The 57,671-nt window shown below is 45.9% G+C and carries 58 protein-coding genes and 1 other annotated feature (1 of these 59 only partly in view); of the genes, 56 read left to right on the forward strand and 2 right to left on the reverse strand.

The window, feature by feature from the left end; all coding sequences use genetic code 11:
• Positions 1-1,362, forward strand: a 1,362-nt coding sequence (locus KKC1_RS12900) for an FAD-dependent oxidoreductase (protein WP_088554835.1), incomplete at its 5' end; no start/stop codon positions are given.
• A gap of 15 nt (positions 1,363-1,377) precedes the next feature.
• Here KKC1_RS12900 and KKC1_RS12905 read toward each other — a convergent pair.
• Both KKC1_RS12905 and KKC1_RS12910 read right to left on the reverse strand, forming a co-directional pair.
• Positions 1,378-1,749 carry a hypothetical protein gene (locus KKC1_RS12905; protein WP_088554836.1) on the reverse strand — a complete coding sequence of 124 codons (372 nt, stop codon included), beginning with the start codon at positions 1,747-1,749 and terminating at the stop codon, positions 1,378-1,380.
• A 105-nt stretch (positions 1,750-1,854) separates the two neighbouring features.
• Positions 1,855-3,192 (reverse strand): polysaccharide deacetylase family protein, encoded by a 1,338-nt coding sequence (locus tag KKC1_RS12910; protein WP_088554837.1) that lies wholly within the window; start codon positions 3,190-3,192, stop codon positions 1,855-1,857.
• 187 nt (positions 3,193-3,379) lie between these two features.
• Between KKC1_RS12910 and KKC1_RS12915 the strand changes: the two genes are divergently transcribed.
• The 55 genes from KKC1_RS12915 to KKC1_RS13185 all read left to right on the forward strand — a co-directional run.
• Positions 3,380-5,077, forward strand: coding sequence for an ABC1 kinase family protein (locus tag KKC1_RS12915; RefSeq protein WP_088554838.1), 1,698 nt, complete (start codon positions 3,380-3,382; stop codon positions 5,075-5,077).
• Between the two features lie 55 nt (positions 5,078-5,132).
• Positions 5,133-5,394 (forward strand) — a binding site (T-box leader).
• Between the two features lie 54 nt (positions 5,395-5,448).
• Complete coding sequence (aroF, locus tag KKC1_RS12920; protein ID WP_088554839.1) at positions 5,449-6,462, forward strand: 3-deoxy-7-phosphoheptulonate synthase; 1,014 nt, start codon at positions 5,449-5,451, stop codon at positions 6,460-6,462.
• A 96-nt stretch (positions 6,463-6,558) separates the two neighbouring features.
• A complete protein-coding gene (locus KKC1_RS12925; RefSeq protein ID WP_192868239.1) occupies positions 6,559-7,149 on the forward strand; it encodes a sigma-70 family RNA polymerase sigma factor in 591 nt (196 codons plus the stop codon).
• Entirely contained in the window at positions 7,130-8,872 is a 1,743-nt protein-coding gene (locus KKC1_RS12930; protein WP_088554841.1) for a zf-HC2 domain-containing protein, read from the forward strand. Before KKC1_RS12925 ends, KKC1_RS12930 begins: the two co-directional genes overlap by 20 nt.
• A 146-nt stretch (positions 8,873-9,018) precedes the next feature.
• Positions 9,019-9,441 carry a YwiB family protein gene (locus tag KKC1_RS12935; protein ID WP_088554842.1) on the forward strand — a complete coding sequence of 141 codons (423 nt, stop codon included), beginning with the start codon at positions 9,019-9,021 and terminating at the stop codon, positions 9,439-9,441.
• Positions 9,442-9,462: 21 nt separating this feature from the next.
• Positions 9,463-11,145, forward strand: a complete 1,683-nt coding sequence (gene argS / locus KKC1_RS12940; RefSeq protein ID WP_088554843.1) for an arginine--tRNA ligase — start codon at positions 9,463-9,465, stop codon at positions 11,143-11,145.
• 6 nt (positions 11,146-11,151) lie between these two features.
• The gene (locus KKC1_RS12945) at positions 11,152-11,310 is read left to right on the forward strand and encodes a XapX domain-containing protein (RefSeq protein WP_088554844.1); all 159 of its coding nucleotides are present in this window, start codon (positions 11,152-11,154) and stop codon (positions 11,308-11,310) included.
• A 209-nt stretch (positions 11,311-11,519) separates the two neighbouring features.
• Positions 11,520-13,127 (forward strand): CTP synthase, encoded by a 1,608-nt coding sequence (gene pyrG, locus KKC1_RS12950; protein WP_088554845.1) that lies wholly within the window; start codon positions 11,520-11,522, stop codon positions 13,125-13,127.
• Between the two features lie 159 nt (positions 13,128-13,286).
• Positions 13,287-14,369, forward strand: a complete 1,083-nt coding sequence (locus KKC1_RS12955; protein ID WP_088554846.1) for a lipid II:glycine glycyltransferase FemX — start codon at positions 13,287-13,289, stop codon at positions 14,367-14,369.
• 19 nt (positions 14,370-14,388) lie between these two features.
• The gene (alr, locus tag KKC1_RS12960; RefSeq protein WP_192868240.1) at positions 14,389-15,582 is read left to right on the forward strand and encodes an alanine racemase; all 1,194 of its coding nucleotides are present in this window, start codon (positions 14,389-14,391) and stop codon (positions 15,580-15,582) included.
• Between the two features lie 67 nt (positions 15,583-15,649).
• Positions 15,650-16,606 (forward strand): signal peptide peptidase SppA, encoded by a 957-nt coding sequence (gene sppA, locus KKC1_RS12965; RefSeq protein WP_088554848.1) that lies wholly within the window; start codon positions 15,650-15,652, stop codon positions 16,604-16,606.
• The gene (locus tag KKC1_RS12970; protein WP_192868241.1) at positions 16,599-17,270 is read left to right on the forward strand and encodes a Yip1 family protein; all 672 of its coding nucleotides are present in this window, start codon (positions 16,599-16,601) and stop codon (positions 17,268-17,270) included. The genes sppA and KKC1_RS12970 overlap by 8 nt, the downstream gene beginning before the upstream one ends.
• A gap of 238 nt (positions 17,271-17,508) precedes the next feature.
• Complete coding sequence (locus KKC1_RS12975; RefSeq protein WP_088554850.1) at positions 17,509-18,288, forward strand: IclR family transcriptional regulator; 780 nt, start codon at positions 17,509-17,511, stop codon at positions 18,286-18,288.
• 93 nt (positions 18,289-18,381) lie between these two features.
• Positions 18,382-19,236: a 3-methyl-2-oxobutanoate hydroxymethyltransferase gene (gene panB / locus KKC1_RS12980; RefSeq protein ID WP_088554851.1), complete on the forward strand. Its 855-nt coding sequence runs from the start codon at positions 18,382-18,384 to the stop codon at positions 19,234-19,236.
• Positions 19,237-19,299: 63 nt separating this feature from the next.
• Positions 19,300-20,334 (forward strand): TRAP transporter substrate-binding protein, encoded by a 1,035-nt coding sequence (locus KKC1_RS12985; RefSeq protein ID WP_088554852.1) that lies wholly within the window; start codon positions 19,300-19,302, stop codon positions 20,332-20,334.
• A gap of 86 nt (positions 20,335-20,420) precedes the next feature.
• Complete coding sequence (locus KKC1_RS12990) at positions 20,421-20,915, forward strand: TRAP transporter small permease (protein WP_202820077.1); 495 nt, start codon at positions 20,421-20,423, stop codon at positions 20,913-20,915.
• Entirely contained in the window at positions 20,915-22,189 is a 1,275-nt protein-coding gene (locus KKC1_RS12995) for a TRAP transporter large permease (RefSeq protein ID WP_088554853.1), read from the forward strand. Before KKC1_RS12990 ends, KKC1_RS12995 begins: the two co-directional genes overlap by 1 nt.
• Before the next feature lie 15 nt (positions 22,190-22,204).
• Positions 22,205-23,584 carry an FAD-binding oxidoreductase gene (locus KKC1_RS13000; protein ID WP_088554854.1) on the forward strand — a complete coding sequence of 460 codons (1,380 nt, stop codon included), beginning with the start codon at positions 22,205-22,207 and terminating at the stop codon, positions 23,582-23,584.
• Positions 23,585-23,605: 21 nt separating this feature from the next.
• Entirely contained in the window at positions 23,606-24,898 is a 1,293-nt protein-coding gene (locus tag KKC1_RS13005; protein WP_088554930.1) for an FAD-binding oxidoreductase, read from the forward strand.
• Positions 24,879-26,219: a (Fe-S)-binding protein gene (locus KKC1_RS13010; RefSeq protein WP_192868242.1), complete on the forward strand. Its 1,341-nt coding sequence runs from the start codon at positions 24,879-24,881 to the stop codon at positions 26,217-26,219. Before KKC1_RS13005 ends, KKC1_RS13010 begins: the two co-directional genes overlap by 20 nt.
• Positions 26,176-27,429, forward strand: coding sequence for a nickel pincer cofactor-dependent isomerase, group 22 (locus KKC1_RS13015; RefSeq protein WP_088554855.1), 1,254 nt, complete (start codon positions 26,176-26,178; stop codon positions 27,427-27,429). The genes KKC1_RS13010 and KKC1_RS13015 overlap by 44 nt, the downstream gene beginning before the upstream one ends.
• 172 nt (positions 27,430-27,601) lie before the next feature.
• Positions 27,602-28,027: a response regulator gene (locus tag KKC1_RS13020; protein WP_088554856.1), complete on the forward strand. Its 426-nt coding sequence runs from the start codon at positions 27,602-27,604 to the stop codon at positions 28,025-28,027.
• Positions 28,028-28,140: 113 nt separating this feature from the next.
• Positions 28,141-29,001 carry a class II fructose-1,6-bisphosphate aldolase gene (locus KKC1_RS13025; RefSeq protein WP_088554857.1) on the forward strand — a complete coding sequence of 287 codons (861 nt, stop codon included), beginning with the start codon at positions 28,141-28,143 and terminating at the stop codon, positions 28,999-29,001.
• A 98-nt stretch (positions 29,002-29,099) separates the two neighbouring features.
• The gene (gene fsa / locus KKC1_RS13030) at positions 29,100-29,747 is read left to right on the forward strand and encodes a fructose-6-phosphate aldolase (protein ID WP_088554858.1); all 648 of its coding nucleotides are present in this window, start codon (positions 29,100-29,102) and stop codon (positions 29,745-29,747) included.
• A gap of 209 nt (positions 29,748-29,956) precedes the next feature.
• A complete protein-coding gene (rho, locus tag KKC1_RS13035; RefSeq protein ID WP_088554859.1) occupies positions 29,957-31,219 on the forward strand; it encodes a transcription termination factor Rho in 1,263 nt (420 codons plus the stop codon).
• Between the two features lie 135 nt (positions 31,220-31,354).
• A complete protein-coding gene (locus tag KKC1_RS13040; RefSeq protein ID WP_088554860.1) occupies positions 31,355-32,254 on the forward strand; it encodes a peptidoglycan DD-metalloendopeptidase family protein in 900 nt (299 codons plus the stop codon).
• Between the two features lie 77 nt (positions 32,255-32,331).
• Positions 32,332-33,600: a radical SAM family protein gene (locus tag KKC1_RS13045; RefSeq protein ID WP_088554861.1), complete on the forward strand. Its 1,269-nt coding sequence runs from the start codon at positions 32,332-32,334 to the stop codon at positions 33,598-33,600.
• Between the two features lie 180 nt (positions 33,601-33,780).
• Entirely contained in the window at positions 33,781-34,347 is a 567-nt protein-coding gene (locus KKC1_RS13050) for a helix-turn-helix domain-containing protein (protein WP_088554862.1), read from the forward strand.
• Positions 34,348-34,383: 36 nt separating this feature from the next.
• Positions 34,384-35,028 (forward strand): DUF2284 domain-containing protein, encoded by a 645-nt coding sequence (locus KKC1_RS13055; RefSeq protein WP_088554863.1) that lies wholly within the window; start codon positions 34,384-34,386, stop codon positions 35,026-35,028.
• Positions 35,029-35,055: 27 nt separating this feature from the next.
• Positions 35,056-35,238, forward strand: a complete 183-nt coding sequence (locus tag KKC1_RS13060; protein ID WP_088554864.1) for a hypothetical protein — start codon at positions 35,056-35,058, stop codon at positions 35,236-35,238.
• A 566-nt stretch (positions 35,239-35,804) separates the two neighbouring features.
• A complete protein-coding gene (locus KKC1_RS13065; RefSeq protein ID WP_088554865.1) occupies positions 35,805-36,878 on the forward strand; it encodes a TRAP transporter substrate-binding protein in 1,074 nt (357 codons plus the stop codon).
• A 110-nt stretch (positions 36,879-36,988) separates the two neighbouring features.
• Complete coding sequence (locus tag KKC1_RS13070) at positions 36,989-37,498, forward strand: TRAP transporter small permease (protein WP_088554866.1); 510 nt, start codon at positions 36,989-36,991, stop codon at positions 37,496-37,498.
• 4 nt (positions 37,499-37,502) lie between these two features.
• Positions 37,503-38,780, forward strand: a complete 1,278-nt coding sequence (locus KKC1_RS13075) for a TRAP transporter large permease (protein WP_088554867.1) — start codon at positions 37,503-37,505, stop codon at positions 38,778-38,780.
• A 96-nt stretch (positions 38,781-38,876) separates the two neighbouring features.
• Positions 38,877-39,413 (forward strand): helix-turn-helix domain-containing protein, encoded by a 537-nt coding sequence (locus KKC1_RS13080; RefSeq protein ID WP_088554868.1) that lies wholly within the window; start codon positions 38,877-38,879, stop codon positions 39,411-39,413.
• Between the two features lie 27 nt (positions 39,414-39,440).
• Positions 39,441-40,673: a 2-hydroxyacyl-CoA dehydratase subunit D gene (locus tag KKC1_RS13085; RefSeq protein WP_088554869.1), complete on the forward strand. Its 1,233-nt coding sequence runs from the start codon at positions 39,441-39,443 to the stop codon at positions 40,671-40,673.
• A gap of 9 nt (positions 40,674-40,682) precedes the next feature.
• On the forward strand, positions 40,683-41,477 hold the full coding sequence (locus KKC1_RS13090; protein ID WP_238134309.1) for an acyl-CoA dehydratase activase: 795 nt from the start codon (positions 40,683-40,685) through the stop codon (positions 41,475-41,477).
• Positions 41,478-41,502: 25 nt separating this feature from the next.
• On the forward strand, positions 41,503-42,690 hold the full coding sequence (locus tag KKC1_RS13095; RefSeq protein ID WP_088554870.1) for an acetyl-CoA C-acetyltransferase: 1,188 nt from the start codon (positions 41,503-41,505) through the stop codon (positions 42,688-42,690).
• A 21-nt stretch (positions 42,691-42,711) separates the two neighbouring features.
• Entirely contained in the window at positions 42,712-42,897 is a 186-nt protein-coding gene (locus KKC1_RS13100) for a hypothetical protein (RefSeq protein WP_088554871.1), read from the forward strand.
• Positions 42,898-42,912: 15 nt separating this feature from the next.
• Positions 42,913-44,382 (forward strand): phenylacetate--CoA ligase family protein, encoded by a 1,470-nt coding sequence (locus KKC1_RS13105; protein WP_088554872.1) that lies wholly within the window; start codon positions 42,913-42,915, stop codon positions 44,380-44,382.
• Between the two features lie 71 nt (positions 44,383-44,453).
• On the forward strand, positions 44,454-45,230 hold the full coding sequence (locus KKC1_RS13110) for a flavodoxin family protein (protein WP_088554873.1): 777 nt from the start codon (positions 44,454-44,456) through the stop codon (positions 45,228-45,230).
• A 104-nt stretch (positions 45,231-45,334) separates the two neighbouring features.
• The gene (locus KKC1_RS13115; RefSeq protein ID WP_088554874.1) at positions 45,335-46,435 is read left to right on the forward strand and encodes a 2-hydroxyacyl-CoA dehydratase subunit D; all 1,101 of its coding nucleotides are present in this window, start codon (positions 45,335-45,337) and stop codon (positions 46,433-46,435) included.
• Positions 46,436-46,459: 24 nt separating this feature from the next.
• Positions 46,460-47,257 (forward strand): SDR family NAD(P)-dependent oxidoreductase, encoded by a 798-nt coding sequence (locus tag KKC1_RS13120; protein WP_088554875.1) that lies wholly within the window; start codon positions 46,460-46,462, stop codon positions 47,255-47,257.
• Positions 47,258-47,277: 20 nt separating this feature from the next.
• Positions 47,278-48,153: a 3-hydroxyacyl-CoA dehydrogenase family protein gene (locus KKC1_RS13125; protein ID WP_088554876.1), complete on the forward strand. Its 876-nt coding sequence runs from the start codon at positions 47,278-47,280 to the stop codon at positions 48,151-48,153.
• A 119-nt stretch (positions 48,154-48,272) separates the two neighbouring features.
• Positions 48,273-49,685, forward strand: a complete 1,413-nt coding sequence (locus KKC1_RS13130; protein WP_088554877.1) for a phenylacetate--CoA ligase family protein — start codon at positions 48,273-48,275, stop codon at positions 49,683-49,685.
• Between the two features lie 141 nt (positions 49,686-49,826).
• Entirely contained in the window at positions 49,827-50,567 is a 741-nt protein-coding gene (gene fabG / locus KKC1_RS13135; protein WP_088554878.1) for a 3-oxoacyl-ACP reductase FabG, read from the forward strand.
• 80 nt (positions 50,568-50,647) lie between these two features.
• Entirely contained in the window at positions 50,648-50,848 is a 201-nt protein-coding gene (gene rpmE, locus KKC1_RS13140; RefSeq protein ID WP_088554879.1) for a 50S ribosomal protein L31, read from the forward strand.
• Positions 50,849-50,979: 131 nt separating this feature from the next.
• Positions 50,980-51,858 carry a DUF1385 domain-containing protein gene (locus KKC1_RS13145; protein ID WP_305790406.1) on the forward strand — a complete coding sequence of 293 codons (879 nt, stop codon included), beginning with the start codon at positions 50,980-50,982 and terminating at the stop codon, positions 51,856-51,858.
• 19 nt (positions 51,859-51,877) lie between these two features.
• Positions 51,878-52,945: a peptide chain release factor 1 gene (prfA, locus tag KKC1_RS13150; RefSeq protein WP_088554880.1), complete on the forward strand. Its 1,068-nt coding sequence runs from the start codon at positions 51,878-51,880 to the stop codon at positions 52,943-52,945.
• A 6-nt stretch (positions 52,946-52,951) separates the two neighbouring features.
• Positions 52,952-53,842: a peptide chain release factor N(5)-glutamine methyltransferase gene (gene prmC, locus KKC1_RS13155; protein ID WP_088554881.1), complete on the forward strand. Its 891-nt coding sequence runs from the start codon at positions 52,952-52,954 to the stop codon at positions 53,840-53,842.
• A gap of 15 nt (positions 53,843-53,857) precedes the next feature.
• A complete protein-coding gene (locus KKC1_RS13160) occupies positions 53,858-54,403 on the forward strand; it encodes a chromate transporter (RefSeq protein ID WP_202820078.1) in 546 nt (181 codons plus the stop codon).
• A gap of 17 nt (positions 54,404-54,420) precedes the next feature.
• The gene (locus tag KKC1_RS13165; RefSeq protein WP_088554882.1) at positions 54,421-54,945 is read left to right on the forward strand and encodes a chromate transporter; all 525 of its coding nucleotides are present in this window, start codon (positions 54,421-54,423) and stop codon (positions 54,943-54,945) included.
• Between the two features lie 111 nt (positions 54,946-55,056).
• Positions 55,057-55,353, forward strand: a complete 297-nt coding sequence (locus KKC1_RS13170) for a cyclic-di-AMP receptor (protein ID WP_238134312.1) — start codon at positions 55,057-55,059, stop codon at positions 55,351-55,353.
• A gap of 116 nt (positions 55,354-55,469) precedes the next feature.
• Positions 55,470-56,546 carry an L-threonylcarbamoyladenylate synthase gene (locus KKC1_RS13175; protein ID WP_088554884.1) on the forward strand — a complete coding sequence of 359 codons (1,077 nt, stop codon included), beginning with the start codon at positions 55,470-55,472 and terminating at the stop codon, positions 56,544-56,546.
• 151 nt (positions 56,547-56,697) lie between these two features.
• Positions 56,698-57,294 (forward strand): manganese efflux pump MntP, encoded by a 597-nt coding sequence (locus KKC1_RS13180; RefSeq protein ID WP_088554885.1) that lies wholly within the window; start codon positions 56,698-56,700, stop codon positions 57,292-57,294.
• Between the two features lie 45 nt (positions 57,295-57,339).
• Positions 57,340-57,671, forward strand: the 5' portion of a protein-coding gene (locus tag KKC1_RS13185; RefSeq protein WP_088554886.1) for a low molecular weight protein arginine phosphatase. The gene runs 166 nt beyond the window's last position; the window shows 332 of its 498 coding nt (coding positions 1-332); its start codon is at positions 57,340-57,342; its stop codon lies beyond the right edge, outside the window.

A 57,671-nucleotide genomic window follows, 5' to 3' on the forward strand; every position in this document is an offset into this window, starting at 1 on the left:
GACGCGACACAGGATGCGGACCTAGCCGCGGCCAGCGGAGTCCCTTTTACGATAGCGGGAGAGGAAACGGGCCGGGACTCTCCTATGGCAGCTACTCTGGTACTGCAATTTCAGGGAGTCAATTGGGACAAGCTAAAGTGGGTCTTACAAAATGACGGGGATCCCCATACGGGAGCTACTGAAGTTTCGGCTTGGGGGTTTCGGCAGGAAACCCGAAAATATCAGCCGCTGGACGGGAACATACGTCTTCGGGGGTTAAACATTGGGAGGCAGAAGGACGGGAGTGTGCTGGTTAATAGCCTTCAGATATTTAATGTTAATGGCCTAGATGAGGCTTCCCGGTCCCGGGCCCGAGCACAAGCACAAAAAGAGGCTCCGCGGGTTGCTCGTTTTTTGCGGGAAAATATACCAGGATTTGAGGAAGCTGTTTTGGTAGGAACTGCACCGGAACTTTATGTCCGGGAAACCCGGCACATAATCGGCGAATACCGTCTCAACGTTAACGACGTCTTGGATAACAGAGATTTCCCCGACCGGATCGCCATTGCTTCTTATCCGGTTGATATCCAGTCCATATCTCCTGCCGACACGGGCTTTGTCATTGGGAACCCTCTAAAATACAGCATACCTTTTCGCTGCTTAGTCCCCAAGAAGGTAGAAAACTTGTTAGTGGTAGGGCGTTCTGCTTCCTATACTCCTCTGGCTGCCGGCAGTGCTCGTGTAGTTCCGATTGGTATGGTAACCGGTCAGGCGGCCGGTGCGGCTGCCGCCTATTCTCTTAAACATGACCTTACTTTTCGGGAACTGGCATACAGTCAAGAACATATAAACAATTTACAGGACATACTCATGGAACAGGGTTTGGATCTAAAACCTTTTGTTATTGAGAATTCTTGGGAACAGCATTGGGCTTATCCCTACGTCAAGAAACTTCGCCCTTTAGGTTTAGTAGTTACCGGGTATAGCAACGAGTTGGACCTGAATAAAATTATAATTGACCGATCCTTTTTAAATCTTCTCTATGAGGGAATAAACCGAACTGTTCCCGGAGAAAGACCGGACAGGGAGGAGCTTTTAAACCTGGTAACCGATGAACCTCTGGATAAACACAAGGCTTTGGCTATGCTGGTCATGGCCCGTGGTTTTCCTTCTTATTATCGACTATATAGCGTTGAGGAATTGTTTGAGATTGTAGCAAAAAGAGAATTCCTTTCCACCCAGTTGCAGGAACGATTACGAAAGGTAGAAATTCTCGACCTGGGGCATGCTTATGCCATTATAGCGGAAACTGTGGAAAAGTTGGAACAACAAAATCCTGCTGCTGCAGCCACCCGCAGTGCCTTTCCTTTTCTTCCGCAATGAAAGATATACTTCACGTTATACCTCTCCCCCATGTTCCTTAATAATGGCGACCGCTTGTTGTACTCTATCGGGGGAGGTCACCACGGTAACCAGCATACTGTGGTTGCCGACAAACTTGTCCCCGGTAGAGAACCCGCTGGCGGCATTGTCTGCGGCCAGAAGCGGAGCTACATCGCCGGCAAGATAAGCGCCGGAATGTTGGGTTAGGGCTGCTACACTGGTAGCCTGGCTGGCTATAGGATTGTTATAGTGAGCGTTTGGATCACTGGGGTATTTGGTAATCCTGTTTATTTGAACCGTTGTATATCCTGCTTTTTTCAGGCTTTCTACCGCTTGGTAGGCCTTTGTACTGCTGGGAAAGGTGGCAAGGATTGACCGCTCTTCCATGAATTGTTCACTCCCAGAAAAGTCTTTAGTTACAATTGTCTCCCCAGTAAGGGCGCATTATTACAAAAATAGCCTGGTATTTTTTACAGCCAGGCTCTCAACAGGTTAATTTTTGGGAGTAAATTGGAATGTTTCTTGATGCACAGTAACTTTTTTGGGGGGCGCCTTAATCTTTTGGGCAAATTCCGATAATTTAATATTCTGGGGGATAAAGATCCGGCGGATACGGGTAGGACTGTCTTGCTGGTAGTTGACCTCTTCACCGCTGGTAAAAAAGTATGAATAACCGGCCTTTTTGGCTATGGCCAGGGCCCGGGAATTTTGCTTGCCGTTAGGCCAAGACAAGGCTGTCACCGGTTGACCGGTTTTGGTTTCAATCAATTGTTTGATTTTAACCAAATCTTTGTAGATGCGCTGTTCATACTCACTTTGGGATTCTTCTGTTTTCTGAACCAAATCATCTTCACCGTGTAGATCATATGAATGAGATTGAATTTCTACCACACCACTTCTAACCATTTCTTGCATCTGCTTCCATGTTAAGGAGGGAGGCGAGGCATTACTGTTGTCTACAAAACTCCCCAGGATAAAGATAATAGCTTTTAAACCATATTGCTTTAAAATTGGAAAAGCTTGGTGATAGGTACTGGCATAACCGTCATCGAAGGTAATCACTACTGGCTTGTCGGGTAGTTGAGTTCCTCTGGTTAAATATTCACCCAGTTGGGTTAAAGAAATAGTTGTGTACCCGTTGTCTTTCAAATAGTTTATTTGCCGGGCGAACTGAGTGGTGCTCAATACATACGGGTTACCTGCTTCCACCTCTTCCGGTTTGGCCAAATGGTGGTAAAGGAGTACCGGCACGCCGGGATAAGTAGCCGTAACCCGGAAAGTATACTGGCCCGGGGCAACAGTCTCTCCTTGTTCATTCATCCCCTGCCATGTTAAAGAATGCTTTCCAGCGGGCTTAAACTCTCCGTCTAAAAGTTTTCGTACTAGTTTTCCTGTCCGGTCTACTATTTCCGCCGTTATGACGCCTCCCGCGTTAAGCTGAAATTCCAAAATATATTTCTTAATTTCGGGAGACTGTTCTTGAGCAATCTCTTCACGGACCTCTTGTTTTTCTTCCGTTTCCTGAGAGGAACTGGGCTTCTTTTCGGTGAGTTCTTTCCCGCCTTCTGTTTTCCCAGTTTTTGCTTCCAGAGATTCCTTGGCGACCTCTGTCTTTTTTGTTTGATTGTCCTCGTGTTGTTCTGCTTTTTCTTCCGGTTCTTTGTTATTATCAGCAGCATGACCCTCAGTAGCGGTTTGGTGAGTTTTCTCTGGTTGGTGAGCAGCCTCTTCAGGGCCGAAAAGATCGACACCTATTACGGATAGGCCTAAAAGAAAGGTTAGGCTGAAAAGAACTGCGGCAGTAACGATCAGAGTTAACCAGTACCTCATAAAGGTACCTCCGTTCTGGATGGTCACTCAAAATCTAATTCGACAACCAGTTGAGAAATCCTTTTAAGAAAGCAAAAACTTTCACAAATTACCTGTTGTTTCCCGTAGCTCCAAGAATTGTATAAAAATTTTTTGCTTTAAAATAATAAGGAAAGGAATTCAAATTCCTTATTAAGGGTGTGAAAGAGTGATCAGGCAAATTTACCGGAAATATCAAAATCGGGAGCGGTATAAGGAGATAATTCGCATCCTAGCGAGACACGGCTTTCATTATTTATTACAAGGACGCAGGTTCGATCAATACTTTTATTGGATAACCAAAGTTCTCCCCGCCGCCGCCAAACCTTTGGAAGCAACTGGTCTTTCAACACCGGTTAGCTTACCCGCCAGGGTACGACTGCTCTTTGAAGATTTGGGGCCTACCTTCATCAAGCTAGGACAGCTTTTGAGCACTCGGCCAGACCTGGTGCCCCAGGAATATGCTTCGGAATTTGGTAAATTGCAGGACCATGTAGAAAAGTTCGGACCTACGGAAGTGAAAGAGCAGTTTTTGGACGAGTTTGGAGTCGTACCGGAAGAATTATTTGCCCGTTTCGATTATATTCCTCTGGCCAGCGCTTCCATAGCCCAAGCTTATCAGGCTTGTTTGCCAAACGGCCAGAAGGTAGTGGTAAAGGTTCAGCGACCCGGTCTTAAGCATTTGATAGAGAAAGATTTGGCCATCATGCGGGACTGGGCTGATACAGTGGAGCGTTCCATAGTAGGTAAAGTTTGCAACGTACACGAAGTAATCGAGGTGTTTTCCCGGCAGATACGACGGGAATTAGACTTTACGGTGGAAGGGCTCAACACAGAAGCTTTTCGTGCTTTGCTTGCCCATCATCCCCGGGTGGAAGTGCCGAAAATATACTGGGATTACAGTTCTAAAGAAATTCTCACTATGGATTTCATGGAAGGAAAGAAAGCAGATATGATTGAGAAAAGCTGCCGGGGGACACCGTTGGGACGGGCCTATGCGCGAAGTCTCCTGGAGGCAATTCTTATTCCTATGTTTAATCGGGGGATTTTTCACGGAGATCCTCATCCGGGTAATGTTTTATTTCAAGACGACGGCAGCGTAGTACTCCTTGATTTTGGAATTGTAGGCCGTTTAGATGATGATTTTCGGTATTATTCAGCGCAACTTATGCTGGCTTTAAGCGAGAAAAATGTGGCGGAAACTGTGGAAATAACCACCAAGATAGGGATTGTTACCAGGGAAATAAACTACCAGTACTTGTATGAAGACCTGGCCCATTTAATGGACCGGGCTACTGGTATCCATCTTCCGGGTATTGATTTTAGCCAACTGATAAGGGGTATGATAGAGATATCTTTAAACCATGGAATTAAAATGCCCGGAAGTTTTTTCACCCTGGGTAAAGCATTGATCGCGGCGGAGGGGTTGGCAAAACGGCTTGATCCGGAAATTAACTTGGTTGAAGTGGCCAGACCTATTGCTTTAGCCTATCTGCGCGGTCAACTGCAGCCCTGTTTTAATTCTGATACTTTTTACCAGAGAACATCGGCTACTTTAAAAACCCTGTCCGAATTACCCAGAGATATAGCCAAAACAATTCAAAATCTGGCCAATGGGGACCTAACCACTATTTTTGTACATCGGGGTTTAGAATCACTTTATGATATGCTGGATATTTTTTCTACGCGCCTGGCGGTAAGTTTGTTGGTAGTGGCTATGATGATTGGATCCGCCCTGGTTATCCATGCGGGAAAGGGTCCTTTTCTATTCAATTATCCCGCAATCGGCTTGCTTGGTTTTCTGACCTCTGCCATGATGGGAATATGGATGATTTTCGGAATGTTGCGCCACGGAAAGCTTAAGTAGTTCTTGACCGGACATACCGGGACGTGATATATTATTCAGAAAAACTACTGCCCAATGAAATATGATGAAGAGGGAAAGTAGGTCATCGAAGTTTTTTCCAGCGAGCCGGAGATGGTGGGAGCCCGGTAAAGACTCTTTGACCGAAGTTCCCCTCGGAGTAGCAGGCTGAATCCGGAGGTTTTTCCGGTATTAGGCTGAGCCGGGTTCCTACCGTTAAAAAGGAAGGGTATCGGAATCATTCAGAGATTCCCGTACCTGATATAGTGGGCTTGAAAGCCAATAAGGGTGGTACCGCGGGCTTTTCCCTCGTCCCTTGGACGAGGGTTTTTAATTTTTACCTAAAAAATCTTTATGGCGGAGGCGGTTAAATTATGATAGTCGTAATGCATCCGGGAGCCACTCAAGAGCAGATACATAAGGTGGAGCAGCGGCTTATAGAACTGGGGTTTAAAACCCATCCTATTTACGGGGAAGAGAAAACAGTAATTGGAGCTATCGGAGACAAACGGGTCCTTAGCTCGGAAGCCATTATCAACCTTCCGGGCGTAGAAAAAATTGTTCCTATATTGCGGCCGTATAAACTGGTGGGCCGGGAGCTCAAGCCGGAAAATACGGTCGTGAGAGTAGGAGATGTAGAAATCGGGTCGGGGAAGCTGGTAGTGATAGCGGGTCCTTGTGCGGTGGAGAGTGAAAAACAACTTCTGGAGGCGGCAAGTGCAGTTAAGAAAGCGGGAGCTGATATTTTACGGGGAGGCGCATTCAAACCGAGGACTTCTCCCTATGCCTTCCAAGGGCTAGAGGAGGAAGGACTTAAACTTTTAAACCGGGCCAAGCAGGAAACAGGTCTGCCGGTAGTGACGGAAGCGGTAGATCCCCGGGATGTTCCTTTGGTTGCCCGTTATGCCGACATCATTCAGGTGGGAGCCCGAAATATGCAGAATTTTCGGCTGCTCAGAGAGGTAGGTTTAACTGGGAAACCCATTCTGCTCAAACGGGGTATGGCGGCTACCATTGAGGAGTGGTTAATGGCGGCAGAGTATATTGTCGACGCAGGCAATCCCCATGTTATCCTATGTGAAAGAGGTATAAGAACTTATGAAAATGCAACTCGGAATACCCTAGATATCAGTGCCGTGCCGCTGGTCAAAGAACTCTCCCATTTGCCGGTGATAGTAGACCCCAGCCATGCGAGTGGAAATTGGAAGTTGGTTGCGCCATTGGCCCGGGCCGCTGTAGCTGTTGGGGCCGACGGTATTATGGTGGAGGTACACCCGGAACCGCTTACAGCTCTTTGTGATGGTCCCCAATCCCTCAATCCGAACAATTTCTCGGAGTTGATGCAAAGCCTAGTTCCCATAGCTCGAGCGGTGGGCAAGGAGTTATAGTGCAAAAAAGGTGCAAGATTTTACGGAGAAAAGTAGTATTATATTAAAAAGAGAGAAATTCAGGCGCGTGAGAGCATTTTCAAGGATGTGACGTCGTTGGATAAGTTAACTGACGAAGCTCTAGTTGAATACTGCTTGCAGGTCAACCGGGAGGAAGGGTTTGCCGAGATTGTCCGGAGGTATCAGCGTCAGATCTTTAGTCTGGCCTACAGATTAACAAATAATGAAGAAGAGGCAAAAGATTTAGCTCAGGAAATATTCCTTCACCTTTACCGGTCGCTGGATAAATATGATCGAAGCAGGAAGTTTTTTCCATGGATGTACAGAGTAGCTACCAATGTATGTTACACGTTTTTGCGAAGAAAACCGCCGACAGCTATTCCTATAGATAAAGTTATAGAATTTACTCCCCTGATACCTCATCTCGATTCTCAACCGGAAGATTACTGCGAAGTTAAGGAAATTCAAAGGTTGGTGCAGCAGGCAATCGCCGACCTGCCGGAAAACTACCGCCTGCCACTGGTATTAAGATACTTAGAAGATTTGTCTTATCGACAGATTGCAGAAATTATGGAAGTGCCGATAACTACCGTGGAAACGAGGCTTTATCGCGGAAAAGCATTGTTGCAGAAGAGACTGAGCGTTATTTTGGAAAGGGGGCCTAAACGTGAACTGTCAAGAAGCTAAACAAGCCATCTTTGCCTATTTAGACGCACAACTGGATCCGGGTCAGGAACAGGCCCTCTATCAGCACCTGCTGTTATGTTACAACTGCCAGAGAGAATTGAATTTAGCTCGGGAAACCAACCGCCTGCTGGAGAAATCTTGCACACCGGTATCTCCCCCCGCCAACTTTAGTCAAGAGGTAATGCAGCGAATTTTTGGGGAATCAAAGGTGTCGGAGGAAAAGACCTGCCCGGCGATTTCTCATAAACAGAACAAGGCCGGCAGTTGGTGGAGACGTATCATCCGCTCGGTGTTTGATTTGGAAGCCAAGGCTTTGCTGGTTACTTCTTATGCTGTACTATTCATAGCTATCGGGATTATATTTTTATATGGTTATAACCAGTTAAATGAGCTGAGTACCCTCGGATCGTCTTCGTCTAACCAGGAGCAGTTACCCGTTGAAACCAAGGACCAGGATAAAGCTAAGCCGGAAGTTTCCCAGACCGACGAACAGAAGAAGGAGACACAAGTTCGAGATAAGGATACTTCTCGGTCTCCCAGTTTAAATACAGGGGAATCGCGTTTTCACCCGGGACCTGTCCAAGGAAGTTCTGCTTCTCCTGAACAGGTGACGGAAATTACTCCTCCTGAAGATTTGCCTCCGGTAAAGGTAGTGGTGGAACCGGTTAACTATACAGTTATGTTAACCCCGGTAGCATTGGGAGAAGGAGTTGCCAACATCAGGCCTAGATGGTCGCCGGATGGCAAAGAGATCTGGTTTTTGTCCAACCGCGATTCTGCCGACGGTAAATACACGGTATGGAAGACGCCTGTTGACCGCTCCAATCCCGAACCGTTGACAGATGCCCAGGTGGACATACCGGTCATGTACGGAGGCGGTGTCTGGTCTCCTGATGGTTCGCAGATTGCCTATGTGACATACCAAAATGGGTATCCGGAAGTATGGGTGTATGACCTTTTGTCCGGTAACAGTAGCAACCTTACCCTTGACGTTACAGGGGAAGCTCGCCAACGATTGGAGGAAAAGACAGACGATCTGTGGGCATACAATCCTGTATGGTCGCCCAAGGGAGAGATAGCTTACCTTACCACTCGCTTTGATAATGTTGATATAATGCTCATCGATAAGCAGGGAGAAAATCATGTCTTGACCCAGACGGAGGCTGTAGAAGGATACCCTGCCTGGTCCCCGGATGGTGAAAAATTGGCTTATTTCCGCTCCTGGTTTAACCCAGAAACAGGGCAGCAAGAAAATCAAGTTTATTTGATTAACAAAGACGGTACCGAACCAGTATCCCTTACGCCTCCCATAGCCGCTGCTTCCATGGTACCTGCCTGGTCACCCGACGGCAAGCGAATTGCCATTAATGTGGCCAAGTCCGATTCCACGGCTGAGGTGGAGAAGAGCAGTGGTATCTGGTTGGTTAATGCTGACGGGACCAACCTGCAGAAGATCACGGATGTGGGCGGAGGTACTCTCATCGAGTGGTCTCCCGACGGGAAGAAACTGGCTTTCAATGATGAAGATGGGGTACTCTATGTTTTGTACCTCTCTACAGATTACCGGGAAATAAAGCTTTTTCAAGTTACTTGGGAAGGCGATCCTTCTGGCGACATGGCCGTTGCCTGGTCTCCTGCCTCCGACAAATTGCTTTTAGATTGGACGAAGCCGGAGGAGGCGACGCGGGGAATTTGGCTGGCTCGTTTACCTAAATCAAAATAATGCCGATTTTTATTTGACCGCGGATTCTGCCGCGGTTATTTGCTTCTCAAAAGGGATTTTTTTCTTAGGAAATGTGAAAGGAAAACACTTTGTAAGTAAAGAATAGTATTAAAAACTCGTGTAAGATTTAGAAAAGGAGAGATATTTTGAAAAAAGACGTATGGGTGCGCGTGAAGGGAGTTCAGAGAAACGAGCGGGGAGAAGAGGATATTATAGAGTTGATTACAGAAGGGAGGCTGTTCCGTAAAGAAGATTCTTATTATATTATCTATCGGGAAACAGCTATTTCCGGTATGGAGGGAACTACTACTTCGCTGAAAGTTGAACCCAGCAGGGTTACCCTCAATCGTATGGGTGCATCGGAACAAAAACAAACTTTTGAAGAAGGATTATTACACACGGGCAGCTACATTACCGCTTTTGGTACCTTTCACATGTCAGTCATCACTTCGCGGGTAGACGTGGACTTGACAGATGATGGAGGAAGTATTAATTTAGAGTATGAGTTGCAGGTAGGACGAGAGAAAATTAGCGATAATAAGTTGAGCATAATGGTGGAGAACCGGTAGTCAAATGAGGAGGAAATAATATTGAGTACACTGCTAAAAATTAAACAAAATATTACGGAACAATTGAGAAAATCTGCTTTATCTGCCCGGCAGGAAGGAGAAATTAATTTCGTTTCCCTGCCGGAATTCACCCTCGAAGTACCTCGGGAAAAAACTCATGGAGACTTTGCTACCAATCTCGCTATGCTTCTGGCCAGAGAAGCTAAGATGGCACCGCGTCAAATAGCGGAGATTATTGTGAAGCATTTTGATCCTAACGGAACGTGGGTTAAACGAGTCGAAGTGGCAGGCCCCGGGTTTATTAATTTCACTCTTTCCCATGAATGGCTTTACCAGGTTCTTCCCGAAGCAATACGAGAGGACGAGCGCTACGGAAACTCCAATTTTGGTCAGGGGAAAAAAGTTCAAGTGGAATTTGTAAGTGCCAATCCTACCGGATTGCTACATATGGGAAATGCTCGCGGCGCTGCATTGGGAGACAGCATTGCCAATTTGCTGCAAGCGACAGGACATGAAGTGACCAGGGAGTTTTATGTTAATGACGCCGGTAATCAAATTATCAATTTTGGTAAATCTTTAGAAGCTCGCTATCTCCAGCTTTTAGGGAGAAATGTTCCTTTCCCCGACGAAGGATATCACGGTGAGGATTTAATCGAGACGGTTAAACGTTTTATTTCCCGTTATGGTGACCGATATCTGGATGCCGATAGTGAGGAACGGCAGCAAAAATTAATAGAGTTTGCTCTGGAGGAGAAATTAAATCATATACGGGAAGTACTAGAAGATTTCGGAGTTTATTATGATGTATGGTTTCACGAGCAAACCCTGCATGAATCAGGTGCGATTAGAGAGGTTATTGAGGAACTCCGGCAGAAGGGTTATATCTACGAAAGCGAAGGGGCATTATGGTTTAAGTCCACCGAGTTCGGAGACGAAAAAGATGAAGTGGTGGTGAGGAGCAACGGTATTCCCACCTACTTTGCCGCAGACATTGCTTATCACAAGAACAAGTTTGAGCGGGGCTTTGACCGGGTGATCAACATATGGGGAGCGGACCATCATGGCCATGTTGCCCGGTTAAAAGGAGCGGTAGCCGCTCTGGGCTACGACCCGGCCAGGTTGGATATTATCCTGATGCAGTTGGTGCGTCTCTTCAAAGACGGTGAAGTCCTGCGCATGTCCAAACGGACGGGCCAATATGTGACTTTGGGTGAGTTGATAGAAGAAGTAGGTAAAGATGCTGCCCGCTACTTTTTTGTGATGCGCGGTGCGGATAGCCATTTAGATTTTGATTTGGATTTGGCCAAGGCGGAATCTAACGAGAACCCGGTATATTATGTCCAGTACGCTCATGCCCGCATATGCAGTATCCTCCGCCAGGGGAAAGAACTGGGGTATGAACTTCCGGTTGTTGAAGACACTAATTTGGAATTATTGCAAGATCCGGCTGAATTGGAACTTATCCGCAAGATTGCCGACCTGCCCGACGTGGTGGCTGAGGCGGCTCAAGCCCTGGAACCGCATCGCCTGACACGGTATGCTCATGACCTGGCCAGTTTGTTCCACAGTTTTTACAACCACTGTCGTGTTCTGGTTGAAGATGAAGAGCTACGCAAGGCGCGAATGATCTTAGTTGATGCTACCCGTATTACTCTGAGAAACGTCCTGCAACTTTTGGGAGTCACGGCACCGGAGAGGATGTAACGCCCAGTGAAAGAGGTAGTTCTTTCGACTCTTACCGGTATTGGCGTAGGTCTACTTTTTTCGGGGTTAAACCTCCCAGTTCCCGCGCCGCCTACGCTTGCAGGAGTCATGGGCATAGCCGGATTGTTCTTGGGCTACGTTTTGGGCAAACGCCTGTTCCATTAGGGGTGCCTGGAAGCACCTCTTTTATTTTGTTAAGATAGAGTCACACGGTTAGGCTGGGGGATGTAGGCGGAAGGCGACATTGGTTCGAGGCGTCGGCAAACTTAGCGAGGGCGAAGCGAGGCAGCTTAACTTAATTATCTTGACAGGAATTTGTCAAAAAGGATAGAATAGTGAAGGTGATTTTCGGGCAGATAACAGGAGGTTTTTTCATGGTAAAATTTATCTTTGTAACCGGAGGAGTAGTTTCTTCACTAGGCAAGGGGATAACAGCTGCTTCTTTAGGACGCCTGCTGAAAAGCCGGGGTCTGAAAGTTGCCATCCAAAAATTTGATCCGTATATTAACATAGATGCAGGTACTATGAACCCTTACCAGCACGGCGAAGTTTTCGTAACCGATGACGGCGCGGAGACCGATCTCGATTTGGGGCACTACGAGAGGTTTATCGATATCAGCCTCAGCGAGAGCAGCAACGTTACCACCGGTAAGATATATTGGTCGGTAATCAACAAGGAGCGGAGGGGAGATTACTTAGGCGGCACCGTACAGGTGATTCCGCATATTACTAACGAGATAAAAGAACGCATATACCGGGTTGCCCGGGAAAGTGACCCCGATGTGGTAATTACCGAAATAGGAGGTACGGTAGGGGATATAGAGTCCTTGCCTTTCTTGGAAGCAATCCGCCAGTTCAAAAGCGATATCGGACGGGAAAACGTAATGTATATTCATGTCACACTGGTTCCTTTTTTAAAAGCTGCTCAAGAAGCAAAAACCAAACCTACCCAGCACAGCGTAAAGGAACTGCGCAGCATAGGTATACAGCCGGACGTTATTGTCTGCCGTTCGGAAATGCCCTTATCTAAAGAAATGGAGGAGAAAATAGCCCTTTTCTGTGATATTGATAAAGAAGCAGTTATTCAAGCGGTGGACGCGGAGACTATTTATGAGGTACCTCTCATCTTAAAAAAGGAAGGTTTAGACGATATCGTCATCAATAGATTAAACCTAACCTGTAATGAATGCCAGATGGAGGACTGGGAGGAAATTGTTCATAAAATTAAAAATCCTAAATATAAAGTGAGAATAGCTTTGGTTGGGAAGTACGTGGGATTGCCGGATGCTTATCTTAGCGTGGTAGAGGCATTGCGTCATGCGGGGATAGCCCATGAAGCGGGAATTGATATTAAATGGATCTACTCGGCGGATCTCACTAATGAAAATGCTGCCGAGTTTTTGGGGGATGTTGACGGTATACTGGTGCCGGGCGGTTTTGGTGACCGCGGAATTGAAGGTAAAATTGCGGCCGCCGGTTACGCGCGTGAAAATCGGGTTCCCTATTTGGGAATTTGTCTGGGAATGCAACTGGCGGTAGTAGAATTTGCCCGTAATGTATGCGGACTGTCCGGAGCTAACAGTTCCGAATTTGCCGCGGATACTCCCTATCCGGTAATTGACCTTTTGCCGGAACAGAAAGAAATTGAAGATTTAGGAGGTACTATGCGCCTGGGGGTATACCCTTGTAAGCTAGTCCCCGGCACCCGTGCTTTTGAGGCGTATAAAACTGAAATGATTGAAGAGAGACACCGTCACCGCTATGAATTTAATAACGCCTTTCTTTCTGAATTAACCGCGCGGGGAATGGTTATCAGTGGTACTTCACCTGATAACCGGTTGGTGGAAATCATTGAGTTATCTGATCATCCCTGGTTTGTAGCTTCTCAATTTCATCCAGAATTTAAATCCAGACCGAACCGGCCTCACCCGCTATTCAGAGATTTTATCGCGGCGTCTCTGCGTTATCGGTTAAGTAAATAGCGGTTCGAGATATACCCGCACTGTGGTGCGGGTTTGTTATTTATACCAACTTGCCTATGGGGAAAAGTTTTGTTATGTTTTAGGCAGGTGAACTGGACAAGTTATCTCGGTATGCTGGTGCAGGTTAAAAGGCAAAATAGAGAAAAAGGAGGACTAATTTTGAATTGGAAAGCTCGCTTAATTACCGCGGAAGAGAGAAACAAATATAACCATTTTGTCTCCCGGCACCCTAAAGGGCACATCTTACAATCCTACGAGTGGGGAGAAGTCAAATCTAAAACCGGATGGAAGCCTTTGCGCCTTGTAGTGGAACAAGAGGGGAAAATCGTAGGAGCCATTTCTATCCTTATGCGCCAGGTACCGATTGGAGGAAAAACTATTTTTTATGCACCCCGCGGTCCTGTGGTAGACCTCGACAGACAGGATTTGCTCGATTTTTTATGGGCGGAGGTCAAAAAACTGGCTAGACAGCACGGAGCTATTTTCTTAAAGATTGACCCGGACGTTCCCTCCCAAAATTTAGAATTTAAGGAGTATTTGATTAAAACCGGGTTTCGTCCCGCTGACAAAGAAGCGGGATTTGAAGGAATACAACCCAAATATGTTTTCCGTTTAGACATTACTCCTTCCTTGGATGAGTTAATGGCAAATTTTCACCAAAAGACTCGTTATAACATTCGGCTGGCAATAAGAAGAGGAGTAAAAGTGAAAAGTGAATGCCAGAAGGAAGACCTGCGGGTATTCTACCGGATTTTGCTGGAAACGGCGGAACGGGACAAATTTTTAGTACGTTCTTATGATTACTTTGCCATTCTGTGGGATGAGCTGGTGGAGCGAGGTCTGGCTAATTTGTTCATGGCTTATTACCAGGATGAACCTATTGCCGGAACTTTAGCCTTCATATTTGGGGACAAAGCCTGGTATTTATACGGTGCTTCCAGCAATCGATACCGAAATGTTATGCCTAATTATTTGCTCCAGTGGACTATGATTCAATGGGCCAAAGCTAAAGGCTGTACCATGTATGACTTCCGAGGAGTACCGGGAGATCTTTCCGAAGACAACCCTCTTTATGGTTTGTACCGGTTTAAGAAAGGATTTGGGGGTAAATACACAGAATTTGTTGGGGAATATGACTTGGTTTTTTCTCCCTTATATTATTGGCTGTGGAAGACGGCGGAACCGGTATATTCAAAGGCTGTTCGGCAGCTCATCGGGCTGAAGAAAAAACTGAGAGGTTAAAGGGGGCCGGCATGAACTGGTGAACGGTATTGGGTCTCGCTGGGTCGAAATAGATACGGATGCTATAGTTCATAACCTGGAACAAATTAAGAAATTACTGCGGCCGGAGACCAAAATTATGGGAGTGGTCAAGGCCAACGCTTATGGCTGTGGTGCGGTTGAGGTTGCCCGCTGCCTGGTCGGCCAGGGTATATCCATGTTGGGAGTGACCACGGTTGATGAAGGCCTGGAACTTCGCCAACACGGCATATCGGCTCCCGTATTGATTTTTGCTCCTATACTTCCCCAGGAAGCTGATGATGTGGTAGCTAATGACCTTACGGTTTCCGTAAGCGAAACTGAAATTTTGAAACCCCTGGCGGAAGCGGCAAGGGAGCGGGACCGGAAGGCAAAGGTTCATATCAAGGTCGAAACAGGTATGGGAAGGACCGGTATACTGCCCGAAGAAGTCCTATCCTTTATTCGTGCCGCTGTTGAGTATTCGTCGTTAATTGAAATCGATGGGATATATACTCATCTGGCAACGGCCGGCACCGATCCCGGTTTCGCATGGGAACAATTCCGTCGCTTTCAGCGGGTGCTCGAAATGTTGGAGCAGGAGGGAGTTCATATACCTCTCAAGCATGTCTGTAACAGTGCTGCCACTTTATTGTACCCGGAAATGCATCTTTCTATGGTGCGCATCGGAACTCTTCTTTACGGGCAGAAACCTCCGGGGATAAAAAAGGACGAGCTTGGCCTTAAGGATCCGTGGAAGTTTAAAGCCCGGATAATTCATCTTAGGGAAGTACCGCCGGGTACTAGTATCGGCTATGGGCGGGACTATATTACCCGGGAAAAGACACGCATAGCGGTAATTCCGGTAGGGTATGCCGACGGCTTTACCGTAGAACCAGCGGTAAGACCCAAAGGCTGGATTGACCTGTTTAAAGTTCTGATTAAAACAATATTAAACTATTGGGGGTGGTTGCGCAGCCCTACGGTGGTCCATATAGGACATGCCCGGGCGCGCGTAGTGGGTAGGGTAGGTATGCAGTTGACCATGATTGATGTAGGCCATTTGCCTGATGTCCGGTTGGGAGATGAGGTAGAAATACATGTCCGACGCACGTCATTAAACCCTCGCCTGCCACGGGTTTACTTGCGTCAAGGAAGACCTTACGTCGTAAGTTCTATTTCCGGCATTACTGAGGAGAGAAGGGAATATCTTTAGTAATGGCTGGCGCTGTAATTTGATGAGGTGACGTTGAGCAATTTGGAAAAGGGTGGTGAAGTAAGAATTGCGCAAGAAAAAAATAATAGTCGGTCTGGTAGGAGTAATCTGCCTTTTGGCTCTGGTGGCGGCTTTTAGGCTTCAGCCTCGGACACTTCCTTTGAAATCTGTAGGCCAAGAAGGAAAGGTGGCGGTGGTTTTCGTTGAGGGAATTATAGTCGGTACTCGTTCCCAGGCCGGTTTTTTTGACGGCGGGGCTTCGGCTCATTCCATAATGGAACAGTTGAGGGAAGCCCGGGAGGATCCGGCAGTTCGGGCGGTGGTATTAAGGATTAATAGCCCCGGGGGTTCGGCGGCAGCTTCGCAAGAGATAGGTGATGAAATAAGTAAGTTGAAGAAGGCGGGAAAAGTAGTAGTTGCTTCTATGGGTGAAGTTGCTGCTTCAGGAGGATACTGGATTGCCGCTTTAGCAGACAAAATTGTAGCTAATCCGGCAACTATGACCGGCAGTATAGGGGTAATAATGCAACTGGAGAATCTTTCAGAACTGTATGAGAAGTTAGGCATTGACTTTAATGTTATTAAAAGCGGCCCTCATAAAGACATGGGCTCTTCTACCAGGGATTTAACCCCCGAGGAAAAAGACATCCTGCAGGAAATGGTGAATGATATTTATGAGCAGTTCATCAAGGTGGTGGTTAAAGGGCGTAACCTTTCTCGCGAAAAAGTTGAGGCACTGGCAGACGGGCGTATTTTCACCGGCAAGCAGGCAAAGCAGTTGGGACTGGTGGACCAATTAGGCAATTACTACGACGCTATAGACCTGGCGGCTAAATTGGCGGGCATTGAAGGAGAACCTGTTGTAGTTCAATATGATCGTCCGTCTCCGTGGCAGATTCTTTTTGGAACCAGGAGGACAAAGAGTTGGTTACGGGAGGATTTCCTGTGGCTACTGCCTGTCCTTACGCAATGGTATCGTTTAGATAGGTCCGGAAATCTTTTGGGAGGTGAAAAGATTGAATGATGAGCAGTCCCGGGATCTGAGTTTGGTGGACCTTCTATACGGAGTGATAGTGCAGCCGTCAAGAACTCTCAGATATGTTGCGCAGAAGAAACTGTATTTCCGGGCTTTCGGTACTTATTTAGGAGTGCAGCTTTTTAACTCTTTGATGACTGTAGCCTCTTTTGAAGACCAGTACAGGAGGGTTGCTCCCCCTTGGCAGGAAACTTTTTTAAATGAATTCCCTTTTCAGCAACTCTTACTGTTTTGGATTCCGGTAGCAGTAATAGGTAGTTTAGTAATATGGTTCATCATGGCAGGGGTTCTCCATTTAATAGCCGAGTTTTCCGGCGGGATTGGAAGCGGGATTGGCTTATTTGCCGCTTTGGGATTTACAACTGTTCCTAACGTTTTGCTTACTGTGGTTGACTTTATTTTACGCCTTTTACAGATTCCTGCCGACTTTTTTATCCGGATGGCTGGTTTCGTATGGATTGTTGTTTTGCAAGTTTTGGCGTTAAGGGAATCTCATCAATTCTCGACGGGAAAAGCCATTTTAGTTTTTATAACTCCTTTGGTAGTCATGATAGGAATCTTTATGGCTCTTGGAGTTGCCTTCATCGGTACTATTTTACCTTTCTTAAAAACTTTACCTCAAACATTACCGGGAGTTCCGCCGTTGTTCTAATAACTCTAAAGGCGCTTATACTTTTGCCTGGAAAGCTGGCAGGTGTATTACCTTCCGGCTTTTTTTATGTTCAAAAACACTATGGAGTATCTACCGGTAATTATATAAAAGCTCCATAAAAAGATTATTAGAATTCAGAATTATTTTGACATAATTAGAAGGAAATTTGCGAAAAATGTCGAAGTTTTAATATGTAAATAAGAGTTTCGCTATATGAGACACCAAAGGAGTTGAAGATATGTCAGAGGACGAACGCTATACTATCCGGTCGATTGACCGGGCGATAGATATTCTCTTTTGCTTTACCAAAGATGGTTCCGAGTTTAGCATAACCGAGCTGGCTAAACTCTTGAAACTTCACAAAAGTACTGTACACCGGCTAGTGATAACCATGGCTTCCCGCGGTTTACTGGAAAGGAATCCGCAAAATGGCAAGTATCGTCTTGGGTTAAAGATCCTAGAGTTGGGAAGTTTGGTGGCTGACCGCATGGATCTCCGCCAGCGAGCACGGGAGTTTTTGGAGGAATTGTCGGCTCGATACCGGGAGACAGTACACCTGGTAGTTCGAGATCAGAACGAAGCTATCTATATTGACAAGGTGGAACCTCCGGATGCAGTGGTTCGTTATTCCAGAGTAGGCAAGCGATTGCCGCTTTACTGTACAGCGGTGGGAAAAGTATTACTGGCGGGACTGCCTCCTGAGAGGGTTGTTGAAATAGTGGATACGCTGGATTTGAATCCTTTGACGGAAAGGACCATAACCAGCCGGGAACGATTGGTAGAAGAAGTAGAATTGGTTCGCCGCCAAGGGTACGCACTGGACAATGAGGAGTTAGAGCCCGGTCTCCGTTGTGTTGCTGCACCCATCTGGGATCACCGGGGACGGGTAATAGCAGCTTGCAGCATCTCCGGCAGCGCCAGCCGGATTAACAACCAACGTATGGAGAAGCTTATCAAGGCTGTGAAACGCACAGCTTTGGCCATCTCCCAGCACATGGGTTACACGGGGAGGGGCTAATCCTTACAGAAAGGGGGGATGAAGAGAGATAGCTGAAAAATTTTCGCTTCGAAGATGTAAGAAAATATTTGAAAGAACGTAGGAGGTTTTGCCATGGGACGTCCAAAAGTTACTATACCAGTTTTAAGAAACATGATGGAGCAAGGTCAGAAGATAACGATGTTGACCGCTTATGACTATCCGCTGGCTTTATTAGAAGAACAGGCAGGGGTAGACATCATCCTGGTAGGAGATTCTTTGGGAATGACGGTCTACGGGATGGACAGCACTTTGCCCGTAACCCTGGATATGATGATCAATCATGCTAAAGCAGTCAGAAAGGGCGCACCAACGGCGTTTGTAATTGGTGATATGCCTTACATGACTTATCAGGTTTCTCCGCAGGAAGCTATCCGGAATGCAGGTAGACTTATGGCAGAAGCCAGTGTAGACGCAGTCAAAATGGAAGGCGGGGAGGAAATGGCTTCTACTATCAAGGCTGTAGTAGATGCTACCATCCCTGTTATGGGACACATTGGCCTAACTCCCCAGTCTATCTCTCAGCTGGGTGGTTTTAAAGCCCAGGGTCGAGATGCAGCTTCGGCAGAGAAATTAATGAGAGATGCTAAAGCGGTTGAGGAAGCTGGGGCATTTGCCCTGCTGGTAGAAGCCGTGCCGCCCCCGGTGTTGGAGGAGATTACTAGAAGGGCTTCCATTCCGGTGATCAGTTTAGGTTCAGGTAAACACGCCCACGGACAATTGTTGATAGTGCATGATATCCTGGGCTTCTTCGACAGGTTTGTCCCCAAATTTGTTAAGCAGTATGCGAACCTAAACAGCACCATCCAGGAAGCCCTAAAGCAGTATGTGAAAGAAGTTAGAGAAGGTATTTTCCCTGAGGATCAGTATACTTACTCCATGAAACCAGAGGAATTAGCAGAATTTAAAAAGCGAATAAGTGATTTATGATTATTCCTTTATTTAAATTATTATAACACAAGAATAATGAAAAATTAAGGGAGGATATTTCAAATGTATAGATCGCAAAGTATTATCGCTTTCGCGGTAATCGTCGTTTTAACCGCTTTTTTGATCGTTGGTTGCAGTGGCGGGAATTCGCAACCTACTGGTCAAGAAACCGGCGGTAACGGTGATTCGACTAAGACTATCAATTTAAAGGTCGGTCACGTATTAGCTCCTACTCATCCGTATCAGCTTGGTCTGGAGAAATTTGCTGAGCTGGTAGCCGAAAAGAGCGGCGGAAGGGTAAAAGTAGAAGTATTTCATAGTTCCCAACTTGGTAACGAACGGGAAATGATTGAGGGCCTGCAAATGGGCACATTAGACATGACCCTGGTTTCGACCGCTCCGCTGGCTGGTTTCTCCAATAAGTTTTTAGTATTCGACCTACCTTTCATTTTCCAGAGTCGCGAGCAGGCATATAAGGTACTGGATGGTCCTATCGGCACCGAAATCTTAGACAGTCTGAAAGATCAGGGTATTGTTGGCTTGGCTTATTGGGAAAACGGCTTCCGTAATGTGACTAATTCAAAAAGGCCCGTGATTCACCCCGAGGATATGAAAGGTATGAAAATCAGGACTATGGAAAATAAAATCCACATGGCATCCTTTAAGACTATCGGGGCAGATCCAACCCCTATGGCCTTTGGAGAACTCTTTACCGCCCTGCAGCAGCAGACGGTAGACGCCCAGGAAAACCCGATACCCATTATCTATACTTCTAACTTCTTTGAAGTACAGAAATACCTGTCTCTAACGGGGCACTTCTACGCGGCAGCGCCGCTTTTGATCAGTAAAGCCCGGTGGGATACCCTGCCTGCTGATGTGCAGCAGGCAATTAAAGAAGCTGCTATAGAAGCCCGGGACTACGAACGCGAGCTTATTCAAAAAATGGATAATGAGCTGTTGGAGGAACTGAAGAAAAAGGGTATGGAAGTCTCAGAAGTGGACAAGAACGAGTGGCTTAAAGCTATGGAGCCGGTGTACAAACAGTTTGAAGACGAAATCGGTGCAGACGTAATTGCCAAGGTGCGTGGTGTAAAATAACCGTTTTTTGAGGTCGGCAGGAAATTCTCTGCCGACCTCATCCTCCTAATTCATCTTTTTATTTTCTGTCGAAAGGAGGATTATATGTGCAGCAAAAAGAACCACCTAAGTTCTTATACTGGTTGGATAAATTTGAAGAAGGCGCAGTTACCATCTTACTTGGGGCCATGACCGTGGTGGTATTCTTACAGGTTTTCTTCCGTTTCGTAATCAAGGGTTCGCTGCCATGGTCGGAGGAACTGGCCCGCTATCTGATGGTCTGGGCAGTTTTCATCGGTGCCAGTATCGGTGCCAAAGAGGGCGCCCACATAGGGGTGGAAGCTTTTGTCGCCTTTTTACCGGCCAAGTTGAGGCGGGTTGCTCTGGTTTTGGCTGGAGCGTTTTCCTTACTGTTTTGCATAATTATTGCTTATCTTTCTTTTAAAGTTGTTGGCTTTCTGATGAAATCTGGGCAATTGTCGCCCGCTATGCAAATTCCTATTTTCTGGGCTTACCTGGCCATTCCGGTGGGCTCGATATTAATGGCCATACGTTTCGTACAGGCCACAGCTGCGAAGCTGCGTAATGAGGGAGTGGTCTGATGACTGCAATTCTCTTTGGTGTGTTTGCTATCCTGGTGCTGCTGAACGTTCCGGTAGCTGTTAGTTTAGGGCTGGCTACCATAACAGCTATCGCTGCAACCAACACGGTTCCTTTAATGGTGGTAGCTCAGAAACTGTTTACTGCTACCGATTCTTTCCCTTTGATGGCTATTCCTTTTTTCATGATTGCCGGTAGCCTAATGGAAAAAGGTGGAATTTCTCGCCGCCTGATTCGCTTCGCCAACGCTCTGGTTGGATCACTACCTGGTGGTTTGGCTTTGGTTACAGTGCTGGCCTCTATGTTTTTCGCGGCCATTTCCGGTTCCTCTCCAGCAACGGTGGCGGCCATCGGGTCCATAATGATTCCGGCCATGGTGCGGCAGGGGTACGCAAAAGATTTTGCGACTGCTACTCAGGCATCGTCTGGCTACATCGGAGTCATTATTCCGCCGAGCATTCCTATGGTGACTTACGGCGTAGTAACGGGGGCCTCTATAGGCGCCTTGTTTATGGCGGGTTTTGTCCCGGGGATTCTGATTGGCGCTGCTTTAATGACGGTAGCCTTTGTGATAGCTAAGAAAAATGGCTACGTTGGCGAACAACGAGCCAACTTCAAAGAAGTTTGGACAGCTTTTAAAGACGCTTTTCTAGCGCTTTTGATGCCCGTAATCATTCTAGGAGGTATCTACGGAGGGGTTTTCACTCCTACCGAGGCAGCAAACGTAGCAGTGATTTACGGTTTAGTAGTAGGAATGTTTGTATACCGGGAACTTAAGTGGTCCGATATTCCAGCAGTACTGAGGGCCTCAGCTATCAGTACCGCTATGGTGATGCTGATTATCGCTACTGCTTCTGCTTTTGGACTCCTGTTAACTCGAGAAATGATTCCCAACAAGATTGCTAACTTCTTTATAGGAATTACGGACAGTAAACTCATACTGCTAATATTAATTAACCTGATGCTCTTAGTGGTAGGAACATTTATGGAAACCAATGCTGCTATTATTATTCTGGCACCTATATTTTTTCCAGTAATCATACAGATGGGCATTGACCCCATTCATTTTGGTGTAATTATGGTAATTAACTTGGCCATCGGCATGATTACACCGCCCTTAGGGGTTAATCTGTTCGTGGCCTGCGGTTTGACTAAACTGCCCATTGAACGAATCATCAAGGCTAACTGGGCTTATCTGTTTGTTTCCTTAGCAGTGCTGGCACTTATTACTTATTTCCCTGCCTTGTCTTTATGGCTGCCCAACTTATTGCAGTAACTTGAGGTGAGATGGGTGCTTAGCAGGCGTGTTATTAGTCAACTAAAAGATATTTTTGGTCCTCCAAATGTATTGACCTCCAAAATCAGTATGGAGGCTTATGCTTACGATTCTTCTCCCTTTATACATTATCCCGAAGCAGTGGTATTTGCCGACAAGGTGGAACAGATATCCCAACTGATGAAGCTGGCAAACCGGGAGAAAATTGTAGTGGTGCCGCGAGGTGCTGGCACCAGCCTTAGCGGGGGAGCGGTTCCTGTTCACGGGGGTATAATTCTTGTTCTTAATCGTTTTAACCGCATTCTGGAGATCGATCCGGTAAATGAGGTGGCCTGGGTAGAGTCGGGGGTTACCAACCTGGCTCTACAGCAGGCTGCCGCTTCCTACGGTTTAATGTTTGGTCCCGATCCAGCTAGTCAAAAAGTTGCTACCATGGGAGGAAATGTAGCAGAGGGTGCGGGAGGTATCCGGGGAGTTAAATACGGTGTTACCAGGGATCACTTATTAGGGTTGGAAGTAGTTTTGCCTGACGGGGAAGTGGTGATGATCGGCGGTTTGGGCAAATACGTGCCGCAAATTGATTTGACTGGTATTTTTTGCGGGTCGGAAGGTACGTTGGGCATCATTACTAAGATCCTGGTAAAACTTATCCCTCTTCCGGAAGCTATCCGTACCATGATGGCTGTTTTTGGCAGTTTAGACAAAGCGGGCGAGGCTGTATCACAGATTATAGCCCGGGGTATTGTACCTACTACATTGGAAATCATGGACCAAACCATGATACGGGCGGTAGATGATTTTATCAACGTAGGTTTTCCGCGAGAGGCGGAGGCAGTCCTTCTGATTGAGGTAGACGGTTATGAAGTAGAAGTGGACCGGCAGGTGGAATCTGTTGTGTCTATATGCAAGGAGCAGGGGGCCACAGATATTCGCAAGGCAACTGATGAAAAGGAACGGCAGGACCTTTGGCTGGCAAGACGCTCTGGTAATGGAGCGTTAGGGCGTATTAAACCGGCTTACATGGTCCAGGACGTAACGGTGCCTAGACACAAGCTGCCTGATATGTTAAGGTTCGTATCCGACATTAGTAAGAAATACGGTATTATTATCGCCCAGATGGCCCATGCCGGAGACGGGAATCTGCACCCTCACCTGCTTTATGATCCCTTTCAGCCGGAGGAGTTAGAACGGGTAAAACAGGCCAGTCATGAAATTTTTACTGCTGCTTTAGAAATGGGTGGTAGTCTTACAGGAGAACACGGCATTGGAATGGAAAAGTTGGAGTTTATGACTCAAGCATTTACTGCAAATGATTTAGACTTTATGGAACAAGTAAAAAGAGCCCTAGACCCCCACCTGGTTTTAAACCGGGGCAAGGTCTTGGATATAGCCTAATTTAGGAAAGAGGATGAAAACATGGAAAGGGGAAAGTTAGTTCGATCCCTGGCCCAGATAGTGGGCAGTTCTAATGTAACTACTGAACCGGAGCAGATTATAGCTTGCGGATTTCGAATGGAAAGCCGCCCCGAAGTATTGGTTTTTCCGGGTAGCAAGGAAGAGTTGCAGGAAATTGTATGGTGGGCAATAAATGAGGAACTTCCACTAGTACCGTTAGGTTCCGGCAGTGAAATCAGGCGGGTGCTAGATTCTTTTCAAAGGGGCATCGGCGTGTCGTTACAGAGATTAAACCGTTTTGTGGAACTAGAACCGGACAATCTTTCCGTACGAGTTGAGGCAGGAGCAGTAAATTCGGAGTTGCAGGAAGTACTCTGCCGAAACAACCTGTTCTTACCGGTATTTCCCGACTACCCCCAGTCTACCATCGGTGGCGAAGTGGCTGCTGATACTGCGGGACGGAAGCGCTACCGTTACGGCAGTATAGGAGATTATGTACTCGGATTGGAGTTTATTTCTCCCGGCGGCAAGTTGGTGAAAACCGGTGGTAAAACAGTGAAAAACGTTAGCGGTTATGATTTTACTAAACTGCTGGCTGGTTCATGGGGTACCTTAGGCGTAATTACCGAGGTCACCTTAAAATTAAGGCCTTTACCGGAAGTAGAAAGTCTAGTGCTTGTAAGTTTCGACGGCTTTTCCAATGCGTTGGAAATGGCATGGGAGTTAATGGGCCGGAGGTTGACCATAGTATCCTTAGAAATACTTTGGCCGGCTTCTCAGTGGAGGCTACTCGATTGTCCGGGAGAAATAATATTGTTAGTTGTTTTAGAAGGGAGCAGAGAAGCGGTAACTGAGCACCGGAAACAGGTGCAGGAAGTCATTACTGGCAGGCCAGCCCAGTGGATAGATGAGCGGCTGGCGATATCTAGGTTTTGGGAAAATTACCACCGGTTCCGCTGGGAAATGAAGACAAGCAACTTTTTCTCTGCTAATTTTGATAAGCGGTTAACAGCGGAAATTGTAGAGCGTATTTTTTCAAAGAGCGAGAAGATGGACATGCAAGTAGGGCTAGATGTAGGTTCGGGAGTATTAGATTTTTCTTTAACCAATTATAATGAGATGCCCAGGAATTTACTTGAGCGTTGGCTTTTTCTACAAGCTGAATACGGAGAGGACAGGGTAAGACTGAGCTTTGCTGCTCCCTCAAAACAACTTTTGTTAGAGAAGCTGTGGCCCAAAATCGATCCGCAGGGAATCATGTTCCCTACCAACGCACTATTGAGGGGTGTGAACCGTGGTTCAGGAAATAGGTAGGTCAGAACTACAGCAAAAAATTCTACGTTGTAACCGGTGTGGTTTTTGTCAGGATGTGTGTCCTACCTATAAGGTTACTGGTGACGAATTTAATGTAGCTCGGGGACGTATTCGCTTAACCCGTCTGGTGGTGGAAGGTAAGTACCATTGGGGTGAGGAAGCGGAAATCACCCAACATATCGAAAGCTGTTTGTTGTGTAAGGCCTGCGTGGCTACCTGTCCCTCCAGGGTGGCCACTGATGAAATAGTTGCTCAAGCCCGGGCTGAAATTACTGCTGCCAAGGGGTTGACTCCCTTTAAGCGGCTGGTTTACCGCGGTGTATTTTCTCACAACCGGAGGCTGGTCAGGGTGGGGCGCCTGCTTCGTTATTACCAAAAAAGCGGTATACGCTGGGTGGTTAAGAAAAGTGGGGCCTTAAAGCTTATGCGAAATTTGGGTAAAGCCGAGGATATTATTCCTCAGGTACCCGCAGCGAATCTCCGGGAGCAGTTGCCTCAAATTTTAAAACCGGTAGCGAATCCAGCTCATAAAGTAGCTTATTATCCGGGTTGCGCTATAAATGTTTTCTATAGTGATATTGGCAAAGCTACTATTCAAGTCCTGCAAAAGAACCTGTGTCAGGTAGTAGTACCTCATACTGTATGTTGCGGTGGCCCGCATCATAGCGCTGGCGACCATGAAGAAGTCAAAAGGCTGGCCCGAGAAAACATTGATTTTTTGGGTCGGTATGAGGTAGAAGCCATTATTACTGACTGTGCTACTTGTGGCAGTATTTTGAAGGAATATGGTAGGCTTCTACAGGATGACCCTGGCTACCGGGAAAAGGCGCTGGAATTTTCAGCCAAAGTAAAGGATATCAACGAGTACTTGGTGGAGATAGGTTATTCGCGGGAACTGGGTCCGCTGCCTGTGGTAGTAAGTTACCATGACCCGTGTCACTTGGGGCGCGGTCAGAAAATAATAGGACCACCTCGTGAGATTCTTAAAAGCATTCCCCAATTAGAATTGCGGGAGATGCAGGAGGCCGACTGGTGTTGTGGCGGTGCAGGTTCTTACGGCATTACTCATCCCGAAATTTCCCGAAAGATATTAGACCGAAAGATGAAGAACTTTCAGGCTACTGGTGCCAGTGTATTGGCCACTTCCTGCCCTGCCTGTACCATGCAGCTACAATACGGTATTAAAAGGTATGGGTTACAGGCCCAGGTAGTGCACCCAGTACAGCTATTGGCTAGAGCTTACCAGGCAGCTGAAAAAAAGGAGGAGGGAGAAGGTAATGTGCCGCTTCCCTCGGGTAGTGAAAATAAAACAGCGGTTTGATACTCCCAAATTAGATGATGTAGAGGGTAGGGTGGAGGCAGAAATAGCTAAGGTAAGGGACAGGATCCGGCCCGCGGCCAGGATTGCGGTGGCAGTAGGCAGCCGCGGCATTAGAAACCTCCAGAAGATTGTAGCCACGGTAGTAAATAAAATCAAAGAGGCGGGTGGCGAACCGTTTATCATCCCAGCTATGGGTAGTCACGGTGGGGCTACTGTTGAGGGGCAGAAGGAAGTCTTGGCCTCCTATGGTATAACTGAGGATGCTTTAGGAGTACCTGTAGTGAGCAACATGGCTACGGTACAAATTGGAGAAACGGCAAGGGGCATTCCTGTTTTCTTCGACCGGGTAGCTGCCGAGGCTGATGGGATTGTGGTTATAAACCGGGTTAAGCCTCACACCGATTTTCATGGTCGGGTGGAGAGTGGCCTGCTGAAAATGCTGGCCATCGGTTTGGGAAAACAAAAAGGAGCGGAAATGATTCACAGTTACGGTATTGCGGGCCTCAGAGAGCTTATTCCCCAGGCTGCTAATGTAATACTAAAAAAAATGCCGGTACTTTTTGGTCTTGCCATACTGGAAAATGCCGAAGATGATACGGCGGATATAGTTGCTCTGCGAGCAGAAGAAATTGAGGCGCAAGAACCTGTTTTATTAGAACGGGCCAGGTTACTGATGCCTAGGTTACCTGTACAACGGTTGGATGTATTGGTAGTGGAGGAAATGGGCAAGAATATTAGCGGTGTGGGTTTAGACCCTAACATCACAGGCAGGATTGGTATTCGCCAGCAGAGGGATGCCGAAGCTCCTATTATTTCTCGGGTTGTAGTTTTGGACTTGACGGAGGAGAGCCACGGTAATGCCCTTGGGATGGGCTTGGCTGATGTAATCACCCGCCGTTTTCGGAATAAAGTGGATTTGTCTACCACCTATGCTAACGTAATCACATCAGGATTTCTGGAACGGGGATTCATCCCTTTGGTGATGCCGAGTGACCAGGAAGCTATTGACCTGGCATTGAGAACCTGTGGACGGCGGGTAGAACCGGCTACCGCCCGATTGATGTTGATTAAAAATACCCTGGAACTGGGGGAATTGTATGTTTCGACGGCTTTACTGCCGGAGGTGGAGCAAAATCCGCAAGTGGAAATATTAGAGGGGCCGGTACCTTTGATTTTCAATGAAGATGGAGAGCTAATAATCAGAATTTAATTTTTCAACTTATGCAGAGCAGGGAGACTCCCTGTTTTTTTCTGGGGAACTTTAAGAATTGGAAAAAAGATTTAATCTGACATTATTTTTGGTTTTTTGATTTTTTTTTAAGAAGGATTTTCCAATTCTTTCCCGAATTTAAAATCCAGGGGGAGAGGAGGCGGTGTCTTTTATGACCGAAGTGCGAAACAGGCCGGGAGTGAACAGCAAGATTTTAGTAGTTGACGATCAGCCGGGAGTACGTCAACTTATTAATGAAGCTTTAAAAAGTGATGGTTATCTCGTTCACACTGCGGCAAACGGTAAACAGGCCCTCCGGGAGATCAAGGAGAATACCCCTGCGGTTGTATTGCTGGATTTGAAAATGCCCGGTATGAACGGCTTGGAATTGTTGCAGGAAATTAAGAAAAGCGGCTATCAAGGAGCTATCATTACGATGACTGCGTATGGTGAATTGGATCTGTTAACCAAGGCTCAGAAGTTGGGAGTCGATCACCATTTGACCAAGCCGTTTGATATCAATGACCTGCGGGGTCTGGTCCGTAAAGTAATAGAACAATACAACTATAAAAAGGATAATACAGTCCTTAGAGCATAGGTGGGTTTCCTTTTGAAACCCTTTTTTAAATATCCCCGGACCAGGCAGGACTAAAAAAAGGTTTAGGGGAAAGAATACAAAATGATAATAAACTGAATGAAAGGAGAAAGTTTATGCCGTTAGTAACGGTGGCGGAATTATTGGAAAAGGCGGAAGAGGGCAGTTACGCGGTAGGCGCTTTTAACTGCAATAACATGGAAATTATTCAGGCCATTATAGAGGCTGCGGAGTTGGAGAAAGCCCCGGTAATCATTCAGGCCAGCCAGGGAGCCATTAAATATGCGGGAATAGATTACATCGCTACATTAATAAAAACGGCGGCCAGTAGCAGTTCGGTGCCCGTGGCCATGCATCTTGATCACGGAACCAGTTTCGAACAGGTGGTACAGTGTATCCGAAAAGGTTTTACCTCCGTAATGATCGATGGTTCCAGGTTGCCTTTAGAAGAAAACATAGCGGTAACCCGTGCGGTAGTACAGGTGGCTAGAGCCGTAGGAGTATCGGTGGAAGCAGAGTTGGGGAAAATAGGGGGGACTGAAGATGATATTACTGTAAACGAATGGGAAGCCTCTCTAACTGATCCTGAGGAAGCTCGTTATTTTGTAAAACAGACGGAAGTTGATTCCTTGGCCATAGCTATCGGCACGGCGCATGGACGCTACAAAGGAGTTCCCCGGCTGGATTTTGAACGCTTGAAACGCGTTCGAGAACTTATAAACATTCCCATTGTCCTTCATGGTTCCTCGGGGGTTCCGGATGAAGCTATAAAAAGGGCGGTGGAATTAGGGGTTCGTAAAATAAATATCGATACCAATTTGCGAGAGGCTTTTACCGCGGCAATCAGGCGAGCTTTGAGTGATAATCCTCAGGAAATTGATCCGCGTAAAATTTTGGGACCTGCCAGGGAAGCCATGAGGGAAGTTGTACGGGAAAAAATAAGGCTTTTCGGAAGCGCGGGCAAGGCTGTAGAGTAGATTCGAAATTTTATACGACTAGAAAGGGAATAAGATTTTTTTAGCGAATATCTAATCTTTAGTCTTATAATAATTAGATGGTAGCGGAGGTGCAAAAAATGCGGCTGTTTATCGACACGGCAAATGTAGAAGAAATTAGGGAAGCGTTTGAATTGGGTATCATTTCAGGGGTTACTACCAATCCCACTTTGGTAGCCCGCGAAGGACGAAATTTCCAAGAATTAGTGCGAGAGATAGCTTCAATCGTAGATGGACCTATTAGCGCGGAAGCAGTAAGTTTGGAAGCCGGGACCATGGTAAAAGAGGCTGAAGAACTGGCGGGCATTCATCCTAACGTGGTAGTTAAAATACCTATGACGGCAGAAGGGCTCAAAGCAGTAAAATTATTAAAGGAAAAGGGTATCCGTACTAATGTTACGCTAATTTTTTCGGCCAATCAGGCCCTTTTGGCGGCACGGGCAGGGGCCACTTATGTGAGCCCGTTTATAGGAAGATTGGATGATGTGGGTCATGATGGTCTGCAGGTTATTGCAGATACAGTTCAAATTTTTGCCCAGCATGGAATTGATACAGAAATAATAGCTGCCAGCATTCGACACCCGATGCATGTAACAGAGGCCGCTAAATTAGGTGCTGATATTGCAACGGTTCCTTATAAAGTATTGATGCAGATGATAAAGCACCCTCTGACCGACGTGGGAATAGAGCGATTCCTGGCGGACTGGGAGAAGGTTAAGAATAAATAATAATATTTTTTACTTCTGAGCCTTCTTCTTTAATCGGGAAGAAGGCTTGTCTTCCTGCTTGTTTCCTCCCCATATTCCTGCCTGATTTTCCCCGTACTTTCCGTTATCCCTTTCTTTTTTTCAAAAAAATTGAAGTCCTTTAATAATTAGTTTAGTTTAGATGGGCTTACAAAGGGCATACAATATACACTATTTGGAGGTTTAGGGTGATGAATGTTAGTGAACTAGAAAATAAAACTATGGCCGAACTTTATAATATAGCGCGGGAGCTAGGGCTGAGTGGCTATTCGAAACTTCGCAAGAAAGAACTCATTTTTGAAATTGTTAAGGCGGAGACAGAAAAAGAAGGACACATGTTTGCGCAGGGAGTATTAGAGATTTTGCCGGAAGGGTACGGGTTTTTACGTCCCTTTACCTATCTTCCCAGCGAGGATGATATTTATGTATCTCCTTCTCAGATAAGGCGTTTCGACCTGCGAACCGGCGACAGGGTGGCCGGTCAGGTCAGACCTCCCAAAGATAATGAGCGGTATTATGCACTTCTTCGGGTAGAAACAGTCAATGATCTAGATCCGGAACAGGCTCCTCAGCGGCTTCATTTCGACGGCCTTACCCCCATTTATCCAAACGAGCGGATTACTTTGGAAACGGAGAAACCTACTTTAGCGGCCCGGATGATAGACCTGATTGCACCTTTGGGGAAAGGGCAGCGAGGCCTCATTGTGGCTCCTCCCAAGGCAGGTAAAACCATCCTGCTAAAACAAATCGCCAACAGCATAACGACAAACTATCCCGATATACACCTGTTAATCTTGCTCATAGATGAAAGGCCTGAAGAAGTGACTGATATGGAACGCTCGGTGGAGGCAGAGGTGGTCAGTTCTACCTTTGACGAACCTCCGGAAAATCACGTTAAGGTAGCCGAAATGGTTCTGGAGCGAGCAAAACGCTTGGTAGAACATAAAAAAGACGTGGTAATTCTTTTGGACAGTATTACCCGGCTGGCTCGAGCCCATAATCTGGTGGTTCCGCCGAGCGGGAGAACTCTATCTGGTGGCGTTGATTCTGCCGCCCTTCATAAGCCAAAACGCTTTTTTGGTGCCGCTAGGAACGTAGAAGAAGGGGGAAGCCTTACTATTCTAGCCACCGCTCTGATCGAAACGGGCAGTCGTATGGACGAAGTTATTTTTGAAGAGTTTAAAGGAACCGGCAATATGGAACTCATTCTTGATCGTCGGCTGGCTGAAAGAAGAATTTTTCCTGCCATAGATGTAAAACGTTCCGGTACTAGGAGGGAGGAATTACTTCTAAGCAAGGAAGAACTAGAGCTCATGTGGCATTTTCGCCGGGTTACCAACTCTCTAAGTAATAATGAAGTTACGGAAATGTTAATAGACGCTCTTAACAAAACGAAGACGAATGCCGACCTTTTGAGGGCACTGCCTCAATTATTTCCTTCCAACGGCTCGTAGAAACAATGTCCTATAATGTCTCCCTGCTCGACGAGCAGGGTTTTTTTATGATGTATAAAATTCGGAAATAAGGGCCAAAATATAAGCTGAATGGCAACATTAGAAAAAAATTCCAATTATTAATGAGGTGACATTATGGAAACGACGTTTAAAAGCATAGCCAGGATAATAATTTTACTCGTCTTTTTCAGCCTTTTGCTGCCGCAAACGGCTAAGGCGGAAATGATTCCCATTCAGCTACCTCGAGCTAGCGATGCAACTAAAAAGAGCGAGGCTTCTACAGAAATAGTTTCTCGCATCAACGAAAGAACCAGGCTTTACCGGGTGAAAAAAGGAGATACTCTATGGAGTATAGCCCAAAAATATAATCTGGATTTAGACTTAATAGTTGCCCTCAATGACCTTCCTGCAGACGCTACTATTTATGCCGGGCAGTATCTGGTTCTGCCGTATGAACCGGCAAGCGTTTATGTAGTCAAGCCGGGAGACACCCTTTGGGATATTGCCCGTATTCACCAGGTACCAGTTGACCTTATAGTGCAGCGGAATGACCTGGGAAATCCAGAGTTGCTGCAGGTAGGGCAGGAAATTTTCATTCCCACTTTAAATAGGAGTCAGAGGGTGGTAAGACGAAGTCAAGAAAGGCTCTCCCGTAGTACTTGGGGTTCGCTGTACTGGCCTTTGAGGGGAACTATTACCTCTCCCTATGGTAAGCGGGGAAGAGGATTTCACCATGGTATAGATATAGCCGGCGATTACGGCGAGCCCATCCGTGCTGCAGAGGAGGGAGAAGTTATTTTTTCCGGGTGGTACAACAGTATATACGGTTATACCGTCATAATTAACCACGGGTCAGGGCGGCGTACATTGTACGCTCATAATTCCCGCAATATGGTAAGAAAAGGAGAGCGAGTGAAGGCGGGACAGGTGATTGCCCGGGTCGGCAGTTCCGGACGTTCTACCGGACCTCACCTACATTTTGAAGTTTATATTAACGACCGCACGGTTAATCCTTTAATTTACTTGTCGCGCTGATTTTCATCCCCTGTTTTCCGACAGGGGTTTTTGTTATAATTACTTATCATAGCATATTGCTTGGGGAGTAGTAAAATATGCCGAACTTACTTTTTTCCACTACTGAAGGTAACGTGTTGGATTTTCCCCTCCTTCAGACCGTGGGGCGCACCGGCAGGCTTTTACTGGATTTAACGGAGGAAGAGCTAATACCATTGCCTGAGGGGGCTACTTTGGCTGTACTGCCCGGCAGAGTTCCGGTGGGAAGGGATGGTTCCCGCGGGCGGTATACATCGCTATTCCGGAATCCTTATCAAGATACGGGGGAGCCGGTTTGGGCGGTAGGAGCCCTTTTGCCACAGGGTTATACCCGGACTTATTTGCCGGGCTATGTAACTGGAAAAGGAGCCGGCTCTTTGCCTCTTTTGGGATACACGGCAGTGGCGGCTCTGGATGGCCAGTTTTATGTGGCGGCCATCCAAACAGACGAAGATTTCTGGTGGAATCCATGCCATTATAACACAGTAGAATTAGACGATTTGGTCAAGAAAAAGCTGGCGGAATTTCCTGATAACCGTGTCTTGAAACAATTGGCCCGTTGCTCCCTGGAATACGGTTGTTTTACCGCCCAGAATATTTTTTATGGCCGCTGGGAAGGAGGGATTCCTGTCTCTCCTTCTTGTAATGCCCGGTGTGTGGGCTGTATCTCCCTGCAAGAATCCGCCTGTTGTCCTGCTCCGCAGGCCCGGATAAATTTTCGGCCAACGAGAGAGGAAATTGTGGAAATAGCCCTGTCTCACCTCCGGGAGGCGGACAGTCCAATCATAAGTTTTGGACAGGGCTGTGAAGGAGAGCCGGCTTTGGAAGCGGGTCTCATTGGAAGGGCCATTAGGGAAATTCGGAGGCAGACATCCCGGGGGACCATCAATGCTAATACCAATGCCGGTTTTACCGCCGGTATAATTGAGTTGTGCCGGGCAGGAATTGATGCCCTGCGGGTGAGCTTGAACAGCGCCAATCCCCACCTTTACCATGTCTATTACAGACCCAGAAATTATTCGTTTTCCGACGTACGGGAATCCCTTAAGGCGGCAGCAGCCTACGGAGTATATACCTCTTTAAACCTCTTGGTTTTTCCTGGAGTGACCGACCGGGAGAAAGAAGTTTTCTCCTTGATCAAGCTGATCCGGGAGACTCGGGTGAAACAGGTGCAGTTGAGAAATTTAAATATTGATCCCGACGTATATCTGCGCCTGCTGCCCAAGCCGGAAGGTAAGATTTTAGGTATACGGCGGTTTATAGAGATACTACGGGAAGAACTGCCGGAAGTGGCCCTCGGCAACTACAGCCGCCCGGTCAAAACTTAATATGGAAGGCTGTATTATTTTGTTGGAGTTGCTGCAAAAGTTCAGGAGGAGCCTAGGAAGTACTGGCTACCTATGTTAATCATCAAATTAAATCAAAAATGTTTGGAAACATAGTTCGAAAGAATTTAACTTTATATTGATAGTTTCGAAAAGAGTTGTTAAAATACAAGTGGTATTTGCATGGTAATTGTGAAGCAAAAGGTGATTCTCATGAAAACATTGGGACAAAAACTTAAAGCTGCTCGGTTAGAAAAGAATTTAACATTACAAGAAGTTTCTAAGAAAGCCGGACTATCGGTAAATTACCTTTCTCGAATAGAAAACGATAAAGTTAATATAACAGTAGGCACATTACAGAAATTAGCAAAATGTTATCAAAAGGATCCAGGATACTTTTTAAATGATTCTCCTTCTACAGGGGTTCGTTTTATCAGACGACAAGAAAGACACAGCTTGGGTCTGGATAGGGGGGCAGAGCTACAGGTTTTGTTGGCTGATGATGCCCAAAAACTAGAAGTTTTGTTGATTGATCTAGAGCCGGGAAATGAAAGTGCTCCTATAACCAGTCCGGGAGAAAAGTTTATAGTTGTAACCAAAGGAGTAGTCACGGTAGTTATAGAGGGTGAAGAATATAACTTGGAGGAAGGGGACTCATTGCGTTTCGACAGTAGTAATGAACATTATTGGAAAAATAAAACTGATCAGTCAGCATCTTTTTTAATGATTGCTACTCCACCCCGTTATTAAATAATTTTAAATAGCACTGCTGAGGTGAGAAAAACAATGTTAGAGAAGATTGTTCCCTGCAAAAGTGAAGAGAAAATTAAAGAGGACTTACTGAAACTGGTTACTCTTGCCAAGAAGGAACTACAGGCAACTGACGCTGTTATTATCCCGGCGAGTAAAGTAGTTGTCGATGAAAGGGTTAAGATGAAATGTGCCGTTCCAAGATGTTTTAATTATGGTTCTTGTGCGAACTGTCCCCCTTATACTCCTGACGTTGAAACAGTAAGAAACACAATTAGTAAGTACTCATATGCCATAGTGGTTAAAAGGAACGTTACTCCGGTAGAACATTTCGCCGATAGAACCAGTTCATTGACCAACGCTAAGGTGCATGAACGGGAATTTGCGCAAATTATTGCGAAGTTGGAAAATGCCGCTTTTTCAGCCGGATATTATTTGGCGTTAGGACTGGCGGGTGGAAGTTGTCGGAATTATCTATGCAATGATAAAGTTTGTCAGTATTTAGATAGTGGACGGTGTCGTTACATCAGGATAGCTCGACCGTCGGTTGAAGCGTATGGTATCGATGCTTTTCAACTGGCGGTCGAAGCTGGATGGGATATTTATCCAATAGGTCCGCAACATGTTTCTCCTAAGGAAGTGCCTTTAGCTCTCAACGTAGGAATAGTCTTTATTACCTAAATTGATAACCGGGGAGGGGGTGGAGGTTTGTCAAGAGTATTGGAGGAATTGGCTAAACTGGGCTTAGATGAAAATTCGCGTAAGGTTCAAAAGCTGGCCAGCAATATTGAATTCAGAAGACTGGTGTTATTAACGTTAGGTGAAATTTTACAGGAACTGAAGGAGCTTAACGCACAGTTAAAGGATCAGGAGTATAAAACAGAAAAATAATTTGTCGTCTTTAACTAAAAGGCGAGTATCCGCTTGCCGCAGGCACTTAAGGCGCTTAAAAGCTTAGCTTGCGGTTTTTATTTTTTATAAAAGGAAAATTTTAGAATAATTTGATTAAAAAATTCTTCAAATTTATTTTTTAGAAAAAATTATTGTTCTATAGAAGGAATTTTTTAATAATAAGCGAAGTTATTTTAAAAAATATTTAGATTGTTGCGACAAATATTTTGTCTAAAAAATATATTATAAATTGCCCCTCTTCTAGCGAGGCAAAGAATTCCGGTCAACTGTTTTCCAATTTGCGTTAACGGAGCATAGATCTAAATCTCTCGCGATAGCCCGCTCCGGTGATACTTAATAATTACCGGACACTCCGCAAATGTCAAATCCAACTTGACTGGACTTTCATCTCGTTAAAGAATTGTTGCAAAATTTCCCCCTTTATGGCACCGTCAATACTTGCGAAAAAAGGAGGTGAGATTTCATCAAGTTATTTTCATGAGTATAAAAGAGTTTTGTCGCTGTTCTAGAAAGCAAATTTGAAAATGTACGGGGAGGTTTATTGAATGTTTGGACACAGAAAATTTGTCTTATTATTGGCTTTACTCCTTGCTGTAGGTCTTTTATTGGTCGGCTGTGGGGGTGCAGGAGGAAAAGAACAGTCTTCCTCCCAAGAAAAATCCCCGGGAGAAAAAGAGAGCTCTGAAAATAAACCTACTATCACCTTGAGATTAGGGCACGTTACTCAAACATCTCACCCCTATCACTTGGCCATGGAAAAATTTGCGGAAGTCGCGGCAGAAAAATCTGGAGGAAGAATTCAAGTTCAAATTTATCCGGCTCGGCAGTTAGGCGGCGACCGGGAAATGTTTGAGATGGTCCAGAGTGGTTCCTTGGATATGAACTTAATGCCTACAGCCACTTTAGGTGGTTTCACACCGGTAATGGTCGGGTTACAGTTACCTTGGCTGATTGAAAATTATGATATCTTAGAAAAAGTATTTTTAGGAGAACCCGCTCAGAAACTCTTTGATGCCCTGGAAAAAGAGGTCAACGTAAAACCTTTAGGTTTGATAGAGGCGGGATTCAGGCATTTCGTCAATACTAAACGTCCCATTAACAAAGTAGAAGACTTAAAGGGCCTTAAGTTCCGCGCGGTACAGAGTCCGTTAATTTTAGATATTCAGAAAGCACTGGGTATCAGCCCCACGCCCATGCCTTATGGGGAGATTTATTCATCCTTGCAAACAGGGGTAATAGATGGTTCTGACTTGGAAATTGCATCGGTGTGGACTGAAAAATTCTATGAAGTTGCTGAATATATTTCCATTTCCAGTCATATTAGCTTCCCTGCCGTACTGGTAATGAACACGGATAAATGGAACAGCCTGTCGCCTGAGGACCAGAACATACTTGAGGAAGCAGCCCGAGAGGCTACGATTTTTAACATACAAAATGTAAAGGAGTTTAATGAAGAAGCCTTGCGGAAAGTACAAGAAAAAGGCATGAAAGTAAACAAGATTGAAGACCTGTCGTCCTTCAAAGCTGCTGTCCAACCGGTTTATGACAAATATACCGCTCAACATCCGATAATTAAGGAATTTGTGGAAGATGTACTTAAATTAAAAGGTGAAAAATAGAAAAAAATTAAATTGAATGGAAAGACAAGCAACATAAAGCAACATTTGCTTGTCTTTCCACTCCATTTGTATTTTACTATCAGGTTTTTGAGGAACGGGGGTACTTCAGGGTGAAAAAGATAAGCGAAGTTCTAGAAAAGTTAGCCATTTTTTTTACGGTAGCCGCAGTGGCAGTAATGACGTTAATAACTTTCGTCCAAGTAATCACCCGATACGTTTTCGGATTTTCCCTCACCTGGTCCGAAGAATTTGCTCGATATCTTTTTATCTGGATTACCTTTATTGGAGGAAGCATTGCTTTCAGGCGGTTGCAGTTGACCAGTATAAATATTATTGTCGATAAATTACCTCAAAAAGCCCGGTTCTGGATCTTGCTGGTAGCAGATCTGCTGGTCGGCGTATTTTTGGTGGTCATTGTAATTTATGGAATAAAGTTGATTTATTCGCCCGGCGTAGTCAGACAGTTAAGTCCGGCCATGCAAATTCCTATGGGTATTCCGTATATAGCGGTTCCCTTAGGAGGCTTTTTGATGTTGGTGCATAACATATGCCATATTCTGGATAAGATTGTGCAGATAAAAAGGGGACCTTCTCCTGTCGCTCAGGAGCAGAAAGGGTGAAATCATGCTAGTAGCGGTTGCCTTTGTCCTTTTCTTCGTCATTGGCATACCCGTCGTTTTTGTGTTAGGCCTAACCGGGCTGGTGCATATTTTATTGTCAGGTGAGACTGCCTTTATGATGCAGATCCCTCGTAAACTCTTTAACGCTATTGATAATTTTAATTTAATGGCTATTCCCTTCTTTATGCTGGCGGGAGAACTGATGAATCATGGTGGAATAGCCGACCGCTTGATCCGATTAGCTAAGATCTTCGTCGGGCGTGTGCGAGGTGGTTTGGCCTATGTAAATATCCTGGCCAGCATGTTGCTTGCTGCGATTATGGGTTCAGCCACGGCTGAAGCTTCGGCCATGAGTTCTATTATGGTTCCGGCCATGGAAAGAGAGGGCTATGACCGGGATTTCAGCGCAGCAGTTACTGTTGCCGCTTCTATCATGGGGCCGATTATTCCTCCCAGTATGGTCTTTATCATCTATGGGGTCAGTGCGGGGGCGTCTATAGGTAATCTGTTTTTGGCGGGAATTGTTCCGGGGGTTCTTTTGGCAATTGGGGGTTCGGCAGTGGTTTACTTTGTATCGAAGAAAAGAAATTTCCCCATTCAGTCTGACAGGATTTCGGCGGCGGAGGCATGGGAAGCAATTAAATCTGCTGCCCCGTCCCTTTTAGTTCCGGTGATCATCGTTGGGGGTATTCTGACGGGGGCTTTTACTCCGACCGAAAGCGCAGTGATCGCCTCTGCAGTTGCGTTTATTCTTGGATTCTTCTTTTATAAAGAGTTAAAACCTCGGGATATTTTCACTGTCTTATTGAATACAGGGGTGACTTCGGCGGCCATTATTTTGATAATGTCCACTGCTGGAATCTTTGGCTGGACTTTGGCTATACAGCAGGTCCCGCAGAAAATTGCCGAGATGATTCTTTCGGTAAGTAACAATCCTATAGTGGTATTGATACTGATCAATATTTTAATGCTGGTCATCGGGATGTTCATGGAAACGCTGGCGGCCATTATTATTCTGGTACCGGTATTTCTGCCTATTATTAATTATTTAAATATTGATCCCATCCATTTTGGTTTAGTCATCAGTCTTAATGCGGTAATTGGGTTAATAACCCCGCCTGTAGGATTGTGTCTTTTCATCGGTTCTTCTATCGGGAAGGTTCCGGTGGAGAGGATCAGCAGGGCAGTTATTCCCTTTGTGGTTTCTTCTGTGGCAGTTCTATTGATAGTTACTTATTTCCCCGATTTGGTGTTATATATTCCAAGACTGTTCTTTAACTAAAATTTTTGACATTTCAGAAGGATATTTATAATTTAGGTAGAAATTATACAACTAAGAAATAAAAAAATTATTTATAGTTTAAAAAGGAGAGGACATGTGACTACATTTGGACAGAGACTTCGGCAGTGTCGATTGGAAAAAGGATTAACTTTACAGGAAGTGGCACAAAAAACCGGTCTATCTTTAAACTATCTGTCCAGGGTGGAAAATGACAAGGTAAACATTACAATAAGTACCTTGCTTAAACTGGCGAAATGCTATCAGAAAAATCCCGCAAGCTTTTTCAGTGATTCTTTTAGCAACGCAGTAAGACTGGTTAGAAAAAAAGAGCGGCATAGCTTGGGACTTGATCGAGGCGCAGAGCTCCAGGTACTGTTGGTAGACGATGCCCAGAGTTTAGAAGTGCTTAAGATTGATCTTGAACCCGGCAACGAAAGCGCTGAGATGTCCTACCCGGGTGAAACATTTATTGTAGTAACAAAAGGGAAACTTACCGTTGTTGTAGACGACGAAGAGTATGTGTTGCAGGAGGGTGACTCCCTAAGGTTTGAGGGTGGCATTACCCATCAGTGGAAGAATGCTGATGAGCATTCGGTGACTTTTCTTGTTATTATGACACCCTCTAAAAGCTGAAAATCAGGTGAAGATGGGGGTTTAAACATGGCACAGGAAAGTAAAGGTACCAGGCGGTCGGTGAAGTCTCTAGGGGCAACCGCGAACATAGGAAAATTAATCAGGCAGTATTATCAAAAGGCGCACCAAGTGAAGGCTGAAGGGAAACCGGTGGCATGGATTACGGCCATCGATCCTATTGAGATTTGTTATGCTATGGATGTTTATCCTGTACTCCCGGAAAATTTTGCCGCAGTATGTTCTGCCCGGCAGGTAGCCCCCGAAATGATTGAAGCTGCTGAAGGCGAGGGCTACTCTAACGATCTTTGTTCTTATGCCCGAATTTGTCTGGGAAGCCTTTTTGGCAACCCAGGCCCATGGGGAGGAATGCCGGAGCCTGACATGCTAATTGTATCCCGCAACGCCTGTACCACGCATGTGAAATGGTGGGAAGCGATGGCCCGGCACCTGAAAAAACCGTTGTTTGTAATAGATATGCCTCTACAAATCACTGACAGGAAGTACGAAGATGACAATCCGCAGGACCTAAAGTATATTAAGGCCCAACTGATGGATCTAATTGCCTTTTTAGAGGAGAATACCGGGCGAAAATTGGATGAGGACAAACTGAGAAAGACTGCAGCGTTGTCGGACCGGGCGAGCCAGCTATGGAATGAAATTCTGGAATATCGCAAAACAGTGCCGACGCCTATGAGCGCTGCGGACTCTTTCACCGACATTTTCCCGATTGTTTGTCTGCCCGGGACGCAGGAAGCTGTAGACGCTTACGAGCAGTTATGCCGGGAAGTGGCGGAAAGAGCAAAGAAGAAGAAAGGCGTCCTGCCTGAAGAGCGTCACCGTTTATTATGGGATAATATACCTTTATGGTATAACCTTGGCCTTTACAACTACTTTGAAGAACGTGGTTCAGTATTTGTGATTGAAAGTTACAGCACTACATGGTCTGGAAGAGTGGACCCGGATGATCCGCTAACCGGATTGGCCAGAAAATGTTCCAAAATCTGGTTAAATTCCAGTCTAGAAATAAAAATCAACAATACGCTTAAACTTGCCAGGGAATATCACGTCGACGGGGCCATCCTTCATTCCAACCGCAGTTGCAAATCGTATTCCATTGGACAGGTGGATATTCAGAACGCCCTCAAAGAGCATTTAGGTATTCCTTCGATAATCTTAGAAGCCGACATGGCAGACGTGGGTAAGTATGCTGATGGCCCCGTCAAAACCAGGATTGATGCTTTCCTGGAGCTTCTAGACTGAGTTTAGGGAGTGATTGAACTGGGCTTCTTTGCAGGAATTGATATAGGGTCACAAACTTCCAAAGCCGTCATAATTAACGAACAAAAAGAAATTGTAAGTCGATGGATTTTAAAAACGGGAGCAGATGCCAGGGGAGTTGCTGAAAAGATATTTGAGCAGGTACTCAGTCATGTGGGGCTGAGCAAGAAAGATGTGACCTACTGTGTAGGAACCGGCTATGGCCGGGCAAATATACCTTATGCAGATAAGCAGATTACGGAAATAACCTGCCACGCCAAGGGGGCACTATATTTTTTCCCCGGAGCAAGATCAGTTATTGATGTCGGCGGTCAAGACAGTAAAGTAATTAAATTAGATAAAAACGGAAAAGTTTTAGATTTTTCTATGAACGAAAAATGTGCTGCAGGAACCGGACGATTTCTGGAAGTCATGGCCCAAGTATTGGAGATAACCTTGGCGGAAATGGGGAGACTCGCCCTTCAGTCCACTAACAAGATTCATATCAGTAACACCTGTACAGTATTTGCAGAATCAGAGGTAATTAGTCAAATCCACGCAGGAACTCCTAAGAGCGATATTATCGCTGGCTTATGTGAAGCTATTGTCAGTAGGTTAAAAAACCAGGCCCATCGATTAAAAATCACCAGGCCGGTGGTAATGACCGGTGGCGTGGCCAGGAATGAGGGTGTCGTGCGTGCCCTGGAGGAAGCTCTCAGTTGCGAAATTCTGGTTCCTGAAGAACCTCAAATTGCAGGTGCCGTTGGAGCTGCGTTATTGGCTAAAGAACTAAGTGCGAAACTATAAATTATCTGGGAAAGGGGGGGGAGCAATGACGGTTCCTGTTATCGTGAGTGGCGTGCGTACTCCCATCGGGTCCTTCGGTGGCTCACTGGCAAGTCTCACGGCTGTTCAGTTAGGGGAAGTAGTAGTACGAGAAGCGTTGGCCAGAGCGAATATCGAAGCTGGAGAAGTTGATGAAGTAATTTTAGGAAATGTTTTTCAAGCAGGAGTGAGGGCTAACCCGGCGCGACAGGTAGCAGTAAAGGCAGGGCTTCCTGTAGAAGTGCCGGCCCATACTACCAATAAACAATGCGCTTCAGGGATGAAGGCAGTCACTTTGGCCGCTCAGGCCATCCGCTGTGGAGATGCTGACGTGGTTGTCGCCGGTGGTACGGAAAGTATGAGCAACGTCCCTTATCTCCTTCTAGGAGCCCGCTGGGGATACCGAATGGGCGCAGATAAACTTTACGACAGCATGCTATGGGATGGTTTAGTATGCGCCATAAAAGATATTCACATGGGTGTTACCGCTGAAAATGTTGCTGAAAAATACGGGATATCGCGGGAGGAACAGGATCAACTGGCTTTAGAGAGTCACCTGAGGGCATTGCGCGCTATTGAAGAGGGAAAGTTTAGAGAGGAAATCGTACCGGTAAAAGTGACATTGCGGAAAGGCGGAGAAAAAGTAGTTGAAACTGATGAACATCCCCGCAAGGACATTAGTTTAGAAAAGCTCCGAGCATTGAAACCGGTATTTAAACCAAACGGGACAGTCACTGCAGGTAATGCATCGGGAATAAACGACGGAGCTGCGGCATTAGTGTTGATGAGTGAAAAGAGGGCTTTAAATTTAGGAGTTAAACCGATGGCCAGAATAGTTTCCTATGCTGCAGCGGGAGTGGACCCGGCCATAATGGGTATTGGACCTGTTGAAGCGGTCCGTAAAGCACTAAGAAAAGCAAATCTATCTCTGGAGCAGATTGATCTAATCGAATCCAATGAGGCTTTTGCCGCTCAAGCCATAGCGGTGGCCAGGGAATTAAATTTTGATATGAATAAAGTTAATGTTAATGGAGGTGCCGTTGCACTAGGTCATCCAGTAGGTTGTACCGGCGCGAGGATCATTGTCACTCTGCTCTATGAAATGAAAAGGAGAAAAGCCAAGTTCGGTTTGGCTACCCTATGTATAGGCGGAGGGCAGGGCCTGGCTGTAATTGTGGAACTTTTAGATTTTTAAAAAGAGGGGAGGAGGGATTGGATGAAGGTTGAGTTGGAAGAAATTATCAAAAAGTTAGAACAGGTTAACGCCCTTCTGGCGGAACTGGAACAATTGGCTATTGAAAAGAAAATACCGTTTCTTGAGCGAAATGTCCACAAAGCTCAGGCCCCCATCCAAGTTGCCTTAAGTTCCTGTGGAAAGCCTATCTGCGAATACGAGCAGTAATGGGGAGGGGATAAAGTGTACTTACCTTTTCTGGGGAGAGAAGGAAAGATTCCACCGTTTTTACGGCGAGCGGGAAGGAAAGAGGACAGTTATAACAAATACTGGAATCCATATATTGAAACCCTTTCCTTAAAAGAAATAAGAGAGATTTCATTCCGCAAACTGCAGGCTCAGCTTAAATGGCTGTATGAAAATAATAAGTTTTACAGGCAACTTTGGGACAAGCTGAAGATATCCCCTGACGATATTAAAACTCCGGACGATGTAAGACGTTTACCGATCATGACGCGTCGGACGGGGGAGCTACCTCAATTTGTGCAACTGGAAGCGGAGTTAGAGAGACTTTATTCTTTGGATAAAGAGTCTCCTAACTATAAGTGGCAATATGGTGATTTTTGTACTTGGGGTGACCGACCAGAACTTTTAGCCCAGCACCGCCAAACTTCCGGAACCACTGGTGGTACACCGGCACGTATGGGAGATACCATGCGCGACTGGGAATATGCGCAGGAAGGTTGGTGTATTGCTCACTGGGCCCAAGGAATTCGGCCTTATGATATGGCCACCTGGTTTGCTAGCTACGGTCTATTCATTATGTGGGTATCCTTCTATAGCATGGAAAAGATGGGTGCTCAAATGATCCCCGCAGGTGGAATGGATACCAAAACTCGTATTAATATGTTGACCCGTGTACCCATCACCGTACTTTGTACTACTCCTACTTATGCTGCCTACATAGTCGACGTAGCTGAGGAAATGGGGGTCGACCTTAGAGAGGAAACCTCGGTGCGCATAATCACCATGGCCGGTGAGCCTCTGACCCAATCGGCCAAGAAGAAGATTGAAACCGGCTGGGGAGCGAGAGCATATGATACTTATGGCTCCACGGAGACAGGCTTGGTTTGGACTTTCGAATGTGCCGATGATTATCCTAGCGGCAATCTCCATGTAATAGAAGACTTAATGTATGTAGAGGTTCTTGATCCTAATACTCTGGAGCCAGTCAAACCGGGGGAACTGGGTGAGGCAGTAATAACTCATCTAGGACGTTCATCAACACCGGTAGTCAGGTTTAGGACGCATGACCTTGTTCGCGTAACCGAAGAGCCTTGTAAGTGTGGTAGAGGTTATGCTCGGTTCATTGGTGGTGTACTGGGTCGTTCCGACGATATGTTTAAGGTGAAAGGCACTATGGTATTTCCTAGCTTAATTGAAAATGTAGTGCGAAAATTTAAAGAAGTTGATGAGTTTCAAGTGATAGTAGAGGATGCTCCATCCGGAGTAGGTAAAGTTTTCCGGTTAATCATAGACCCGCATCCTTCAGTTTCTCCCAATACTTATGATGAACTCAAAGAACGTATTAGGCAACAGTTTAGAACTGACATCTATGTGCGACCGGAAGAAGTAGAAATAGTCGCTCCCGGTAGTTTACCCAGGTTTGAACAAAAAGCTAAACGTATAACTTTCGCCAAGAAAGAGAAGTAAGCCTAAATTTTGATTGGCGCCAATCAAATTATGAGAGATTTAGAAAAAACAAACAAAAAGGAGGAATTAAGATGGTTCCAAAAATCAAGATATTTGCTATCTGTGGTAGTCCCATAAAAGGGGGAAATACTGAAACTTTCTTAAAGGAATCATTAAAGGTTTGTGATCAGGTTGAGGGAGTAGAGTATGAATGGGATACTGTAGCAGGGAAAGAGATTAAAGATTGTAACCAGTGCAACTGGTGCATTACCAAAGCCTATGAAGGAAAATACTGCGCCATTGAAGATGATATGCAACCATGGTTTCCCAAAATTGCCGATGCTGATGCTATCATACTGGCGACGCCCGTTTACATTTCCCGTCTCTCCGGATACATGGCAAATGTGCTTGACAGAATGCGTGCCTTCATGTTCGGGAACTTCCGAGGCACTTTAAAGAACAAGGTCGGAGCAGCACTTGCCGTGTCCTGGTTGAGAACCGGAGGTATTGAAACAGCGTTACTGAGTATCTACGAAGGATTCTTATGTGACGAATTGTTACCTGTGAGCGTTCATCATTCTGGTGCGTTCTATGGGGCTGGAGCCTTTTCCAGTATAGGCGGTACTAGTAAGTTTGATCCCAAGGATAAATTACAGGTTTTGAAAGATGAATGGGGTTTGAAGCAGGGTAGAGATATTGTCCTGAGAGTAATTGAAGTAGCCAGGATCGTTAAAGCTGGAAAAGAGGCGCTGGTTAAGAACGGTATAGATCCTCACTTGCTCTCTATCTCCAAAGAGGCCCGTGTCCTGGAAGCCAGAAAGAACCTAGCCCTGTCCGAGGCGCAGTATAAATTGGAGCAAGAAGTTTAATTGTTGGTGAGGATTAATCCTCACCAACATTTTACCTTAATTTTTTACAAAGCTTGTTGCGGAGGTAGGGATCAGGAGATTTTCATGGGGAAGGAGTTGAACCAATGCGTAAAAACTTGGACGCCATCTGTGATCACCCGGAGGAGGTTGCCAGGAAATATAAGGACCAGGGTCGTAGCGTGATGGGCTATCTCTGCACTTATACTCCGGAAGAAACTCTGTATGCTGCAGGATTTATCCCTGTCAGGCTGAGAGGACACACGGAAACCATCTCTCTGGGGAATGATTATTTGCCCAGTTATACCTGTTCCTATATCAGGAGCGTGCTCGACCAGGGCTTAGCAGGGAAATGGAATTGTTTGGCAGGATTCGTTGCTCCTCATACCTGTGATACCGTCTTCAATTCCTTTCAGGTATGGCAGAGAAACGTCCCAACTCCTTATACCTATCTTATCCGTTTTCCCCATGTGTCAGGACCGGCTGCTTTGGAATTTCTGATCGAAGAATTCAAGAACATAATTCATTCGCTTGAAGTTTTCACAGGTAGGGAAATCACCAACGAACAACTGAACGAAGCCATTGAGGTATATAATGAAAAACGTCGCTTGCTAAAAGAGGTGGATTTAGCTAGAAGTGAAAATCCACCGCGATTGAGGTCAACAGAAGCAATGCAGTTAACCCTGGCCTCTATGTATCTGGATGTAGTTGAGGCCAACCAATTACTACGGCAATATTTAGAGGATAACGGCAATAACACCAATAATTTCCAAAGAAAGCGGCTTCACCTGTCCGGGAGTTGCCTGGTGGATCACCGGTGGGTTACTCTTATTGAAGAGTGTGGTGGCCAGGTTGTCAGCGACGATCTTTGTACCGGGAGTAGATACTATTGGCAAGAAGTAAAAACGGGAAAAAACCCGTTAGAAGCCCTAGCTGAACGTTATATAAACAAAATTCCTTGCTTCTGCGTACACCCCACCCAGAGACGGTTTGATTTAATCAAAAAGTTGGTGCTGGAAAGACAGGTGGAAGGAGTAGTAATTTTGTTACAGAAGTTTTGTGACACATATTTGTTTGAATATCCAGCTATTAAGGAAATGCTTGATGAACTAGGTGTTTCTAGCTTATTTATTGAGGTAGAACAAGGGATGAGTTCTACTGGGCAGGTGAAAACAAGAATAGAAGCCTTTATTGAATCCTTGAAATAATCAATATTTGGCAGGAGGGGTTATATGTTTCCGGACAAATTCAGGTTGACAGACCAGGTTGCCCTTGTTACGGGAGCAAGGCGAGGAATAGGCCGGGCGATTGCTAAGGCCTTGGCCGAGGCTGGAGCTGACTTGGTTCTGGTTGCTCGGAGCGATTGCAGTTCGGTGGCTGGAGAAATCGAGCAAGTCGGAAGAAAAGCTATTACGATTACTGCTGACCTCACCGAAGCTGATGCGCCGGAAAAAATAGTGGAAGGTGCAGTTAAAGAATACGGTCGGCTAGATATTTTGGTCAACAATGCGGGGATTTGTCCCTTTCTTGCTCCCGCCGAGCAAATCAGGGAAAGTGGCTGGGACAAGATCCAAGACGTCAATTTAAAGGCTGTCTTCCGCTGCTGTCAGGCCGCATCAAAACAAATGATGAAACAGAGAAGGGGAAAGATTATTAATATCGCTTCTGTGGCAGGGATCATCGCAGACCCCGGTGCTTCTGCTTATGCTATTTCTAAAGCGGGAGTTATCAGTTTGACGAAGAACCTGGCATTTGAATGGGGGCGCTACAACATTAATGTAAATGCAGTAGCACCCGGATTTATAGGAGCAGGTATGAACGAGAAGATTGCGACCATGCCGGAAATTTCAAATATGATGAAAGAGCGTACTGCACTAGGACGTGCCGGCCAGCCAGAAGATGTAGCTTGTGCAGTGGTATTTCTTGCTTCCAGCGCGGCTGATTACATTACTGGGGAGACCTTGGTAGTTGACGGGGGCTTTGTAGGATATAGCTCGGTTAATATCGCCAGCCTCCTAGGTAAATGCTAATAGAGGTAAGGAGGGATATGGTGATCAAAACAATTTTTGTCGTAGGAGCGGGACTGATGGGCAGCGGTATTGCTCAGGTCGCGGCTCAAGGCGGTTATCGAGTGGTAATGCATGATCTTAACGACCAGATTTTGCAGAAAGGCATGGAAAGCATTAAAAATTCGCTGGAACGCTTTGCGAAAAAGGGTAAAATTTCGGAAGGTGAAGTATCAGAGATTATAAATAGGATAGAAACTACCACTGATCTAACTAAAGCTGCTGAAGCCGAATTGGTAATAGAAGCGGTTTTCGAAAACCTAGAGATAAAGAAAGACGTTTTCAGCAAATTGGATAATATTTGTAAGCCTGAAGCTATTTTAGCTACCAATACTTCGGCCTTATCCATAACCAAGATTGCTGCAGCTACCAACCGTCCAGAACAAGTGGTAGGTATGCACTTCTTCAGTCCCGTGCCTATGATGAAATTGGTAGAAATAATTAAAGGAGTTCGGACGGCGGATACCACTGTAGCGATAGTCAAGGAAGTAGCAAAGCAGATGGGGAAGGAGCCGGTAGTAGCTGGAAAAGATTTTGGAGGTTTTATCGCCAACCGGGTGGCACTGCCTTACATGCGGATGGCTATCGTGGTCTTAACCGAGGGGATCGCTTCCAAGGAGGAAATAGACCAGGCTATGCGGTTGGGATATGGCTTTCCCATGGGTCCGCTGGAGTTGGCTGATTTAACCGGGCTTGATGTACTTTTGCATTCACTGGAAGGAATATATAACGATTTGCAGGATCCGGCTTATGCTCCTCCTCCGCTGCTAAAAAGAATGGTAGAGGCCGGACTGCTGGGTAGAAAGACCGGGCAGGGTTTTTACCGGTATGATGCGCAAGGGAAACGATTACCTGATTGAGAAATATAAGATTTCGGCAAGATTCATGGGGAAAATTAATCAATTTACCTAAAGGAGATCGAACTTTTAGACAGAATATTTGGATTCGGAAAGCAAATTAAGAAACCTGGAGGGGTATTATGTACTTACCGTTTTTAGGAAGGCCTGGTAAACAGCCCAGTTCCATGAAGAACGCTAAAAGAGTTGACTATAACAAATACTGGAATCCCTATACGGAAACTATGCCGTTGGAAAAGTTGCGAGAGCTATCATTTAAAAAGGTGCTAGCACAGATTAAATGGCTATACAATAACAACTCTTATTATTACCAACAGTGGTCGAAACGAAAAATTAAACCTGAAGACATCCGTACCCCTCGGGATATGCAAAAATTACCTTTTATGATACGCAACTTAGGTGGCGGTGGTAGGGAGCAAAATGATGGTGGATACGACTACATTGTTTTGGATGAATCCATCTGTACGTGGCCTGATCAACCTGAATTGTTAGCTCAGTTCCACCAAACTTCAGGTTTTACGGGAGTTAATCCTGTCCGTATGCTAGATACTTTACGAGACTGGGAATATGTTCAAGAGGGTTGGTGTTTGGCGCATTGGGCACAAGGGATAAGACCTTACGATGTGGCGACCTGGTTTGCCAGTTATGGCCTATTTATTATGTGGGCTGGTTTCAATGCTCTGGAGAAGCTTGGTTGCCAGATCTATCCTGCCGGAGGAATGGATGCAAAAACACGTATTCAGTTATTAAGAAAATCACCTATTACGGTAATCTGTACTACACCCAACTATGCGCTGTACCTAATTGACGTGGCGGAAAAAATGGGCGTAGATTTAGTTACTGAAACCAATGTCAGAATTATTACCATGGCCGGAGAACCTTTATGCTCAGGGCTAAAAGAAAAGATAGAGCGAGGCTGGGGCGCAAGGGCATATAACTCCTACGGTTCGACGGAGTCCGGGTTAGTTTGGGCTTTTGAATGTGCCGAAGGGTATCCTCATGGAGATCTACATGTAATGGAGGATCAGATTTATGTAGAAATTATTAACCCTGATACTCTGGAACCGGTGGAGCCTGGTGAAGTTGGCGAATTAGTTATTACTCATTTGGGCAGATCGGCAACTCCAGTAGTTCGCTACAGGACAAGAGATTTAGTTGTACTAAGCGAAGAGCCTTGTAGTTGCGGGAGAGGATATGCAAGGTTTGTAAAAGGAATTCTAGGTCGAGTTCAAGAGACTTTTAAAATTAAAGGTCGCATAGTTTTTCCTATTGAAATTGAGGACCTGATGCGTAGCTTCGAGGAAGTAGAAGAGTACCAGATAGTGGTTAAGAGTAAAGGGCAGAATTCAGACGTACAAATAATTGTTGATCCGAAACCATGGGTGAATGTGGAAACCTTTCCTCAATTAAAGAATATGATAGCAGAAAAATTCTTTGAGACTTTTAGAGCTCATCCAGCTTCAGTTGAAACGGTGCCGCATGGAACATTGCCTCGGTTCGAAGAAAAAGCTAAACGGATTTCAATTTCCAAGTAGAATTAAAGGGCTTCTTTGAAGCCTTTTAATTATATAGCATAGCTGATATAAATTTGCCTGGAAAAGTGGATTGGCTTTTAATAAAGGTAATTGAACGATAACATGAGCAAGAATAATTTAACGAGAACGGGGGATTAAGGAATGCGCTTGAAGGATAAAGTAGCCATAATTACGGGAGGGGCCAAAGGAATTGGGGAGGAAACTTCGTTGCTCTTTGCCAAAGAGGGGGCGAAAGTAGTTATTGTCGATTATGACGAAGAGGCGGGGAAGAGCGTGGTGAAAAAGTTAGAGGAATTAGGAACTGAAGTCTTATTTTTTGAAGCAGATGTTACGGATCGAGAAAGTATACAACAAATTACAGTGAAAACCAAAGAGAAATTCGGCAGAATAGATATACTTATCAATAACGCCGGGATAACAGCGGATGCTTTTCTAACAAAAATGTCTGAAGAACAATGGGATAGAGTTATAGCAGTTAATCTCAAGGGTGTGTATAATTGTACCCAGGCTGTAGCTCCTGTAATGTTAGAACAAGGTTCAGGAGTAATACTAAATGCTTCTTCAGTAGTGGGAATATACGGTAATATAGGCCAGACAAACTATGCTGCTACCAAGGCGGGAGTTATTGGTATGACCAAGTCCTGGGCCAAAGAGTTGGGACCAAAAGGTATCAGAGTGAACGCGGTAGCACCGGGGTTTATAGTAACGGACATGACCGCAAAGGTACCGGAAAAGGTATTGGAATTTATGCGGTCAAAAACACCACTGGGACGGTTAGGCCAACCCAGGGATGTAGCGGCCGCATATTTATTCCTTGCTTCTGACGAAGCTTCTTTCATTAACGGACAAGTTTTAGGGGTTGATGGGGGACTGGTAATCTAGTGTCAACTGTATTTGCAATCACGCTTATACTATGCTATAATACATAACGTTTGAAAAAGAATACATTTGAGGTGAAAGTGATGAAAAAAGGAATTCATCCTAAATATGAAAAAACCACTATTACCTGTGCCTGTGGCAACGTCATAGAAACTCGTTCTACCAAAAAGGATATCCGTGTGGAAGTTTGTTCCAATTGTCATCCTTTCTACACTGGCGCGAGACAACGGGTAGTCGAAAAGGGTGGCCGTATAGAAAAATTCAAAAAGAAATATGGCCTGTAAACCCGCGGAAAGGTGGAGCCACGGCTCTACCTTTTCTTTTGCTACCGCTACAATTTTCTGGTCAAAGGAGCGGACCTTTTGCTATAATACTTTACGTAATTGTGTTGTCGGCCGTAAGGAGTTGAAATTAAGTGCCTAATATTCATTACGGGGGACAGGCTGTTATTGAGGGAGTAATGATGCGGGGCCCAAACGAAATGGCCGTAGCAGTGCGCAAGAATACCGGCGAGATTGTGGTGGAAAGAGAAACTATCAATTCGCTGGCGAATCGTATACCCATTTTTAAGTGGCCTTTGTTACGGGGTTTTCTGGCCTTGATGGAAGCCCTGGTTATCGGGATTAAGGCCCTTACTTTTTCTGCCAATCAGGTAGCCGAAGAAAAGGAGCAATTGAGCACACTGGAAATTATCATTACCATAATTTTGGCCTTAGGAGCGGCCTTGCTGCTTTTTGTTGTGCTGCCCACTTCCTTGGCCCACGGGTTAAGAGCTTATATGTCGGAGTTCTGGCTGAACCTGGTGGAAGGCATTTTAAGAATCGCTATTTTTCTGGGTTACATTGTAGCAATTTCCCAGATGAAAGATATTCAGCGCATCTTTGCCTATCATGGAGCGGAACACAAAGTTATCGGCGCTTTTGAAGCGGGGGAAGAACTGACGATAGACAATGCGCAAAAGTTCTCTACCCTGCACCCCCGTTGTGGAACCAACTTTCTGTTAATAGTTATGTTGCTTACTATACTGGTTTTTTCTTTCTTAAGTTATTCTAATCTGTTATGGCGGGTTTTATCGCGAATTTTTCTGATGCCTTTAATTGCCGGCGCAGCCTATGAAATTATTAAACTGGCCGGCAGGTATCCTAATTCCAAACTAGTGCATACTTTAATTGCACCGGGACTCTGGTTGCAGAAACTTACCACCCGGGAGCCTGACGACGAACAGGTTGAGGTTGCTTTAGAAGCGCTTAAAGCTCTTATTCCAGAAGGTAAAGAAGACTCTACCGATGGCTAGCATTGGGAGGTGAGTACTAGTGTTCGAAAAACTACAAAACATTGAGGATAAATACGAAGAACTGGGGAGACTTCTCAGTGACCCGGAGGTTATTGCCGATCAGAAACAATACCAAAAACATGCCAAGGCTCACGCAGCTCTATCAGAGATTGTGAATGTCTTCAGAGAATACAAGAAGGTTTGCAAAGATTTACAGGAAGCCCGGGAACTTTTGGAAGACGACCTGGAGAAAGATTTTCGAGAAATGGTAGAAGCGGAGTTTGAAGAACTGGAGGAAAAAAAAGCCCGGCTGGAGCGAGAGCTTAAAATACTGTTGTTGCCTAAAGATCCCAATGATGAGAAAAACGTGATCATGGAAATTCGAGCCGGGGCCGGCGGGGAAGAGGCGGCCCTTTTTGCCGGGGACTTGTTCCGTATGTACAGTCGATACGCGGAAAACCAGGGTTGGCGAACGGAAATTTTAAGTTCCCACCCAACCGATATGGGAGGGTTCAAAGAAATTATCTTTCTCGTTGAAGGCCACGGTGCTTACAGTAAACTAAAATTTGAAAGCGGAGTACACCGGGTCCAGCGGGTACCGACTACAGAATCCGGAGGGAGAATTCACACTTCCACGGCAACTGTCGCCGTACTGCCGGAAGCGGAGGAAGTGGATATAGAAATTGACCCTAAAGACCTGCGCATTGATGTTTTTTGTTCCAGTGGACCGGGGGGCCAATCGGTAAATACTACCCAGTCAGCCGTGAGAATTACGCATTTGCCAACCGGAATAGTGGTGACCTGCCAGGATGAAAAGTCTCAACATAAAAATAAAGATAAGGCTATGAGGGTTCTCAGGGCGCGTCTACTGGATAAACTCGAGCAGGAACGGCAACAGGAGCTGGCTAATGCCCGCAGGAGTCAGGTGGGGAGCGGTGACCGCAGTGAACGAATTAGAACCTATAATTTCCCGCAAAACCGCGTAACCGACCATCGTATTGGGCTGACGGTGCATAAATTAGAACAAGTGTTGCAGGGAGAATTGGAAGAAATCATTGAGGCTCTGATTACTACTGACCAGGCGGCTAAATTAGAAGAAATGGAGTAATCTTCTATGGAACGTCTGCCGGCGGTAACGGCAAGGAAGGCAATTAAAGAAGCCAAGGATCGGCTGGAAAGAGCGGGAATAGAAACGGCTTTAAGCGAAGCCCAGCAGTTGTTAGGCTACGTTTTGGGCTGTTCCCGGACTGCCCTCTTGATTCGGGTTGATCAGATACTCACTGCCGGGGATTATGAAAAATATATGTCCTTGGTAAAAAAGAGAGCCGAACGCTATCCTTTGCAATACCTCACCGGTCACCAGGAATTCATGGCCATGGATTTTTTGGTCAATCCCAATGTCCTTATACCTCGCCCAGATACCGAAGTAGTAGTAGAGACGGCATTGGAGTTGATAAAAAAATATAATTATAGGTCGGTGGTAGATGTAGGTACCGGTAGTGGTGCTATAGCCATCAGCTTAGCCAGATTGGCTACGGGAATTCAGGTGTATGCTGTTGACTTCTCACAGGAAGCTCTAAAGCTGGCTCGGGAAAATGCTTTACGCCTGGGGGTGGCCAAACAGGTAAAATTTATTCAGGGGGACCTGTTGGGGCCTTTCTTTTTACAAGAGAAAGAAAAAAAGCACAGGATCCGGCAGTTTGATTTAGTAGTTTCCAATCCCCCTTATATTCCGTCGGCCCAGATAGAGAATCTGCAACCGGAAGTGCGATATGAGCCTCGTGCTGCTTTGGACGGGGGTCCAGACGGGCTGGAGGTTTATCGCCGGTTAATCCCTCAGGCTGCGGATGTTTTGCGGCCAGAAGGGCATCTGGTTCTTGAAATAGGTTGCGATCAGGCGGAACAAGTTGTGTCTTTGATCCGGACTAATGGATGTTTTGAGCATATTCAAGTGGGGAAAGATTATGCAAGGCGAGATCGAGTAGTTGTAGCTCGCCGCAGATAAAAGGGTGATACAATAATGAAAAGAATTTCAAAATTACGACTCATGTGGCGGCTTTTTTTAACCTTTTTTAAGATAGGAGCGTTCACTATAGGCGGTGGTTACGTCATGCTCCCCATCATTGAAAGAGAAGTGGTACAGAAATGGAAATGGGTTGGTTCGGAGGAGTTTGTCGACCTGATTGCTATTGCTCAGTCCACTCCCGGTGTTATTGCCATTAACTCGGCGACCATAATCGGCTATAAGGTAGCAGGAACCGGAGGAGCGTTATTTGCGGCCATAGGTGCTGCACTCCCTTCCTTTTTGATTATTTTGCTAATAGCCAATTTCTTTTTACAATTCAGGGAATATTCACCGGTCGAAGCATTTATGAGAGGCGCCCGGGCGGCGGTGGTTGGTCTTCTTTTTTATGCGTCTTTTGCCATGGGGAAGAAAGTAACTGAAAGCTGGAAAACCGTTGTACTAGGTATAACTGGTTTTATGGCCGTATTTTTCTTAGGAATACATCCCATTGCTGCTCTTATCGGAGCCGGAATTATTGGGGCCATCTTTTTTAAGGAGTAGTTCTGGGGGGAAGAACAATGCTGCTCTTAAGACTGTTTTTTACCTATGTCAAAATCGGCACTTTCAGTATCGGTGGCGGCTACGCCATGATACCCCTGCTGGAAAAAGAACTAGTTAAGGTTAACCACTGGCTGACTATGGACCAGTTGGTAGACATCATTGCCCTGTCTCAAATGACACCGGGCCCCATCTCTATCAACTCGGCGACCTTTATAGGATACAAGCTGGCCGGCATTCCCGGCTCCCTGGTGGCTACTGGAGGGATGGTTCTGCCGCCGATTTTGATGATCTTGCTAATAGCCCGCTTCTTTTTCCGCTTTCAGGAGTTGCCTGTATTGCAGGCAGTTTTTCGGGGATTGCGTCCTATGGTAGTTGCGCTGATTCTGGCGGCAGGGGTTAGTTTCGCCCGGAATGCATTGATAGATGTATCAAGCGTGGTTATCTTGGTGAGCGCCCTTTTCGGGGTGACCTTATTGCGTTTTCATCCCATTTTGGTAATTCTTCTATCCGGGCTGGTTGGCCTTGTTATCTATTTGCCTTGATGAAAAAATTTAGTCCGACACAAGGAATTCTTGGGGAACCAGAGAAAATATAATTTAAGTTGATTTGAAAGTGGCGGATAATCTGGATGGGAAGTGAGAGCGTTGAAACTGGTGATTGCCATTGTACAGGATGCCGATGCCGACAGCCTCTTGGAGGAATTGATCAGGTATAAATTTCGGGCTACCAAACTGGCCAGTTCCGGAGGTTTTTTGCGAAGAGGCAATACCACCATATTAATCGGCGTTGAAGACGACGAAGTGGAACAGGTGAAACATCTTATTCGGGCCAATTGCGAAAGGCGGCAAATTCGCAGGCTGGCTTTTGAAGAAAAAGAAGATTTGCAGGAGTTGTTGACCACCGGTACGGTGGTATTGGTACTGAATGTGGAAGAATTTGAAAAATTTTAGGAAGCTGGTACAACCCAGCTTCTTTTGATGTTCTTTTATTGGGATAGTTAGTAAAATTTAGGAGAATGGAAAAGGCTTTATGCTGGCTATACTAGCATTTAGAACAGGTGGTGCCCATGGGAAAAATCGTAGCCACCCAGTATCTGGTGGTTAATCCCGTAGAACCGGAACCGGATAAAATAGAATGGGCGGCCCGGGTTTTACGTGAAGGAGGATTAGTAGCCTTTCCTACCGAAACGGTATACGGACTGGGAGCTAATGCCCTGAACCGCGAGGCAGTGAGGAAAATATTTCAGGCCAAAGGAAGGCCGGCAGATAATCCTTTGATTGTCCATGTGGGTTCGCTGGTAGAAGTCGACAATTTGGTGACCTATGTACCTGAAAAAGCACGGCGGTTGATGCAACTTTTTTGGCCGGGACCTTTGACTTTGGTGCTTCCTCGCCGGGATCAGGTCCCGTTGGAAGTCACAGCCGGTCTGGAAACAGTAGCGATCAGGATGCCGGATCACCCGGTAGCCTTGGCGCTCCTTCGGACCGCCCGTGTACCGGTGGCTGCGCCTAGTGCTAACCGGTCGGGTAGGCCAAGTCCAACGACGGGACAGCATGTCCTAGCGGACCTGCAGGGGAAAGTTGATGTGGTTTTGGACGGAGGGGCCGCCCGGGTAGGGGTAGAATCCACGGTGCTAGACCTTACGACGGAAGTTCCGGTAATTCTGAGACCCGGGGGAGCAACGGTGGAACAATTAAGAGAGGTGTTGGGGGAGGTTGCTCTCGACCCGGCACTCGAGAAGAGCGACCCGGAATGGAAGCCCCGCTCCCCCGGAATGAAATATACTCATTATTCACCGGAGGCAGAAGTTTTTCTAGTCGCAGGAAGTCCCCGGCTGGCGGTGCAAAAAATTTTGGAATTGTGTAAAAAGTGGCAGGAAAGGGGCGAGCGGGTTGCCATTTTGGCTACGGAAGAGACGGCAGACTATTACCGTCGAGGGCCAGTGGTCCCCGACCATATTGAAATCCTGGGCAGCCGCCGCAACCTGGAAGAAATTGCCCGGCGTCTGTTTAACGCTTTGCGCAACTGCGACTTGAACCAGGCTACAGTAGTTCTGGCGGAAACCTTTCCCGACGAAGGAATAGGCCTGGCTATAATGAACCGGTTGCGAAAAGCAGCGGGGGGTAGAGTTATCAGTTCGTAATTCTGTATATCGCTGTTATTTTAGGAATAGACATTAATCAAACCACGCTCATCCGCAACCAAAAGGTAATTACGGCCCAGCTACCAGTAGGCTGTAGTGTTGCGCTTGCATAGGCCGGGGGATGTGGGCTTTTCTGAATTGGAGGATGAGGATGAATCTATCAACTTTGCTTTTAGTAGCTGTTGCTTTGGGTACGGATGCCTTTTCCATGGCCGTTGGAATTGGCGTAGGCGGAATAGGAATGCAACATATTTTTCAGGTTTCTTCAGTGGTAACCCTTTTTCACATTTTTATGCCCCTAATCGGCCTTTCTCTGGGCACGCTGTTGGGCCGGATAATGGGGCATGTGGCTACCATTATCGGCGCCACCGTACTCTTTTTTATAGGCATGCATATGCTACGGGAGGGCCTGTTTCCCGAAAACGGGGAAGAAGCAGGTTCTTCCCTGGCCAGAAAGGGACTGGGGATGGGAAAGATAACGGGCGGTCTTTCCATTCTGACCGGTTTCTGGGGTCTTATGTTATTAGCGGCAAGCGTTAGTTTGGATGCCTTGAGCGTTGGGTTCAGCCTGGGGACCTTTCAAGCCAACCTTCCTCTTACCGTTATAGTGATGGGACTGGTAGCCGGGCTGATGACGGCCAGCGGCTTTATTTTCGGAAAATACCTGGGACGCTGGTTGGGAAACAAGGCCCAGGTCGCGGGAGGCTTAATTCTGATAGGTATTGGAATAAAGTTGTTCTTCGGTTAAAATAAAGGCTTAGATAATTATTGTTAATGCAGGAAGGGTATGATTATGCGAAAGCTGCTATTTATTTGTACCGGAAATACCTGCCGCAGTTCTCTGGCAGAGGTTATAGCCAGACGGATATTGGAGGAAAGAGGTAAAGAAAAGGAAGTATTGGTGAGTTCGGCGGGACTCGCGGCCATTCCGGGAATGCCTGCTTCACCTCAGGCGATTGAAGTGGCGGAGCAAGAGGGACTGGACCTTAAAGGCCACCAGGCCCGCAACGCAACACCGGAAGGGCTGAAGGAAGCCGACCTGATCCTAACCATGACTGAGCAACATAAACAAATGATTTGTGAGCTGGTACCCAGGATCGACGATAAAGTCTACACGCTTAAAGA

Source organism: Calderihabitans maritimus (assembly GCF_002207765.1).
In the GTDB taxonomy this organism is placed as follows: domain Bacteria; phylum Bacillota; class KKC1; order Calderihabitantales; family Calderihabitantaceae; genus Calderihabitans; species Calderihabitans maritimus.

Excerpts from the sequence above, each read along its gene's own strand:
- KKC1_RS13085 (WP_088554869.1), top strand. The coding sequence starts at position 39,441 with ATGGCACAGGAAAGTAAAGGTACCAGGCGGTCGGTGAAGTCTCTAGGG.
- panB (WP_088554851.1), top strand. The coding sequence starts at position 18,382 with ATGGGACGTCCAAAAGTTACTATACCAGTTTTAAGAAACATGATGGAG.
- KKC1_RS13175 (WP_088554884.1), top strand. The coding sequence starts at position 55,470 with ATGGGAAAAATCGTAGCCACCCAGTATCTGGTGGTTAATCCCGTAGAA.
- aroF (WP_088554839.1), top strand. The coding sequence starts at position 5,449 with ATGATAGTCGTAATGCATCCGGGAGCCACTCAAGAGCAGATACATAAG.
- KKC1_RS13095 (WP_088554870.1), top strand. The coding sequence starts at position 41,503 with ATGACGGTTCCTGTTATCGTGAGTGGCGTGCGTACTCCCATCGGGTCC.
- KKC1_RS12905 (WP_088554836.1), bottom strand. The coding sequence starts at position 1,749 with ATGGAAGAGCGGTCAATCCTTGCCACCTTTCCCAGCAGTACAAAGGCC.
- KKC1_RS12975 (WP_088554850.1), top strand. The coding sequence starts at position 17,509 with ATGTCAGAGGACGAACGCTATACTATCCGGTCGATTGACCGGGCGATA.
- KKC1_RS13115 (WP_088554874.1), top strand. The coding sequence starts at position 45,335 with ATGCGTAAAAACTTGGACGCCATCTGTGATCACCCGGAGGAGGTTGCC.
- rho (WP_088554859.1), top strand. The coding sequence starts at position 29,957 with ATGAATGTTAGTGAACTAGAAAATAAAACTATGGCCGAACTTTATAAT.
- KKC1_RS13015 (WP_088554855.1), top strand. The coding sequence starts at position 26,176 with ATGTGCCGCTTCCCTCGGGTAGTGAAAATAAAACAGCGGTTTGATACT.
- KKC1_RS13165 (WP_088554882.1), top strand. The coding sequence starts at position 54,421 with ATGCTGCTCTTAAGACTGTTTTTTACCTATGTCAAAATCGGCACTTTC.
- KKC1_RS13100 (WP_088554871.1), top strand. The coding sequence starts at position 42,712 with ATGAAGGTTGAGTTGGAAGAAATTATCAAAAAGTTAGAACAGGTTAAC.
- KKC1_RS13005 (WP_088554930.1), top strand. The coding sequence starts at position 23,606 with ATGGAAAGGGGAAAGTTAGTTCGATCCCTGGCCCAGATAGTGGGCAGT.
- KKC1_RS13040 (WP_088554860.1), top strand. The coding sequence starts at position 31,355 with ATGGAAACGACGTTTAAAAGCATAGCCAGGATAATAATTTTACTCGTC.
- KKC1_RS13050 (WP_088554862.1), top strand. The coding sequence starts at position 33,781 with ATGGTAATTGTGAAGCAAAAGGTGATTCTCATGAAAACATTGGGACAA.
- KKC1_RS13130 (WP_088554877.1), top strand. The coding sequence starts at position 48,273 with ATGTACTTACCGTTTTTAGGAAGGCCTGGTAAACAGCCCAGTTCCATG.
- KKC1_RS13020 (WP_088554856.1), top strand. The coding sequence starts at position 27,602 with ATGACCGAAGTGCGAAACAGGCCGGGAGTGAACAGCAAGATTTTAGTA.
- pyrG (WP_088554845.1), top strand. The coding sequence starts at position 11,520 with ATGGTAAAATTTATCTTTGTAACCGGAGGAGTAGTTTCTTCACTAGGC.
- KKC1_RS12985 (WP_088554852.1), top strand. The coding sequence starts at position 19,300 with ATGTATAGATCGCAAAGTATTATCGCTTTCGCGGTAATCGTCGTTTTA.
- KKC1_RS13120 (WP_088554875.1), top strand. The coding sequence starts at position 46,460 with ATGTTTCCGGACAAATTCAGGTTGACAGACCAGGTTGCCCTTGTTACG.
- KKC1_RS13075 (WP_088554867.1), top strand. The coding sequence starts at position 37,503 with ATGCTAGTAGCGGTTGCCTTTGTCCTTTTCTTCGTCATTGGCATACCC.
- rpmE (WP_088554879.1), top strand. The coding sequence starts at position 50,648 with ATGAAAAAAGGAATTCATCCTAAATATGAAAAAACCACTATTACCTGT.
- KKC1_RS13055 (WP_088554863.1), top strand. The coding sequence starts at position 34,384 with ATGTTAGAGAAGATTGTTCCCTGCAAAAGTGAAGAGAAAATTAAAGAG.
- KKC1_RS12995 (WP_088554853.1), top strand. The coding sequence starts at position 20,915 with ATGACTGCAATTCTCTTTGGTGTGTTTGCTATCCTGGTGCTGCTGAAC.
- KKC1_RS12910 (WP_088554837.1), bottom strand. The coding sequence starts at position 3,192 with ATGAGGTACTGGTTAACTCTGATCGTTACTGCCGCAGTTCTTTTCAGC.
- prmC (WP_088554881.1), top strand. The coding sequence starts at position 52,952 with ATGGAACGTCTGCCGGCGGTAACGGCAAGGAAGGCAATTAAAGAAGCC.
- KKC1_RS13110 (WP_088554873.1), top strand. The coding sequence starts at position 44,454 with ATGGTTCCAAAAATCAAGATATTTGCTATCTGTGGTAGTCCCATAAAA.
- KKC1_RS13180 (WP_088554885.1), top strand. The coding sequence starts at position 56,698 with ATGAATCTATCAACTTTGCTTTTAGTAGCTGTTGCTTTGGGTACGGAT.
- KKC1_RS13025 (WP_088554857.1), top strand. The coding sequence starts at position 28,141 with ATGCCGTTAGTAACGGTGGCGGAATTATTGGAAAAGGCGGAAGAGGGC.
- KKC1_RS13065 (WP_088554865.1), top strand. The coding sequence starts at position 35,805 with ATGTTTGGACACAGAAAATTTGTCTTATTATTGGCTTTACTCCTTGCT.
- KKC1_RS13160 (WP_202820078.1), top strand. The coding sequence starts at position 53,858 with ATGAAAAGAATTTCAAAATTACGACTCATGTGGCGGCTTTTTTTAACC.
- fabG (WP_088554878.1), top strand. The coding sequence starts at position 49,827 with ATGCGCTTGAAGGATAAAGTAGCCATAATTACGGGAGGGGCCAAAGGA.
- fsa (WP_088554858.1), top strand. The coding sequence starts at position 29,100 with ATGCGGCTGTTTATCGACACGGCAAATGTAGAAGAAATTAGGGAAGCG.
- KKC1_RS13045 (WP_088554861.1), top strand. The coding sequence starts at position 32,332 with ATGCCGAACTTACTTTTTTCCACTACTGAAGGTAACGTGTTGGATTTT.